The organism is Kitasatospora sp. NPDC041988, assembly GCF_055588525.1.
Genome location: NZ_JBVJCO010000049.1, coordinates 16,501 through 59,134 on the forward strand (window position 1 = coordinate 16,501; position 42,634 = coordinate 59,134).

A 42,634-nucleotide genomic window follows, 5' to 3' on the forward strand; every position below is an offset into this window, starting at 1 on the left:
ACCCCCCCCCCCCCCCGCGCCCCCCCCCCCCCCCCCCCCCCCCCCCCCCCCCCCCCCCCCCCCCCCCCCCCCCCCAGGGCGGTGCCGAGGTGGTGCGGCGCCGACGGCAGGGCGGTGCGTCGCGTGGCGGCGCGCACCCCACCCCGGCCGACGGGGCCGTCAGACCCGGTCCGCGCAGGCCAGCGCCGCCCGCAGCTCGCTCACCGGGTCGCCCTCGTGGTACGGCCGCTCGCTGGCCTCGATGTGGTCCAGGAACTCCTGGTACCGCACCGCGTACGCGAGGTGGTACAGCGGCTCGACCAGCTCCAGCGCTCGCTCCGGCGACGACCCTGGGACGTGCTCCCGCCACGCCCGCGCCCACACCTCGGCGGTCTGCGCCCACCGTTCCTCGTCGACGTACTGGCGCGGGCGCAGCCCGTCCAGGGCCGGGTGGCCGAGGCAGGAGTCGGCGTAGTCGACGACCACCGACCGGGTGCCGTCAGAGCGCCAGTTGCCGGGGTGGAAGTCGCCGTGCACCAGCGTCTCCGGCAGCCCGCAGGCGGCCAGCTCCGCCACCAGCGCGGGCAGCCGCGCGGCGAGCGCCCGGGCCGCGTCGAGTTCACCGGCCGTCAGCTCGGGGCCTGGATCAGCCGCGAGCCGGTCGAGCAGTTCGTTCACCTGGACGACCAGCGTGGGCAGGGTGCGGTCGCGCAGTCCGGCCGCGGCGGCCCGGCCGTCGGCGGCCAGCGCCGCCTGGGCGGCGACCAGCCGGGGTACCACGTCGGCGACCTCCTCGGCGGACGGCCCCCAGCAGTCCTCCCCGGGCACGTGGTCGAGCAGCAGGCGCCCGCGCTCCGGGTCGGATCCGAGCACCGGCGGCACCAGGGTGGGGTCGACGGAGCCGAGGAGCGCGATCACCTCGCCCTCGCGGGCGTTGAAGGTGGGGTTGGTCGCCTTCAGCCAGGCGTCGCCGCCGGTGGCGGTGCGGTAGCGGAACAGCCCGGAGAGGTTCCACGTCCGGATCTGCTCGGCCCGGCCGGTCGCGGGTCGGCCGGCCCGGTCGAGCGCCTGCTCCGCCCAGTCGAACGACTCCCGCAGCCCGGCGGGCGTGGCCCAGCCGGCCCGCCGCTCGGCCGGGCCGAGCAGCGCGGCGGTGTCCGGGCCGGCCTGACGCGGCACCAGTCCGGCGGGCCGTTCCAGCGCCTCGACGTGGTAGACCACATGCCCGCCGTGGCCGCCGCCGCCCTCCGCCGCCTCGGCGAGCCGGAGCACCATCACCGGCACCCCCAGCTCCTCCGACAGCCGCTCGACCACCGGCGCGGCGGCCGACCACCACCCCTCGCCCACCTCGTACGGGCCCTGCGGCCCGAAGTACTCGTCCCCGTGGGTGAGGTGGGCGGTGACGGACCGGCTGTTCGCTCGCTTCATCCGGGCAGGTTCGCCCATCGGACCCCGCCCGCGCGACCGATTTTCCGGCCGTCGGCCGAATCCGTGCTGACCTGTGCAAACACGGGAATCCACGGCTGTCGTCCCGCAACGAGCCCACAGGGGCCCGCGCATGGGACGGGGCTGTAACACCCCGGGGGTGTTTCAGCCCTCCATCCCGGCCCGGACAGTCCGCCGCACGTTGTCCGGCCACTGTCCGGACCGTTCTCGCAGCTCAGCCCAGGAAGCAGGACAGCCGGACAGCCCGGACAGGTCGTCTCCACATGCCGGTGTCCGGCAGATCGCCGCGGGCCCGCCACGGGCAGGCACCGTCATCTGGGCAAAAATCTCTCCTGTGGGACATCCCTCTCCTTACCTCAGCCGAGGATGTCGGGATGCCGTGCTCGGGATCCCCAGACACCGCACCCAACCGCCTCTACGCTCCGTCACAGAGTATGCAGGGCAGGCAAGTCGGGCCCGGGGGGAGACGGGGATGAGCGCGAAGATCGTGCAGCTGGTCGAGCAGGCCAGCCCGTACCTGACCGCAGCGGTCGGCGCGTACGGCAGGGCGGTCATGATCCGGGCAGAGGATGCCGCTGTGGACGCCACCGCCAACCTCGGCCGCCGCATCCTCCAAGCCGTCTGGCGCCGCCGCACCGGACATGACCAGACTGCCCTGGAAGCCGCGGTCCTGGACGTCGCGGAAGACATCGACGATGCGGATGCCTTGGCCACGCTGCGGCAGCAGCTCAAGCGGGCCCTGCGCGACGATGCCGACCTACGCATGGAACTCGCTGCCCTGCTACCCGCCCCCGCTGCCGCTGCCGCCGGAAGTGTGACAATCGCCGCCTCCGGGGAACGGGCCATCGCCGCCCACGCTATCGGCACCGCCATCACCGGCGATGTTTCGGCCGTTGTCCTGTCCTCGGAGGCGCTGAACGCGGCCCGCGACATCCAGGCACCACCCGGCCTGAGCAACCTCGCTCCCCAGCCGCTGTGCCTGGGCCGCGACGACGAACTCACCTGGCTCGCCCATGCCCTGGCCGCCGACGGTGGGACCGCCATCACCCAGACCCCCACCGTCCACGGCCTCGGCGGCATCGGCAAGACCACCCTCGCCCTCTCCTACGCCCACCACCACCGCCACGACTACAACCCCATCTGGTGGCTCACCGCCGACGCACCAGCCAGCATCGAGCAGTCCCTCGCCACCCTGACCACCCGCCTCTTCCCCGCTTGGGCCGGTAAAGCGGACGAGCAGGAGCGCGCCGCATGGGCGATGGCCTGGCTGCAATGGCACCCCGGCTGGTTCCTCGTCTTCGACAACGTCGAAGACCCCCAAGACCTGACCCCCTACACCAGCGCCCTCACGGGCGGACACGTGATCATCACGAGCCGGAAGGCCGCCGGCTGGCCCCCCACCACCCCGACCCGCCCCCTGGGCCTGCTCGACCCCGACGAAGCCGCCGACCTGCTGTGCCAGCGCGCCCTCGGCCGCACGCCCACCCCTGCGGAGCGGCACGACGCCCGTCGCCTGGCCTCCGACCTCGGGCACCTACCCCTCGCTCTCGGACAGGCCGCCGCCTACCTCGCCGAAGCTCCCACCCTCACCTTCGAGGAATACCGGCAGGACCTCCACCTCAACCTCGACCAGGGTCCCGAAGGCACCGACACCGAACGCACCACCGCCCGGGTCTGGGCCCCCACCCTCAAGGCCCTCTACGGGCGTAACCCGCAGGCCGTCACCCTCCTGCACACCCTCGCCTGGCTCGCCCCCGACAACATCCCCGTCACCCTCCTCAAATCAGTGACAGCAAGCCCGCGCGAGCTGACCGAAGCCCTACGGCTCCTCCGCGCCTACAGCATGATCACCCTCACCAGCGACACCGCCAGCGTCCACCGCCTCGTCCAAACCGTCCTCCGCAACACCCCACCCACTGGACCCGGAGAACTCCCGCCCGGACGACGCGAAGCCGAACACGCCCTCACCCGCGCCCTCGACGACACCCCCGAAACCGACCCCTGCTGGGACGAACTCACCCCCCATCTCATCGCCCTCGCCGCCGCCACCCCACACGGACACCACGACGACCCAACCGTCCCCCACTACACGACCGCCGCACAGCGCCTCTACCACCGCGGCCAGGACGCACGCACAATCCCCCTGCATGGGGCCGTTCTCGCCCAGTCCGAGCAGGTCCTCGGCAACCTGCACCCCGACACCCTGACCACCCGCAACAACCTCGCCAGCGCCCACAAGGATGCCGGGAACCTCGTCCGGGCCATTCCCCTGTTCGAGGCCGTCCTCACCCAGCGCGAGCAGGTCCTCGGCAACCTGCACCCCAGCACCCTGACCACCCGCAACAACCTCGCCAGCGCCCACAAGGCAGCCTGGGACCTAAACCGCGCCCTACCTCTCTTCGAGGCCGTCCTCGCCCAGCGCGAGCAGGTCCTCGGCAACCTGCACCCCGACACCCTGACCACCCGCAACAACCTCGCTGGTGCCTACAGGAATGTTGGGGACTTCGACCGCGCCATTCCCCTGTTCGAGGCCGTCCTCACCCAGCGCGAGCAGGTCCTCGGCAACCTGCACCCCAGCACCCTGACCACCCGCAACAACCTCGCCTACGCCTACAAGGCAGCCTGCGACCTAAGCCGCGCCATCCCGCTGTATGAGACCACCCTCGCCCAGCGCGAGCAGGTCCTCGGCGACACCCACCCCCACACCCTGACCACCCGCAACAACCTCGCCGTCGCCTACCACGCGGTCGGGGACCTCGACCGCGCCATTCCCCTGTTCGAGGCCGTCCTCACCCAGCGCGAGCAGGTCCTCGGCAACCTGCACCCCAGGACCCGGAGCACCCGCTACAACCTCAAGTCGGCACGTAAGGCGGCGGACGACACAAATGGGTGAACCCCTACATTCGTTTGCCTGCCGGCTTTACCGGCCGTCGGCCCGGCCCCCGGGCGCCCCGCCCGGGAAGCCGCGGCGGCGTGGCTGCTTGGATCCGTCCGTGATCGATGCACCGAACCGTGTCCGGGCGAAAGAGGCGGAAGGGACGGAGGAGGCCAAAGAGGCCAAAGAGACGGACGGGCCGCCGAGGCCGCCTGAGCCCGCCCGGCACCCGCGGCCCCGCTGCGGGTGCCGGGCGGCCCGCTGCCCGGCTACGGGATCGCCACCGCCGTGCCCGAGACCCGGATCCGGTTGTCGCCCTCCCGGAGTTCGACCTTCAGTACGCCCGGGCGGCCCAGGTCGTCGCCCTGGTGGAGGGTCAGGGTGGCCGGGGCGGTGACCGCGCCCCGCTCGCGCAGGTAGGCACCGAAGGCGGCAGCGGCCGCGCCGGTGGCCGGGTCCTCGACGACGCCGCCGACCGGGAAGGGATCGCGGACGTGGAAGACGTGCTCGCTCTCCCGCCAGACCAGCTGGAGCGTGGTGAGCTCGCGGGCCGTCATGTAGGCGGCCAGGCCGTCGAAGTCGTACTCCAGGCGGGCCAGCCGGTCCCGGGTGGCGGCGGCCAGTACCAGGTGGCGGGCGCCCCCGTAGCCGATCCGGGGCGGCAGTGCAGCGTCCAGTTCGTCGGCCGACCAGCCGAGCAGGGCGAGCGCCTCGGCGACGTCCGCCTCGCCCACCTCCTCGACGTGCGGCTCCACGCTGGTGAGGGTGGCGCGCAGCACGCCGTCCGCGCCCTTGTCGACCTCGATCGGCACGTCGCCGACCGGGGTGGCGAAGACGTACCGGCCGGGGCCGGTCCGCTCGGCGAGCGCGACGGCCGAGGCGACGGTGGCGTGGCCGCAGAACGGCACCTCCGCCAGCGGGCTGAAGTACCGCACGGTGTAGGCGCCCTCGGCGCCACCCGTGGTGTCGGGTGTCAGGAACGCCGTCTCGGAGTAGCCGACCTCGGCGGCGACGGCGAGCATCCGCTCGGCGGAGAGGCCGGAGGCGTCGAGCACCACGCCCGCCGGGTTCCCCCCGCCGGGGTCGGTGGCGAAGGCGGCGTAGCGAAGTATGTCGGTCTCGGCGGTGGCCACGGGCACGGCGTCACTTGTCATGATCGCCCGAACACCGCCCCTCGGCCCGTTGTTCCCGCCCGCTCTCACCGAGCGGTGGTGTGCCGCCGACGACGCGCCCAGCACGTGCCCTCGCAGGCCCTCGCCCCCTCCCGCGCCCGCCTCCCACCAAAGCCGGTCACCGCAGCCCGGTCACCGCAGCACCGCCTCCAGCAGGTCCGTCCCCAAGCGGGCGCTGCCCGCGAGGTCCAACTGGTAGAGCATGTACCGCCCGCGCCGGTGCGTGGTCAGCAGCCCGGCCCGGCGCAGCACCGCCAGATGCCGCGACACCTCCGGCGCGGTGAGCTGCCAGGCCGCCGCCAGCTCGGTCGTGGTGTGCGGTCCGCGTGCCATGGTCCGGGCGAGCCGGAGCCGGACGGGGTGGGCCAGTGCCTCCAGCCGCTGCTGCACCATGGCCAGCGACACCGGCTCCGGCACCCCGGCCGCCGCGAGCGGGTACTGCACCACCGGCCGCCAGCCAGCCGCGTGCACCACCAGCAGGTGCGGGCGGCCGAACGCGGTCGGGATGAAGGTGACGCCCCCGGCGGCCACCCCGCTGGTGGTGTTGTCCTGCAGCTTGTCGACCACGATCCGCCGCCGCCCGTCCCCGCCGGTCTCCAGCGCGACCGAGGGCGACACGGCCGCGAGCGCTTCGCCGGCGCCGTGCCGGACCAGCAGGTCGGTCTTCCGCCGGGCGTCGGCCGCGAGGTCCGGCAGCACCCGCTGCCAGGCGTCCGCGAAGAACGCGTCCTGGCACTCCTCCAACATCCGCCGCACCAGCGAGCGGACGGCCGGCGGGTCGGCGAAGAGCCGGTCGGCGAAGGCCGCCTGCCGCGGCCCGCGGGCGAGCGCAACCTCCCGGGCCCGCTCCTGAGCGACAGGGTCGGTGAGCGGCGATCCCATCCGGTGGGTGAGCCGGGAGGCGCCGCAGGTCATGATGACGGCGGCCCGCACGTACAGCTCGTCGTCGATCCGGTCGACCGCGTCCAGCTCCTCGGCCAGGGTGGCACCGGGCAGACCGGGCACCAGGAAGTCGGCCCGCGAGGAACGCCAGAGGAAGTCGGCCTCCGCCAGCCGCTCGGACAGCTCGGGCGCGATCCACGCCACCGTGCTCGCTGCCCAGCCGTGCAGCCCGGGGTGGTGCGCGGGCTCGCCGAGGACGTGCAGCATCGCGCTCAGCTCGGCCAGCGGGGAGGGCGTGAAGAGCAGGCGCTCGTCGGGCAGGGCGGCGAGGTCGATGGTCAGGCTCACCCGCCCGATCCTGCCAGCCTGCGGGGACGGGCCCGGCGTCGATTGACGGGACTCGTCAATCCACGTGCCCGGGGCCGGCCGAGGGACGCACCGTACCGTCCATGAGCCCGCTCCGGCAGAAGCCCGCACCCGCCCTCACCGAATCCCCCGCCCTCACCGAATCCCCCGCCGGCGTCGACGCCCCGGCCCGGAGTATGGCCACCACCACCGCCACGACCGCCACAACCACCACGACCGGGCGCCACCGCACCGGGCCGGCCGCCCTGTTCGGCCTGCTCACCGCCGCCGGCGGCCGCCGTTACGCCGCCGCCCTGCTGGTCGACGCCCTCGGCACCGGTCTGCTCCGCCCGTTCCTGCTGCTCTACGGCATCGGTGTGCTGCATCTGGCCGCGGGCGCCGCCGGCCTGGCGATGTCCGCGGGGATGCTGGCGGGCCTGCTGGTGCTACCGCTGACCGGCCGTTGGATCGACCGTGGCGAGCGCAGCCTCCCGGCGGCGGCCACCCTGCTGGTCCGGGCGGCCGGCTCGGTGGCGCTGCCGGCGGCGCACGGCCTCACCGGGTTCACGGCGGCCGCCGTGCTGCTCGGCATCGGCAGCCAGTCCTGGCCGACCACGCACGCCGCCGTGGTCAGCACCCTCACCGAGGGCCGCACCCGGGACGCCGCGCTGGCCGCCGGCCGGACGCTGCGCAACGCCGGCCTGGGCACGGGCGCGCTGCTCGCCACCCTCGCGGTGGCCGGCGGGGCGGGCACCGTCCGCGCGCTCGCGGGGGTGACGGCCGCGGCCTGCCTGGTCGCGGCAGTTCTGGTCCACTCCCTGCACGTCACCGCACCGCGAGTGCCCGCATCCCACACGCCCCCGCCCGCCGCCGCCACGCCCACCCCCGCCGGGGCACCGGCCCCCGTCCTGCGCTGGCTCACGCTGCTGAGCGCCGCAAACCTCCCCTACGCCTTCTCCTTCGACGTCCTCGAGGTGGCCCTGCCCGCCCTCCTGGTGCTGCACCTGCACGCCTCCCCGGCCTGGTCCTCGGGGGTCTTCGTGGGCAACACCGTGCTGGTGATCACCCTTCAGCTCGCCGTGGTGCTCCGGTTCGCCGACCGCTCGCGCCGCGCCGTCCTGGCCGCCGCCGGAGTCATCCTCGCCCTCTCCTACCTGGGCTTCTGGGCGGCGGGCGGGGTCGGCGGCACGCCCGGCGCGGCCCTGGTGGCGGGCGTCTCGGTGCTCTTCACGCTCGGCGAGATCCTCTACAGCGGCTCGGGGACGGCCCTGGTCGCCGCCACCGCACCGCCCGGGCTGCTCGGCCGGGCGCTGGCCCGCTGGGAGCTGTCGACGGGCCTCGGCCGGACGCTGGCCCCGGCCGTGCTGACGGCGCTGCTGGCCGCCGGCCCGGGCGTGCTCTGGCCCGCGCTGGCGGCCGCCACCCTGCTCGCGGCAGCCGCGGTGACCCGGCTGGCACCGGCGGGATGACTCGCCGGAGAGGCGACGCCCGGCCGGTGCGGTGATCTTCCCCATGGCCGTCACCGCGTTCCAGGAGCAGCTCCGCGATCGTTTCCTCGCCGCACCCGTCATCGCACCACCGTCGCCGTGGCGGCCGGTCGGGCACGGCCTGATCCCGGTCGGCGGGCTGCTCGGCATCGGCTTCGCCACCGACCCGGCTACCGGCCACGACCTGGTGCTGACGGTGTCCAGCAGCGGCCACGGCCTCTTCGACGCGGTGACCGGCGAGAAGCTCGAACGGGAGTACGACCCGGACGAGCTGACCGGTCCCACCCGCCGGCCGCAACGTCCCACGTCACCGCCCGACGTCACCTCCCGCCGTGACCACCCGCCGTCACCGCCCGACATGCGGCCGGTCCGCCGGTCGCCGATGCTGGGGCGTGTCTGACAACTCCCAGGCGGCGCACGCGCCCGGTGTACGGAGCCCGGGCCGGCGCGAGGAACGACGGCCGGGCCGGCCCGAGGAAGGACCACCCCGTATGAGCGAGCAGAGCGAGCGAGTCATCGACAGGCGCGCACGGGCGAACGCCCCTGCCGAGGGAAGCGGGGTGAGGGCATGAGCGCCCTGGACTTCGAGGTCATCGACAGCCCCGACAGCTCGCTCAACAAGACCTCCGTCCTGGTGACCGGTCCCAACGACGCCCTGCTGGTGGACGCCGGGTTCACCCGCTCCGACGGGCGCCGGCTGGTCGAGCGGGTCCGGGCCAGCGGCAAGCGGCTGACCACGGTGTTCGTCAGCCACGGCGACCCGGACTTCTACTTCGGCGCGCAGGAGGTGCAGGACGCCTTCCCGCAGGCGCGGTTCCTGGCCACGGCGACCACCGTCGAGCACATCCAGGAGTCCTACGAGGGCAAGCTGAAGGCCTGGGCGCACCTCGGCCCGGAGCTGCCGACCCGGCTGGTGCGGCCCGAGGTGCTGCACGGCGACGAACTCGTCTTCGAGGGTCACCGGTTCGAGCTGCGCGGCGCCGACTTCCACCTGCCGGACCGGCACTACCTCTGGCAGCACCACCACCGCACCATCCTCGGCGGCGTGCTGCTCTTCGAGGGCCTGCACGTCTGGACCGCCGACACCCCGACGCCCGAGCAGCGGGCCGCCTGGATCGACCTGCTGGACGGCATGGAGGCGCTGCAGCCCGGGTTCGTGGTGGCCGGTCACCGGACGGCCGGCGCGCCCACCATCACCACCGCGATCGACCACACCCGTGCCTACCTGCGGGCGTTCGAGACCGAGATCGGCCGGGCCGCCGACGCGGCCGCCGCCAAGGCGGCGCTGGAGCGCCGCTTCCCGGAGCTGGGGATGAAGCTGGCGGTCGACCTCGGGACCAAGGTCGCCAAGGGCGAGATGGTCTGGGGCTGAGCCGAGGTGATCGAGATCCCGAGGTCCGCCGCGTCCTTCGCCGAGTCCGACGCCCCCGCCGACGTGGTCCGCCGCCAGTACCTGGCTTCGGCGCGCGGCGACCTGGCCGCGCTGCGCGCCACGCTCGCCGAGGACGTCGAGTGGACGGAGATGGCCGGATTCCCGCTGGCCGGCACGTACCGCACCCCGAAGGGTGTCACCAACGGTGTGATGGAGCGGCTGGCCGCCGAGTGGGACGGCTGGACGGCCCACGACGACAGCTACGTGGTGGACGGCGAGAACGTGGTGGTGCTGGCCCGCTACACCGCCGTGCACCGGGCCACCCAGCGCCCGCTGGCGGTCCGGGTGGCGCACCACTTCACCGTGCGCGGCGGCCGGATCGTGCGCTTCGAGCAGTTCGTCGACTCGGCCCTGGTCCGGGACGCCATGACTCCGTAGCAGGTGGCCGGCTCGTACCCCCGGGCCCGCCTCACCAGTTCCCCCGGGGGCCGCCTCACCCGTTCGGGGGAGCCTGTCGCGGCGCGCCTGGCGCGGTCTCGACAGGCTCGCCCGAACGGCGGCAGGCTGTCCGTGATTCCGGCCGGAGGAGCGAGGAGTTCAGCATGGACACGGGCACAGCAGGAACGGCCGACGGCGGCGGGCGCGAGCGGCCCATCGTCATCGTCGGCGCCTCCCTGGGCGGCGCCAAGGCCGCGGAGGCGCTTCGCGAGGCCGGGTACCGCGGCGGCATCGTCCTGATCGGCGACGAGCACGAGCGGCCGTACGAGCGGCCGCCGCTCTCCAAGGGCTACCTGCTCGGCAAGACACCGCGCGAGAAGATCTACGTCCACCCGCCGCAGTGGTACGCCGAGCACGACGTCACCCTCCGCCTCGGCACCCCGGTCGTCGCGGTCGATCCGGCCGGGCACACCGTCACGCTCGCCGACGACGGCCGGATCGAGTACGCGAAGCTGCTGCTGACCACGGGTTCGGTGCCACGCCGGCTGCCGGTGCCGGGAGCGGACCAGGACGGCGTGCTCTACCTGCGCCGGGTGGAGGAGAGCGAGCGGATCCGGGCGGCGCTGAAGCCGGGTGCCCGGGTCGCGGTGATCGGCGCGGGCTGGATCGGCCTGGAGACGGCGGCGGCCGCCCGGGAGTCGGGCGCCGAGGTCACCGTGCTGGAGGCGGCCGAGCTGCCGCTGCTGCGGGTGCTGGGCCGAGAGGTCGCCCAGGTCTTCGCCGACCTGCACCGCGACCACGGCGTGGACCTGCGGTTCAACGCCAAGGTCGAGGAGCTGACGGGCGAGGGCGGCGCGGTCACCGGTGTGCGCCTCGCGGACGGCTCCACGGTGGCGGCGGACACGGTGATCGTCGGCATCGGCATCGCCCCGCTCACGGCGCTCGCCGAGTCGGCCGGCCTGGAGATCGAGAACGGCGTCAAGACCGACGAGCACCTGCGCACCTCGGACCCGGACATCTACGCGGCGGGCGACGTCGCCAACGCCTTCCACCCGCTGCTCGGCCGCCATCTCCGGGTCGAGCACTGGGCCAACGCGCTCAACCAGCCGCAGACCGCGGCCCGGGCGATGCTAGGCCTGGACGGCCCGGACGCGGTCTACGACCGGGTGCCGTACTTCTTCACCGACCAGTACGACCTGGGGATGGAGTACACCGGCTACGTCGAACCGGGCGGGTATGACCGGGTGGTCTTCCGGGGGGACCGCGCCGCTCGCGAGTTCATCGCCTTCTGGCTCGCCGGCGGCCGGGTCCTGGCGGGTATGAACGTGAACGTCTGGGACGTCACCGACCCGATCCGCGAGCTGGTCCGCTCCGGGCGGCCGGTGGACCCGGAGGCGCTGGCCGACCCGGGCGTCCCGCTGACCGACCTCTGACGCGCACCCCGGCCCGCACCTCGCGGCCCGGACAGCAACCGTGAGGCCCGCCCCGGGGCACAGCGCCCGGGGCGGGCCTCATCGTTCACACCGGGAAGGTGAGCAGCCGTCAGGCGACCGTCGGGAAGGCCTCGGCGTCGGGCTTGAGCAGCTGGCCGGGCGCGGGCACGGCCTTGTCCACCAGGTAGGAGGTGACCAGCTTGTTCAGCTCCTTGCTCCGGCCCACCGCGCAGTGCTCGATCACGTCCACGCTGACCAGCACGGCGCTGCCGAGCTGACGCTGCATGTTCTGGGCGAACTTGTACTGGGTGGCCGGGTCGTAGAGGTTGCCGATCACCATCACCGGGTTGGCGGTGCGGCGGTTCCACGGGCCGCTGTACCGGTCGGAGTCACGCGCCGGGGCCGGCCAGGTGGCGCAGGCGGGCGCGTCGAAGGCCTGGTAGCGGCCGAAGGTCGGCGACTCCTTCTCCCAGGCGCGGGCCAGGTTGGCGAAGACCCGCGGGTTCGACGGGTACGGCTTGTCCTGGCAGTTGACGCCGTAGTACGAGTCGTCGGCGCTGTACGGGGTCTCCGGCAGGGCTTCGCGCAGCGCGGTGGGGACGGTCACGGCGAGGGCCTTCGCGTCGTCGGTGGCGGCCTTCGGGGCCACCAGCGACTGTGCGCCCTGCTGCTGGAGCACCTGGTGCAGCGCCTCCAGCGACTTGGCCAGCGGCGCCTGCCGGGTCTGCGCGTAGAAGGCGTTGGCGACCTGGCTGGTGAAGCTGGAGAGGGTGACCTGGGTGCCGTCCGGCAGGGTGACCGGGCTGGTCCGCAGGTGGTCGCGGATCGCGTCGAACTTGGCCCGGGTGTCGCCGTCGCCGAAGGCGCAGCGCGGGGCGCCGGCCGTCTTGCACCGCTTCAGGTACTCGTCCAGGGCGAGTTCGAACCCGGCGGCGCGCTGCCGGTCGTACTCCAGGCCGTTGTGCAGCCGCAGGTTCGGGTCGACGTTGCCGTCGATGATCAGCGCGCGGACCTTGTCCGGGTACATGTTGGCGTAGGTGGCGCCGATCAGCGTGCCGTAGGAGAACCCGGCGAAGGTCAGCTGCTTGTCGCCGACGGCCCGGCGCATCCGGTCAAGGTCGCGGACGACGTTCTCGGTGGACATGTGCTCGATCAGCGGGCCGGCGTTGCGCTCGCAGGCGTCGGTGTAGTCCTCGGTGGCGGCCAGGGTGCCGTCGATCTCGGCCTTGGTGACGGGCACGCCGGTCTGCCGGTCGAAGACGGCGGCGGCCTCCTCGTCGGTGGTGAAGCACTTGAGCGGGTTGCTCCGGGCGACGCCGCGCGGGTCGAAGCCGACCAGGTCGAAGCGGGCCTGCACCTCGGGGTCGAAGCGGGCGGTGGTGGCCCAGAGGTAGCCGCTGCCGCCCGGGCCGCCGGGGTTGAGGAACAGCGAGCCGATCCGCTTGGACGGGTCCCCGGCCCGGCGGCGCATCATGGCGATGCCGACCTTCTCGCCGGACGGGTCCGCGTAGTCGAGCGGCACCGGGTAGACGGCGCAGTCGTAGATGCCCGGATCCGGCTTCGACGGGTCGGGGTTGCAGGGCGTCCAGGCGACCGGTTCGACCCGGGCCTCGGCGGCGGGCGCCGCCGAGGGCGGTTCGGGTGCGGCCGACGCCGCGGCGGCGGTTCCGGCGACAAGGGCGAGCGCGCTGGCAACGGCCAACGCCAGACTGGGTATGCGGGACACGTGACCTCCTCCGGTAATGCAAACCCGGCCAGCCTGGCAGCCGGGGCCCGGAAGCGGAAGACCATGAACAGCCGTAGATTCTTCTGGTCAACCGTCATTCGACCGGTATTTCACGGTTCTGACGGATGCTCGGACGCAGAATCCACGGCGCCGTGACGGTACATCGCCAGCCTACGGCCGGCTCCCCGGTGGCGGTCATCCGCCACCCGGGCCTGCCCGGGCCCGGCGTCCGGATTTCTCAGGCCCGCACCGCGACCGCGGCCGGCTCGGGCGCCGGCACCCCGGGGCGCCGGCGCTCGGCCCACCGCACCGCGGGCCCCATCGCGCAGCCGGCCCCCAGGAAGAGCCCGCCCAGCAGCAGCCACCCGGGCACACCCCAGTCCAGCAGCAGGGTGGTCAGCAGCAGCGGCCCGACGGTGCGCGCCACCGCCACGCCCGAGCCGAAGAAGCCCTGGTATTGGCCGGTCTGGTGAGCGGGGGCGAGGTCGAAGCTGATCTGCCAGGAGCCCGCGGACTGCTTCATCTCGCCGATCACCTGGAGCGTCGCGGCCACCACGAGCAGCCCGGCCATCGCCCAGAGCGGCACGTCCCCGGCCGAGAGGGCGAAGACGGCGCAGGAGGCGAGCAGGATGACGCCGGCGTCGCGGACGGCGCGCGAGGCGGACCGCAGCCCGGTCACGCCGCGGGCCGTGCGGACCTGGAAGACCATCACCACCGCCGTGTTGAGGACGAACAGCGCCGAGCCGAGCCAGGCCAGGTGGTCGGCCCGGGCCGCGATCCAGAGCGGGATGACCAGGCTGAGCAGCGGCATCCGCAGCAGCAGCACGGTGTTGACCAGCGTGACGACGGCGTACGGGCGGTCGGAGAGCACCGCCAGCTTCCGCTCGGCGCCCGGACTCCCCTGCGCGGGCGGCACCTCGGGCAGCCGCAGCAGGACCAGACCACTGGCCAGGAACCCCACCGCGGTGACCGCGAAGGCGACGAGGAACCCGGTCCGGCTCCCGGTGCTCAGCACGATGCCGCCGAGTGCGGCGCCAAGGGCCAGGCCCGCGTTGAGGGTTGCCTGCAGCCGGGCCAGCAGTGCCGTCCGCTCCGCCCGGTCGACCAGGCCGCCGACCAGCGCCTGCCGGGCCGCCGACAGCCCGGACTGCGTCGTGGCGTAGAGGCAGACGGCGGCCAGGAACGGCACGAAGGAGCGGATGACCAGGAAGGAGGCGACCACCGCGCCGGTCGCGAACGCCAGCAGCACGGCCGTGCCGCGCGGCCCGCGCCGGTCGGCGAGGTGGCCGAGCGGGACGCCCGCCAGTGAGCCGACCGCCCAGGCCACGGCGAGGCCGAGGCCGAGCCGGGTGGGAGACATCCCGATGACCCGGGTGAAGTACAGCGCCGAGCAGGTGTAGTACGCGCCGTCGCCGATCGAGCCGACCAACTGGGCGGTGGCGAGCGTCCGTTGGACGCCCGCTGGCGGGACAAGACGGTTCGGCAACGACACTCCCCCGGACGGCGGCCCCCGGGACCGCTCCGTTCCCCACTGACCTGTCCAGAGTAGGGGTCAGGTGGACCACCCAACAGGTCCAGTCATGGCAAAGAAGAGTGGGCCACTTGATGGCAGGGGCGACCTGAACGGCGGAATGGCGGATACGGCCGGGAACGGCGTGAACAGCTCCCGTCGCGGCGGACCGGCCCTACGCCTCGGGCCCCTCGGCGGGCGAGCTCGGGAGGATGTCGTGCGCGATGGCGAACCTGGTCAGATCGACCCGCCGCCGCGAGCCGATCTTGTCGCGCAAGCGGTCCAGGTGCGAGTGCACGGTGTGCTGGCTGATCCCGAGCCGCTCGGCGATGCCGTGGTCGGTCTCGCCCCCGGCGACCAGTTCCAGGATCTGCCGCTCGCGGTCGGTCAGGCGGCAGGACCACCCCTCCCCGTACGAGGGCACGGCCAGGACGGCGGACACGTAGGCGCAGCCGGTGGCGGCGAGGGTGATCGCGGCCAGCAGTTCGGGTTCGTCGGCCTGCCGGCTCAGGCAGCCGCGAGCACCGGCCCGCATGACCTGGGCGACGTCGTTCTGCGGGCCGCTGCACAGCACGAGGACCTCCACGCCCCGCCCGGCGAGCCGGTCGATCGCGGCCGACAGCAACGCGGGCTGGAGCTGGAGGTCCAGGAGGACGACGTCGTGGGGTTCCAGAGCCCCCTCGACCTCGCCGACGGACTGCGCGCAGACGGTGAGGGAGAGGTCCGGTGCGGAGCCGATCACATCGACCAGACCCCGGCGTAAGAGGGGGCAGTCACCGACGACGGCGACGCGTTTCGCATCGGTGCTCACGACAGCCCCCGGACGTCCTCGGCCCTCACGGTTTCCAGTCTTCGCCGTCCCTGCCCACTCCGCACGCGGAACGGCCGCACGCGGAGCAGCCACCGCCGGGCGGGCGGTCGGGGCGGTGCCGGGGCCGGACAACCCCGGCGCCGTGGGCAGTTCCACCCTGTCGCGGCTTCGGCGCGCCGGACCAGACTGAAGCCGTCAATGGCCTCTCGAAGGGACAGGGCCATGTCGAAGAAGAACGGCTACCGGCCGCCCAGGCCGGCGCAGGTCGAACAGGAAGAGAAACTCATTTCGTCACTCAGGACGTTCATCCGGACTCAGGGAGCGACCTACCTGCAGGATCCGAACGTCTCGTCCATCGGAATCGGCTACCGGACGGAGGGCGAGAACAGGGGCGAGATCGCCCTGCAGTTCACGGTCGACCAGAAGGTGGCCCCCGAGGAGTTGGAGGCGCTGGGCACCGAGCCGCTACCCGAGTCCGTCACGGTGGACGGCGTCGAGGTGCCGACCGAGGTCATCGAGCGCTCGTTCACCCTGCACTACGAGGTGCTGACCGAGGCCGACACCGATCCCCCCGACCGCAAGAAGCGCCTCGACCCGCTCCTTCCCGGTGCGAGCGTCGGAAACATCCGGATCCGGCCCGGGACGCTCGGCAGCGCCGGAACGGCCGGATGCATCGTCTTCGACCGCAAGGACGGCTCTCCCTACCTGTTGAGCAACTGGCACGTCCTGAACACTCCGGACGGCGCGATCGGGGACGACTGCGTCCAGCCCGGGGCCCGTGACGACAACCGCGTCGGTCAGAACCGGATCGGCAAGCTGGTCCGCTCCCACCTGGGCATCGCAGGCGACTGCGCGGTGACCTCCCTCGCCGACCGCCGCTTCGACCGCACGATCCTCGGCCTGAACGTCGCGCCCCGCAAGCTCGGCAGGCCGGCCCTCGGAGACAGGGTGGTCAAGAGCGGCCGGACCACCGGCGTGACCCACGGCCTGGTGCGGCGCATCGACGTGACGGCCAAAATCAACTACGGCGGAACCGTCGGCCTGCAACAGATCGGCTGCTTCGAGATCGGTGTCGACCCCGCCTTCCCGCCGCCCAACGGCGAGGTCAGCCTGCCCGGGGACTCGGGCGCGGTCTGGATGTTCACCGAGCAGAACGGCGCGCCGACCGACGTCGTCGCCGGTCTCCACTTCAGCGGCGAGAGCAAGGACAGCCCGGACGAGCACGCGCTGGCCTGCATGCCCGGCTCCGTGTTCGAGAAGCTGGAGATCGGCCTGGAACCGCCGGCACCCGAGGAGCTCGAAGCCCTCGGTGGTTACGACCCCGACTTCCTGATCGAGCGGATCCCGACCCCCGAACTCCACCCGAAGATCGAGCACGACGCCGTACGGCTCGACGGTTCCGAGGTCATTCGCTACACCCACTTCTCGCTCGCCCACTGCGTGTCCCGGCGCTTCGCCTTCTGGGTCGCCTGGAACGTCGACGGCGGCGCCCTCAGGAAGCTCGACCGCGTGGACTTCCGCAAGGACCCCCGGGTGCCGCTCGACGACCAGGTCGGCAATGAGCTGTACCGCGACCGGAACGGACGCGTCAACCGGCTGGACCGCGGACACATCGCCCGCCGGGCCGACCTGATCTGGGGCAGCGCAGCCGAGGCCGCGAAGGCCAATTCGGACTCGTTCTTCTACACCAACATCACGCCGCAGATGGACGACTTCAACCAGAGCTCCAGGAACGGGCTGTGGGGGCGACTGGAGGACGCCCTGTTCGCGGAGGTCAGGGTCGACCGCCTGCGGATCAGCGTGTTCGGCGGCCCGGTCTTCCAGGACGACGACCGCCTGTTCCGCAACGTCCGGATCCCCCGCGAGTTCTGGAAAGTGATCGCCTTCTCGGAGCACGGCGAACTCCGGGCCAAGGCCTTCCTGTTGACCCAGAACGTCGACCAGATCGAGGCGCTGGAGCTCGACGAGTTCCGGGTCTTCCAGGTCACCCTGACCGAGCTCGAGGACCGCACGCACCTGCGGTTCGACCCCGAGCTGCACCGGGCCGACACCCTGTCCGTACCGGAGAGCGCGGCCGACCGGCCGCCACTGGACTCGCTCGCCGAGATCGACTGGCGCTGACCGGGGAGGCGGGCTCACCGCGGAGACGGGCCGACCGAGCTGGTGGCCGCCCCGTACCGGCAGCCGAGGATGGAACTCCCGTCCGAGCGCACGCTCTTCCCGCACGCCTTCCCACACGCCCTTCCCACCCGGGGCGGCGGTACCCGAACCGCCGCCCCCGCGCCCGGCACCGTCCGTATCCGCCCCATCCGACATGCGATCAGATGCCCCTTCCGGCCCGAAGTGCCCGTGTTGACCGGCCAGTAACCCCCTCCTATGCTCGTCGGCGTTCGCGATCCGGCAGCGGGGCCGGGGCCGCCCAGGCCCGCCCGGCCGGAGCCGTCACCGGCTCGAAGGGCTCCTCCCATCAGCACCTCCATCGCGCCCTCGGGCAGCACTCCCGACGCCCCTGCCCCGACCGGAAGCCCGGACCGGGAGACCCCCGCCGCCGAGGCCCCGGCCGCGACGGCCCCGGCCCCCGGCGGCCGCCGGCGCTTCCTCACCTACCTGCTCGCCGCCCCCACCCTCACCGTCGCCGCGCGGCTCGGCCTGGACGCCGCCGCGCCCGCCACCGCCCGGGCCGCCGTCCGGACCGCCGCCGAGGGCGCGTTCGCCGAACAGGCCGGCGCCGCGCCCCAGTTGCTCGGCCTTCCCGGCATCCCGGACATCCTCGACCTCGGCGACGCGCTGATCCTGGCCGGCCTGCCCACCTCCCACCTGCTGGTGCTGGAGGTCACCGCCGACGGACGCGCCGCCCTGCACCTCCCCCGCCTGGAGGTCGGCCAGGGCCTGACCACCACCATCGCCATGCTGGTCGCCGACGAGCTCGACGCCCGGCTCAGCGACGTCGACGTCCCGCTCTCCGACGGCCGCCCCGACCTGCTCTTCAACCAGCTCACCGGCGCCTCCAACTCGGTGCGCTCGCTGTACGATCCGGTCCGCGCCGCCGCCGCGGCCGCCCGCGCCCGGCTGGTCACCGCCGCCGCCCGCCGCTGGTCGCTGTCGGCCGACTCCCTGCGCACCGCCGACTCCGCCGTCCTCGCCCCCGACGGCCGCCGGGCCGGCTACGGCGAACTCGCCGCCGAGGCCGCCGGCATCGCCGTCCCGGCCGTGTCCGCCACGCCCAAGTCACCCGACCAGCAGCGCCTGGTGGGCCGGCCGACCGGCCGGATCGACGCCCGCGACATCGTCACCGGCCGCGCCAAGTACGCCGGCGACCTCGCCATCCCCGGCGCCGTGCCCTGCGTCGTCGCCCGCCCGACCACCATCAACGGCACCCTCAAGTCGCTGGACGCCTCCGCCGCCCGCACCATGCCGGGAGTCCTCGGCGTGGTCACCGTCCCGACCGGCGTCGCCGTGCTCGCCGAGACCTTCGACCAGGCGCTCAAGGCCCGCGACGCCCTGCACACCGCGTGGAACCCGGGCCCCGTCGCCGCGCTCTCCGACGCCGACATCCGCGCCCGGCTGCGCGCCGCCCACCTGCCGTTCCTCGTCCCGCCGCTGCTGACCCAGTACGTGGACGGCGAGTTCGACTTCGCCTTCGTCAACCACGCGCCGATGGAAGTGCTGACGGCCGTCGCCGACGTGCGCCCGAACCGCGCCGAGATCTGGTTCGCCTCGCAGACCCCGATCGTCGCCCAGCAGACCATCGCCGCCGATCTCGGCCTGCCGCAGGACGCCGTCACCGTCCATGTGGTGCGCGGCGGCGGCTCGTTCGGCCGCCGGCTGTTCTTCGACGCCGCGCTGGAGGCCGCACGGATCTCCAAGGCGGCCGGCCGCCCGGTCAAACTGATGTGGACCCGTAACGACGACATGCGCCACGGCCGGATGCGCCCCGCCAGCCACCACCGGATCCGCGCCACCTACGGACTCGGCCAGGTCATCAGCTACGAGCACCGGGCCGCCACCGTCCGGACCGACTTCCGGCACGGCCTCGGCGAGGCGCTCACCGCCGCCGGGTTCAACCTCTCGGTCGCCGGGATCAGCCTCGCCCAGGCGTTCTTCCTGCTCAGCGAGAAGAACCCCTACGACGTCGGGATCCCCACCCAGCTCCTCGCCGAAGTCCCCTTGGACATGCACACCGGCAGCTGGCGCTCGGTCTACTCCGGCACCGTCCGGGTCGCCGACGAGATCATGATGGACGAACTGGCCCGGCGCCTCGGCCGGGACCCGGTCGCCTTCCGCCGGGCCCGGGTGCGCGGCGCCGCCGGCCGGGCCGTGCTCGACAAGGTCGCCCAGGCCGGCCGCTGGGGCCGCGCGATGCCCGCCGGCCAGGCCCAGGGCATCGGCTACCACGACGAGAACGGCGGGCGCGCCGCCTACCTGGTCGAGCTGGACGCCACCGACCCGAAGCAGCCCCGCGTCACCAGGGCGGTGATCGCCGCCGACGTCGGTCTGGTGATCAACCCCCGTGGCCTGGAAGCCCAGTTGACCGGCGCGCTGATCGACGGCATCTCGGTCGTCCTCCAGGCCGGCAACCACATCGACCACGGCGCCGTCCGCGAGGGCAGCTACGCCGACTTCCGCTACGCCCGGCAGCGGCACAGCCCGCCGTCGGTCGAGATCCACCTCATGCCGCCGAGCGGACCGCCCGGCGGCGCGGGCGAGTTGGGCGTCCCCGCCGCCTCGGCGGCGGTCGCCAACGCGTACGCCCGCGCGACCGGCACCAGCCCGCGCTCCTTCCCGATCGACTTCTGATCCCCTCCCACCGACTCCCGAAGGGCGCACCCCCATGCCCAGCCACACCTTCGTCCTCAACGGGCAGCCGGTCACCGTCGAGGCCCCGGACGACATGCCGCTGCTCTGGGTGCTGCGCGACAAGCTCGGCGTCACCGGCCCCAAGTACGGCTGCGGGGTCGGCGTCTGCCGCGCCTGCACCAGCCATCTGGACGGCGAGGAGTTCCAGCCGTGCACGGTGGCGGTCAAGGACTGCGCCGGCCGCCGCGTCACCACCATCGAGGGGCTGGCCGACGGCGACACCCTGCACCCCGTCCAGGAGGCCTGGCTGGCCTGCGACGTCGCCCAGTGCGGCTTCTGCCAGCCCGGCCAGATCATGACCGCGGCCGCCCTGCTGCGCCGCACCCCGGCCCCGACCGACGCGGACATCGACCAGATCCAGAACATCTGCCGCTGCGGCACCTACCCCCGCATCCGCGAGGCGATCAAGCAGGCCGCCGCCCGTCAGGCGCCGTGACGCGGTCCGCCCCGCCCGGCGTGCGGGCGGGACGGGCTGCTCCGAGCCCTAGCACTGGCCGATGGCGCCGTTCTGCCAGGCGTAGTGGAAGTACCAGTTGCCGTCCGCGTAAGCGCCGTACACGTAGGCGGTTCCCACGTAGGTGGCGTTGTAGTTGTACGAGTAGGCGGCGTGGATCTTGTACCACACGTTGCCCTGGTTGTTGATGTTCTCGCCCCGCGTCCAGCAGTCGGGGGCGATCTTGTCGCCCCACCCGGCGTAGGAGCCCAGGTCGATGCTCCAGGGCTTGTAGGACGGCCAGGTCGACTGGGCCAGGGAGTACAGGCCCACGCCGTGACCGCTGGGGGTGTGGCTGCTGATGTAGTACCACCCGTCGGCGGACGCGTTGCCCGCCGACAGGCCGACGCCGCCGGCCGCCAGTGCCACCACGGCCGCCGTGGTCGCCCCGCGGCGCCCGATCCTGCGAAGGAGTCCCTTGCTCATGCCGATCTCCCCTGTCGTTCGTCGTCTCCCCGGGTGCCGCCGCCATGACTGCGGCGGCGGGGACAGCTGACCCGACCGCCTGCGGTGTTCGATACCGGCTGACAGGAACTGACAACAGCTGACATCGGGGACGACCGGCCCCGAACACGCCCTCCCCCATGAGGATCTGGCCGATCGCCGATCGCCGCCGTCACTCGTCGCTATGATCCGTACGCGACAAGCGAACAGCGTCACCGATGGATCTGACACGGTCTGACAACAGGGGGGCGTCATGGCGGATCGGGAGCCGCAAGCCGGGGAGAGAGAACAGGCACGGACAGCGGCGGAGAGCTTCGCCGCCGAGCTGTGCCGACTGCGCCGGGACGCGGGCCAGCCCTCGTTCCGGACCATGGCGAAGAAGGCCGGCTCGATCTCCCACACCACCCTGTACGAGGCGGCCTCCGGCTCACGCCTGCCGTCCTGGCCCACCACCAGGGCCTACGTCCAGGCCTGTGGCGGCGACGAGGCCGAGTGGCACCGCCGTTGGTCCGCCGCCACCGGCAGGGACCCGGCCCCCGGGACCCCTCCGGCGGCGCCCCCGCAGCCCACCCCGCCCGACCGGCCCGGCCGGCCCGCTGACGAGCCGTCGGCACCCCCGGCCACGGCACCCGCCGGACCGCCCGCGCGCGGCCGCCGGTTCTGGACCCACGCGGTCACCCTGCTGGTCGGCACGCTGGTCGGAGTCTGCTCCACCTTGGGCGTCCTCGCCTTCCACAGGCCCGTCGCCGCGGCCCCGCTTCCCCAGGACTGCCCGTCCGGCGACCCGGCGGCCGTCCAGCCCCCCGCCACGGACGCCGACCTGGCCGGCCCGCCGGCCGGCACACCCCGCCCGGCGACGGACCAGCCGGCCGCGACGGCGGACCCGGCCTGGGTGGGCCGCCCGGCCGCGGACCAGCAGGTGCTCGCCGGCACAGGTGTCGTCCTGCCGGTCCTCGCCCCGGTCGTCCGGGGGGACGCGCTGGTCGTGACGATGATGCTGACCAGCACCTGCCCCGGGAGCGTCACGGTCACGGACACCCGGGGCGACCTGTTCGAGACCGCGGGGGACGTGACGGACTCCAGGCGGCACCGGGTGCTGGTCTTCGCGGCCTTCGGCGTTCCCCCGCTGACGACGGCGGACTCCATCCACGTGACCTACCCGCACGCCAGCAAGTACCACGTCGCCGTGGACGAGTTCCGCGGGATCTCCGTCGCACGCGGCACCGCCCAGGCGCACGGCCCGTCCGGCGGGACCGCCTTCACCACCAGCACCACCCCCGCCACCTGTGCCCGCGGCGACCTCATGGTCGGCACGGCGGGCACCAACTCCGGCACCGCCCCCGAGTTCAGCACCGGATGGACCGCCCTCCCGACGCTGGCCCTCTCTTCCTACCGCCTCACCACCGCCTACCAGGTGGCGACGGCAGACGGGCCCTGCGCGGCGACGGGGCGGACCACCTCGCAGTGGGGAGCCGTCCTCACCGTCTTCCACTGACCGCACCGTCTTCCACCGACCGCACAGGCTTCCACCGACCGCAGCACCTTCCACTGACCACACCGTCCTCCACCGACGACACCGTCTTCCACCGACCACACGGGCGGGAACGGCTCAGGCCCTCCGCGGGTCACGCCCGAAGAACGCCGCCAGCCGGTCGTAGACCGGCGCGTCCTCGGGAACGGTCACCTCGGGGCCGAAAGCGCGGCCGTCGCCCTCGCTGCCGCGGTACTCGGGGCGCAGCGCGCCGCGGGCCCAGGCGAGCGAGGTGCGGGCCACGTCGTGGTCGAGGCCGGCCGTGGACTGGCCGGTGGCGCGGGCCAAGTCCCATCCGTGGACGGCGAATTCGGCGGTCTGCTGGTCCACCGGGAAGCGCGCGGGGACGACGCCGACGCCGGGGGCCTCGATGACGCCGCCGAGGTCCCCGGCGTTCCGCCAGGCAGCGACCAGCTTCTCGGCCCCGGCCTCGAAGGCGTGCAGCCAGTCGTCCTCGACCCGCTCGAAGGACTGCGTGAAGTCCGGGTCACTGCCGTTCGCCCGGACGGCGAACTGCCGGAGGTCCCAGAGGAGGTGGCTGATCAGATCGGCCACGTCCCAGGACCGGCAGGTCGTCGGATGTCCGGCCTGCTCGGCTCCGACGCCGTCGATCAGCCCGGCGGTCTGGGCAAGGGCCCGGGCGAGCAGGTCGATCGGGTCTTCCGCTGCGGTCATGGCGACACCTCTTCGGAGTTGGGACGTGTGCTCGGACCGGCCGATCGTAAACGCGACCACCGGCCACCGGCCCGGCGCAACACCGCGCCGGGCCGATCGTCGTGTCCCTCCGCCCGCCCCGCTCGCCCGCGCTCGGCGGGTCAGGCCGCGAACCCGCCGTCCACGGCGATCTCGGCGGCCGTGATGTAGCGGCCGTCCTCGCCCGCGAGGTGGGCGACGGTGGCGGCGACGTCGGCACCGCTGCCGTACGTGCCGAGCGCGGTCAGGCTCGCCTGGAACTCGGCCGACGGGCCGTCCGCCGGGTTCATGTCGGTGTCGATCGGCCCGGGGTGGATCACGTTGACGGTGATCCCGCGCGGGCCCAGCTCACGGGCCAGCGCCTTGGTGAGGCCGATCGTCGCGGCCTTGCTGGTCGCGTAGAGCGAGGCGCCGGGGAAGGCGACGCGCTTGGCGATACAGCTGCCGATGGTGACGACCCGGCCGCCCTCGGCCAGGTGGGCGGAGGCCGCCTGGGCGAAGAGGAACGGCGCCCGGACGTTGACCTCAAGCACCCGGTCCACGTCGTCCAACGCCAGCTCCTCGATCGGGCCGAGCACGCCGACGCCCGCGTTGTTGACCAGGATGTCGAGGCGGCCGAAGCGCTCGGCCACCGCCTCCACCACGTTCCGGACCTCCAGCGGGTCGGCGCTGTCCGCGCGGACCGCCCAGCCGCGCCGGCCCATTGCCGTGATCTTGGCCGCGACCGCCTCGGCCCGCTCGGCACTGCCCCGGTAGGTCAACGCGACGTCGGCGCCGTCCTCGGCCAGCCGCAGTGCGACCGCCTCCCCGATCCCCCGGCTGCCGCCGGTCACCAGGGCCACCTTTCCGTCGAGCTTCGCGGGCTCGGCCGTCGCCACGGTCGTCACAGCCGTCATCGTCGTCATATCGGTGGAACTCCTCGACTCGTTCTCGGACATGACTCGATCTTCGGCCCGTGGCGCTCGCGAGTCCGGCGGTATTCGGACGTCGCGTTCAACGTTCAACAATCACGGCCCGAGACACCTGGCGCACACGTCCGACGCGCCGGAGCGGCCGCCCCCCAGGGGACGGCCGCTCGGGACGGACGGGACGAGCCGTCAGAGGCTCAGGGTCTGACCCGGGAAGATGAGGTCCGGGTTGTCGCCGATCGCCTTGACGTTCTTGGCGTGCAGGGTCGCGGTGTCGGTGCCGAACTTGGCCGCGATGTCGCTCAGGGTGTCACCGCTCTTGACGGTGTAGCTGCCGCCGGCGGTGTTGGTGCCCGGGGCAGCCGGCTTGGCCGCGTCCTGCGACTTCCAGGACTGCGACTTCTGCGACTTGACGGTCGGCCGGGTCTGCTCGCCCTGGGCCGGCTTCGCCTGCGGGGTCTGCGCGGGCTTGGCCTGCTGCTGGGTCTTGGGTGCGGCGGCCTTCGGGGCCTCGGCCTTGGGTGCGGCAGCCTTGGGTGCGGCGGCCTTCGGGGCCTCGGCCTTGGCGGCCGGGGCCGAGGTGTCGACGGCCGCCGGGGCGCCGCCCTTGCTGAGGCCCGCCTTGGCCGAGCAGACCGGCCAGGCCCCGGGGCCCTGCGAGGCGAGGACCTTCTCGGCGACGGAGATCTGCTGCGCCTTGGTCGCCTGGTTGGCCTGCGACGCGTACGCGGTACCGCCGTACGCGGCCCAGGTGGACGGGGTGAACTGCAGTCCGCCGTAGAAGCCGTTGCCGGTGCTGATGCTCCAGTTGCCACCGCTCTCGCACTGGGCGACCACGTCCCAGGTGGAGGTGGGCGCGGCGGAGGCCGAGGTGGCCGTGACGAGGCCGGCCACCGGGAGGGCCGCGACGGCCCCGCCGACCAGCACCAGACGGGCACGGCTGCGGCGCCTGCCGGTGGTGGCGGTGTTGGTGGTGGCAGCGGCGGTCTCGTGACGGAAAGTCATGAAAGTCCTCTCGACAAGCCCCGGGCGGGCAGGCGGAACCAGACCCTTGGCAGGGCCATCGCGCTCACCTCACTCGACGGGCGGCCACGCACGTGTCGGACGTGCCGTGCCGCCCCGGTCACCCTCGCTCGCCGGCGGCCTGTTCGAGCCGGCCGTGTCGGCGGGCACCGCCCTCGCGCCGGGGGTCAGTCGGCGGGCTGTGCGTCGGGGGTGAACCCGGGTGGTGCTCGTTGCACCGCCAATGAAGCTACGGGCCCTCCCGGGCCGCCACAAGCAATTCTTGGACGCCGCAGGTCAGTTGACTGTTACCGGCGGTATCGATCATGAAACTCCATCCGAAATGACCAGGTTTGACCGCATTTTCAAGATCAAATGGTCAATTCCCGTGCCCGCGCTCACATCTGTCCATCCGTGAGGCCGCCCACACCGTCGACCTGGCGTGACGAACAGCCGACGCACCGTCACCGACCCCTCCGGAGTTCCCGGTTCCGCGCCGGCCCGCCGTGGCGTCGCCCACACTCGCCACTCTCCGTGGCCGCGCCGTGGCGCAACGCATGGTGCACGACCGGTCCGTATCCGACGCAACGGACGGCCTGCGCGGCCCCCCACCGCCCCCTGGCCCTACGCGCCGCGAGCGCTCAGGCCCCGCCGTCCAGCCCCGCGTCCCGCGCCAGCAGTGCCGCCTGTACCCGGTTGTCGCAGCCCAGCTTGGCCAGGATCCGGCTGACGTACGTCTTCACCGTCGCCTCGCTCATGTGGATCCGGGCGCCGGCGTCCGCGTTGGAGAGCCCCTCGCCCAGCAGCGCCAGCACGTCCCGCTCACGCGTGGTCAGCACCTCCAGGCGCCGCCGGGCCGCCGCGCCCCGGGCCGCGGCCGGGCCGACACCGCCGCCGGCCAGCGAGTCCACGATGTGCCGGGTGGCGGCGGGTGAGAGGAAGGCGTTGCCGGTGGCGGCGGCCCGGACGGCCTGGATCAGCTCGGCCGGCGCGGTGTCCTTGAGCAGGAATCCGGCGCCTCCCTCGGTCACGGCGCGCAGCACGTTGTCGCGCTCCCCGAAGGTGGTGAGGATCAGCGCCCGCGCGCCGGGCACCACCCGGCGCAGCTCGCCGAGCGCCGTGAGCCCGTCCATCACCGGCATCTGGATGTCCAGCAGGACGACGTCCACCCGGTGGGCCAGGGCGAGCTCCAGGGCCTGCCGGCCGTCGGAGGCCTCGGCGACCACGTCGATGTCGTCGGCGGAGGACAGGATCATCCTGATCCCGGCCCGGATGAGCGGCTCGTCGTCGGCGACGAGGACTCGGATCACTGCTGGTCATCCCCTCGGTGGGTGCGGGTGGCACTGCTCGGCACCATCCTCACACCTCCGGCCCCCGGCCCTTCCCCCGGTCAGGACTTCGCCGGGTAGTGCTGCTTGTCGACCAGGACGCCCTCCTTGAAGCAGAGCCGGACGATGTTGTCCTCGCCCCAGCCGGCGGACGCCTCCCCGGAGAGGAAGTAGCTGCAGGCAGAACCCGCCGGCGGGGTCGGGCCGGAACCTTTGTACTCCCTGGTGAAGAAGTCGTTGCCGACGGGCAGGCGCTTCTCCACCTCGGCCTGCGGTGTCCCGACCTCGATCGCGTCGTAGACCGACCGCTGCACGGTCGCCTCATCGGCGGCACGGACGAACGAGACCACACCCCAGACCAGCAGGCCCAGCACGGTGAGCAGGACGAGCCCCCCGCCGAGGGCGCAGCCGAGCGCGGGGCTGCGCCCTCGCCGCGCACCGGGCCCGCCCTCGACCGACGGCAGCGCGGCCGGCATCCACGCCTCCGCGCCCGTGCTCCCGGACGCGCCCCCGATGCCCCCGATGCCCCCGGGCGCGCCCGCCGCACCACCCGCCACTCCGTCCGCCGCCCCGCCCGTCCCCTCGTACGGCAGCACCGCGGCGAGCCGGAACCCCGCCTCGGGCGTCGGCCCGGCGTGCACCATGCCGCCGACCAGGCGGGCCCGTTCGCGCAGACCGGTCAGCCCCTGGCCGCCGCTGACCACGGCCGTGCCGCCGCCCGCCCGGACGCCGGCCGGCTCGGGCGCCCGCGGGTTGGCGACCTCCACCACCAGCGCGTCCGGCTCGTAGCGCAGCGCGACGGTGATGGGAGCGCCGGGCGCGTGCTTGTGCGCGTTGGTCAGCGCCTCCTGGACGATCCGGTAAGCGGCGTGGCCGACGTTGGCGGCGGGCGGGCGGCGCTCGCCCGCCTCGCTCAAGGAGACCGGCGTCCCGGCCGCCCGGGAGGACTCGACCAGCTTCCCGATCCCGTCCAGGCCGCCGGTGCGGCCGGTGCCGGGCGGCGCGGCGGCACCCGGCAGCTGCGGCGGGGCGGCCGACTCGTCGTGCAGCACGCCGACCACCTCGCGCAGCTCACGCATCGCGGCGACGGCGGCCAGCCGCAGCACGCCGACGGCCTCCCGCTGCCGTTCGGTGAGCGTGCGGTCCACCTCCAGGGCGCCGGAGTGGACGGAGATCAGGGCGAGCTGGTGGCCCAGGCTGTCGTGCATGTCCTGGGCGATCCGGTGCCGCTCCCGCAGCCGGGCCTGGTGCGCGACCATGGCACGCTCGCGCAGCAGCTGGTCGTTGCGCTCGCGCAGCGCGTCCAGCAGGGCCCGGCGCTGCGCCCGGTAGCGGCCCCAGAGCGCGGGCAGCACGGCGAGCAGCAGGAATCCGCCGAGCGAGAAGCCGATCATCAGCTTGACCGGGGCCGAGCCGGCGTCCTTCAGCACGCCCGTGGCCGTCATCAGGAGGAACCCGCCGGTGAACGAGCCGGCCAGCACGGCGACCCGCTTCACCCGGGCACCGGCCGACCAGCCGGCGCAGACCAGCAGCGGCAGCGGCCCGGCTCCCCAGCCGCTCGCGGTGGCGGTGAGCACCAGGACAGTCGCCGGCAGGCCGCGCCGGAGCAGGAAGAGCACGGCGGCGGCCGGCCCGGAGACCAGGCAGAGGCCGGGGTCGCTGCCGAGCTCGATCAGCACCCCCAGCGTGCCCAGCAGCAGCGCCCCGGCGGCCTCGCGCACCACCAGCCCGGGCCGCCAGGGCCCGGGAAACGCCGTCCGTACCGCCTTCGACCAGGCCTTTGCCAGTGCATCCACCCGTCGAGGCTAACGAAACCGCCGCACCGGGCGCCTTCACCCTTCGTCTCGATCCACCCCCGACGAAAGTCGCGCCCGTACCCCCGACGAAAGTCGCGCCCGTACCCCTGACGAAAGTCGCGGCCGCCTCCCCTGCCGCCCGGGCCCGGCCCACCCCCGCACGGGCCCGCACCCGCCCGGCCCGCCCCGCCACTCACCCGTAGGCGGTGAGCAGCAGCGCCACGTCGTCCACCCGGTGCGTCGAGCCGACCTCGTGCAGCAGCCGCTCCGCCAGCCGGTCCAGCCCCTCGTCCTCCGGGTCCGCCACACCGGTGGCGTGCGCGAGGGCGGCCCGCAGCCGGTCCACACCCTCGTCGATCCCCACTGCCGGGTCCTCGACCAGCCCGTCCGTGTAGAGGGCGAGCAGCGACCCCCGGTCCAGCCGCAGCTCGGTGACCGGGTACTCGGCCCGCTGGTCCACCCCGAGCAGCGGGCCGCCCGCGACGTACAGCGCCTCGGTGCGCCCGCCGGGGTGGCGCAGCACCGGCGGCAGGTGCCCGGCGCGGGCGATCAGGGCGCTGCCGTCGGAGGGCGTGAGCCGGACCAGGCAGCTGCTGGCGAGCAGCCCGGGGTCGAGGTCGAGCAGCAGCTGGTTGGTGCGGACGAGCACCTCGTCCGGCGGGTGGCCGCCGGTGGTGAAGGCCCGCACGGCGCTGCGGAGCTGGCCCATGGTGGCGGCGGCGCCCACGTTGTGGCCCTCGACGTCGCCGATGACCAGGGTGAGGTCGCGGCCGGTGACGATGGCGTCGTACCAGTCACCGCCGATCTCCATGCCCTGCGTACCGGGCAGGTAGCGGGCGGCGATCCGGATGCCCTCCATCCGCGGCAGCCGGTGCGGCAGCAGGGCCTGCTGGAGGCCGCGGGCCAGGGCGAACTCGGCGTCGTAGAGCCGGGCGCGCTCCAGCGCCTGGGCGATGAAGCCGCCGAGGCCGGTGAGCAGGCCGCGCTCCTCCACGGTGAAGGCGTGGGCCTCGTCGAAGCCGATGATGCAGCTGCCGACCGGGTGGCCGGAGGCGATCAGCGGCAGGAAGGCCCAGGCCCGCATCTCGTCCAGCGCGATGCCGGGGTAGGCGGCGGCGAGGTCGTGGACGGACTCGAAGAAGATCGGCGTACCCGTGCTGAGCGCCTCCGCGCCGGGCACCCGGGCGCCGATCGGGGTGCCCTCGAAGCGGTCGAGGAAGCCGTCCGGGTAGCCGCTCTGCGAGATCAGGTGCAGGCGCTTGTCACGGACGGCGTAGATGGCCAGCTCCTGGCCGCCGAAGGCCGGCAGGATCTCGTCCGCGACCGCCCGGCAGACCTCGCGGACGGTGACGGCCTCGGTGAGCGCGCTGGCGAGCTGGAGCAGGTGGTACATGCCGCCGACGCCGGTCCGGGCGCCCGGCAGGGGCTCGCTCGGCGGCTCGGCCGTGCCGGGCGGCGGTTCGGCGGCGACCACCCGGCCGGTGACGCCGTGCGCGTCCGGGTAGAGCGAGAAGGCGAACCAGTCGTCCGGCGGCCGGGCCGCCAGGAAGGCGGTGGGCTGCTGGGAGAGCATGGCGGCCCGGTAGCGGTTCTCGTACACCGGGTCGGAGAGCCAGGGCAGCGCCTCCCAGGGGTGGTGGCCGACCAGTTCCTCGCGGCGGGTGCGCAGCAGCAGCTCGACGCTGCGGTTGGCGTAGGTGATCCGGCCGTCCGGGTCGAGCGAGAAGACACCATCGCGGAGCCGTTCGACGGCGGCCGCGGCGGCGGTACCGGTCCGGGTGTCGAGGACGGCGCCGACCAGGTGGGTGCGCACGCCCGGGTCGCCGCCCTCGGGGACCCGGCCCCAGAGCTCGACGGGGAACGGGCGGCCCTGCTGGTCCAGCACCCGGACCCGGGCGGCCAGCATCCGGCCGCGGTCGAGCGCCGTGCGGGCGGCGGCCCGGAACTCGGGCAGGTCACTGGGGGCGATCCGGGTGGTCAGGGTGGCCGCGCGGCCGTCGAACTCGGCGGGGTCGAGGCCGAAGATCTCACAGAACTGGTCGTCGACGGAGAGCGCCCCGGTGGCCACGTTCCAGTCGAACAGCCCCACCCGGGTGCTGGGCGGCGTGGGCGGCACCAGCTCGACCACGGCGGTGTCGCCGTTCGGCTCGACCGGGTGCCCGTCCGCCTCCAGCGCCGCCAACCCGGCCGCCAGCCGGTTGGCCACCGACCGCAGGTGCCGGCGCGCGCCCTCGGGCACCCCTTCGTCGGAGGCCGCCCAGAGCACGTTGATCACCCCGTACCGCTCCTCGCCCGCGGTGACCGGCACGCAGGCGGAGGCGAAGTCGTACGGCATGCCGACGGCGAGCTGCGGGAAGCGCCGCATCATGTCCTCGGTGTCGGCCAGCGTGATCGTCCGCCCGGTGCGGTAGCTGACCGCCGCCGGCATCGGCCCCGCCGCGGCCACCCGGCGGAACGCGCTGATGATCGAAAGCGGCACGCCCGCGATCGTGCAGAGCACCAGCGAGCGCCGGTCCCGCGAGCGCAGGTAGACCATGCCGCCGTAGGCGTCGGTGGTGGCGATCGCCTTGCGGACGGCGGTGGCCAGCAGGGCGTCCCGCTCGTGGGCCGCCCTGGCCGCGGCATCGCTCTCCCGGCGGCGGTGCGGGTCGGGCCGCGCCGCCCGGGTACCGCCGGTCGCGTGCGGACCGGCCCGGTCCGCCGGCATCCCCTGGGGCATTCTCTCTTGCTACGCCCGGGTCAAGAGACTGTCAAGGCGAGCCCGGCCCCGCCCGGCGTGCCCGCCGCCTCCGGCTGCGCCAGCATGGTCGCCATGGCGCGCACCGACCAGGGCAAGGCCGGCCCGACCGGCCGGACCGGCCCGACCACCGTGGTCAACCTCAAGGGCCACCGCGACGACCCCGCGTACGCCGACGTCGTCTACGTCGGCCGCGCCGTGCACCGCGGCGGCTGGCACCTCCCCGAGCACCCCCTGCACTGCCCCTACCGCCCCGGCCCGGACCTCACCCGCGAGCGGATGCTCACCCGGTACCGCGCCTACCTCCTGGCCCGCCCTGACCTGCTCGCCCTCGTCCCTGCCCTCCGCGGCCACCGCCTCGGCTGCTGGTGCGTCCCCCTCCCCTGCCACGCGCAGGTCCTCGCCGACCTCGCCGACCACGGTCCGGGCGGCGAGGCCTGAGGTTCAGAGCGGCGATGCCCGGGCGCCTGCGAACGATTCCGGGCTGCTTCGATATCCTCGCTCGGACAGCGCAGCGCAGCGGCTGCCCCGGGGGAGACGAGTACCGAAGATGCAGCCGGCAGCGTCCGACCGTTCCGCAGCGCGTGTGCCCGAGCAGCCCGACGGGGCGGGTCGCGCGGGCGGGGCGTCGTGGCAGTGGGACGGCGAGGGCGGCGAGGCGGCGCAGGCGCCGGGGGACGTGGTGAGCGGGGGCGCCGGGGAGGACGGCGGGCCCCGGCTGAGCCGGCGGCAGCTGCTGACCGGGGCCGGGGTGTTGGCGGCGGGCGGGGCGGTCTGGGCGTTCGCCCGGTCCGGCGGCGGGGCCGGCCCGGTGCCGCCCAAGCCGCGGCCGACCCGGCTGGCCGGGCCGGAGCCGCTCTGGACGTACCGGGGCCCGGAGGCGATGACGCCCGAGCGGCTGAGCGACCGCCCCGGCCGGCCGGTCTTCGTCTCCCGCTCCGGGCTCCAGGTGCTCGACCCCGCCACCGGCACCCCGCTGCGCACTCTGGACTTCCCCGTGCCCAAGACGGACTGGCCGAGCGACGTGGAACTGTCGAACGCCCGCGTCGCCATCGGCGGCGACCGGGTGTACACCGTCTCGAACGGCCATGTCGACAGCCGCCACCTCACCGACCCGGCCTCGGAGTGGAGCCTGCCGCTGCCCGAGGAGCTGGGCACCAGCATCACGCTGTTCGGCTGCGATGGTGACCTCGTCTACGGGCGGGCCACGCCCCGGCCGTTCGACTCCGCGGACAACCTGTTCGCCGTGCGCTACCGGGACACGGCCGTGCGCTGGGCCCGTCCGTCCGTCGGCGGCGAGCGGCCGTTCACCCCGCTCACCTCGGCCAGCGGCCGCGTCCCCGTCGTCGACAGCTCGGTCGGCGGCAACCACCTGGCCCTGCTGGAGACCGCCACCGGCAGGCGGCTCTGGGAGGTGCCCGTCGAGGTGACCCTGGGCTGGGCCGTCGCCGACGGCGAGCACGTCTACGCACCCGCGAACTCGGCCGGGGTCCGGGCGCTGCGGCTGGCCGACGGCACCCCGCACTGGTCGGTCGTGCCCGGGCCGTCCGAGGAGTGGCGCTGTCTGCCGCCGGTCGGCGACGGCACCCGGGTCTACCTGCCCCGCGACGACGGCCTGGTCACCGCGCACGCCGTCGCCACCGGGGCCGAACTCTGGTCGCACCGGCTGCCGTTCCGGCTCGACCGCCGCAGCCGCCTGCTTCTGGCCGGGCCGACCCTCTTCGTGCCGGGCCCGGCCGCCGCCGGCGTCTGCGCGCTCGACACGGCCACCGGCGAGGAGCGCTGGACGTTCCGCGACTCCGGCCCCGGCGTCGACGTCTGGTCGCTCTCCAACGATTCCGGCCACCTCTACGCCGGCCACGACGACGTCCTGCACGCCCTGCCCCTCCCCTGACCCGGCACCACCGACCCGGGCACCACCGACCCTGGCAGCACCCGCCCCGGGCACCACCGACCCGGGCACCACCGACCCTGGCAGCACCCGCCCCGGGCACCACCGACCCCAGGCGCAGCCCGACCCCGGCGCAGCCGCGCCGCTCGGCGTCCGGGCAAGATGGGCGGGTGCAGGTACACCCGATCTCGCCCGACCGGCTCGCCGAACTCCTCGCCGACCGCATCACCGCACTCCCCGGGGCCGGGGAGCGGTGGCTGCGGGTGGCGGTGGACGGCGCCACGGCCGCCCGGCCCGGCGCGCTGGCGGACGCCCTGGTGGAGCCGCTGCGGCTGCGCGGGCGCCAAGCGCTGCGGGTGTCGGCGGCGGGCTTCCTCCGGCCCGCCTCGGTGCGGCTGGAATACGGCAAGCAGGACGCGGACGCCTTCCACGACCTCTGGCTGGACGACGGCGCGCTGCTGCGCGAGGTGCTGGACCCGCTGGAGCCCGGCGGCAGCGGCCGCGTCCTGCCCTCGCTGCGCGACCCGGTGACGGACCGGTCGACCCGCGCCCCGTACACCGAACTGCCGCCCGGAGGCGTCCTGTTGCTGGACGGCGCGCTGCTGCTCGGCCGCTGGCTGCCGCTGGAGCTGACCGTTCACCTGGCGCTCTCCCCGGCCGCGCTGGCCCGCCGGACCCCTCCCGAGGAGCAGTGGACGCTGCCCGCCTTCGCCCGCTACGAGGCCGAGACCGTCCCGGCCGACCTCGCCGACCTCACCGTCCGGGTCGACGACCCCCGCCACCCGGCCCTGGTCGAGCGCCGGTAGGCCGGGCCTCGGGGGCCGGGCCGCGCTGGCAGTACGGGCACCAGAACGCCACCCGCTCCTGCGGCGGCGTTCCCTGAGTGGCCGTCAGCACCTGTGTGCCGCAACGCGGGCAGGGATGCCCGGCACGGCCGTAGACCCAGTGCTGGTGGCCGCGCCGGGTGTCGCCGGTGGTGATGTGGCCGGCGCGCAGCCTGTTGGCGTCGAGGAGCTGTCGGGCCCGCTCCACCAGCCGTTCGGGGCGGGCCAGTTCGCCGACCGGGGTCCACGGGGTGACGCCGGCGAGGAAGCAGAGTTCGTTGGCGTAGACGTTGCCGATGCCGGCCAGGTTGCGCTGGTCGAGGAGGGCTTCGGCGACGGGCCGGCCGGGGTGGGCGAGGAGCCGGCGGACGGCCTCGGCCGGATCCCAGTCGGGGCCGAGCAGGTCGGGCCCGAGGTGGCCGACGGCGCGCTGCTCGTCGGCGGTGCGCAGCAGTTCGACGACGGGCAGCCGGTAGCCGACCGCGGTGCCCCGCTCGGTGCCGAGGACGGCGCGGATCTGCCAGGCGGGCCCGCCGGCCCAGCGTTCGCCGGGGCGGTAGACCTCCCAGCGGCCGTCCATCCGCAGGTGGGTGTGGAGGGTGAGCCCGCCTTCGAGGCGGGTGAGCAGGTGTTTGCCGCGCGGGGCGACCCCCAGGACCCGCCGTCCGGCGAGGCCGGCGGTGGCGTGCGCGGGCACCCGCAGATCGGCGGCGGTCAGCACCTGGCCGGCGAGGGCGTCGTGCAGCCGGGCCGCCGCACGGTAGACGGAGTCACCTTCTGGCATGTCTCCATCCTGCCCTCCGTCCGGGCTCCGCGCGGCGCCGCGGTCAGCCGGACGAGGGACCGCCGCAGTCTCCCCCTGGGGGGGGTCAGCCGGCCGCCGCCGGCTTGTGCTGGTCACGGACCACGACGACCGGGCAGGGGGCGTGCTCGGTGAGGTGCCGGCTGACCGAGCCGAGCAGGGCGCCGGAGAACCCGCCGAGGCCGCGACTGCCGACGACGACCAGCGCGGCGCCGTCGGCCGCCTCCAGCAGGGCCTTGGCGGCGTTGCCGGGCAGCACGGACTCGGTGATCCGGACCCCGGGGTCGTCGCCGACGACCTTGGTGACCGTCTGGGAGAGGGTCCGTCCGGCGAGCTCCTCGGGGTTGAACCCCTCGGCCGGGGGCACGCTCGGCCCGGCCCAGCCGTAGAACGCGGGGTACTCCCAGGCCGCGATCGCGTTGACGTCGGCGACGGCCAGCCGGGCGTAGTCCACGGCCCAGCGCAGCGCCTGCTCCGAGGCGGGCGAGCCGTCCACGCCGACGACGATCCGGGGGTTGGCTCTGTTGGCCATGCCGCTGCTCCTTGTTCGACCGCTACCTCGGCTTCACCAGCCTCTGACTCCCCAAACATAGATCAAAAGGGACATTCCGCCACCGATTGCCACACCGGAGGCGTCGAACACTTTCGAACCCTGTGCCATCCTGGTCGGATGGCGAGGAACAGGCCGAAGAAGCCGCATCTCACCGGCGGTTTCACCGAGACCCTGGCGGGACGGGAGCTACCGGCGGAGGACGAGTCGCCCGCGTTCGTTCCGTCGCCGGTCGCCGACCGCGGCTTCACCGACGCGACCGGCTGCCGATGGACGCTGACCCGGGGCCCGCTGGACCCGCGCCGGGCCAAACGGCTGGCCGTGAGCGCCGACCTGATGTCCATGGGCAGCGCCTACGACTACGGGCAGGAGCGCTGGTTCCCGGCTTTCCTCCGCGAGGCCGACCGGCCGACCGCCTGGCTGGAGGTCAGAAGCCGCTACGACGTCGCCGAGCTACTGTCCTACCTGGCCTACGAGTTCACCGGCGAGGACGGCCGGACCCTGCTCTACATCGAGACGTTCTGCTGAACCCGTTCCGTTGAGCCCGTTCCGTTGAGCCCGTTCCGTTGAGCCCGTTCCGTTGAGCCCGTTCCGGGACCGGGACTGGTACTGGCGGATGCGCGGGCCCCATCACCCACGCACCCGCCAGGGTTTCGGTCGGCCGAGGCCGTCAGGCCCGGTAGGCGGCCCAGGAGTTGGACATCCTGGCGACCTGGCCGGAAGTGAACTGCGTCATGCAGGAGTCGTAGGTGTAGTCCATGAAGTTGTGGATCGGGTCGACGCCGGTCGCGGTGCAGGTGTCGCGGCCCGCGGGGCACTGGAACGCGGCGCTCTTCTCGGCCGGGGTGTCGGAGACGTAGTCGCCCTGGCCGCTGCAGCCGCCCTGGAAGGTGTGGTAGAGCCCGAGCCAGTGGCCGACCTCGTGGGTGGCGGTGTCGCCCTCGTTGTAGTTGGCGGCCGAGCCGCCGGGGAACGAGGAGTCGAGGATGACGACGCCGTCGTCGCTCGGGTTGGACCTGTAGGAGCTGGGGAACGTCGCCCAGCCGAGCAGCGACTGGCCGAGCTTGGCGGTGTAGAGGTTGAGGGCGTTGGCGCCGCCCTTGCGCAGCGAGCTCTTCATCGACTTCTCGGCCGAGGAGCCCGGGGTGACGCCGTTGTACCAGGTCGCGTTGTCGGTGTAGTCGGTGCCGACCAGCTGGAACTGGAACTGGCTGGGAGTGTTGCCGGCGCCCTGGCCGCTGTAGGCGGCATTGAGGACGGAGATCTGCTTTCCGATGTCCGTCGAGGAGAGCTTGCCCGTCGACCCGGAGTGGATGACGTGCACGTACACCGGGATGGTGGTGGCAGCGGCCAGCGTGCCGGGGGCGAGCAGCGCGCTGCCCTGGGAGGACTGCGCCAGCTTGGCGACGCGGGCCTGCAGGTCCGCGTCCATGGCCTTGGCCTGGGCCTCGGTGACGGCGTTGGGCTCCTGGCCGGCGGTGCTGCCGGCGGGCTTGCGGGCGCCCGCATCCTGGCTCGCCGCGGTGTCCCCGCCGACGCACTGGGCGGCCGGGGCCTGGGCGGTGGCGGTGGAGAACGAGGCGGGCGCGGCGAACTGGGTGAGCCCGAGGGCGGCGACGAGGGCGGCGGCGCTGAGGAATCTGCGGGGAAGACGCGACGGGACGCGGGCAGAACGAGGCATCTGCGCTCCTGAGGGGGAGTTGTGGGGGGGCGGCCGCTTGGGGGAGCCGCCGAGCCAAGGCTACGCAGGGCCGCGTGTACGCGTCAGATGTCTTCCGGCCTGAAAGTTCTGACGGCAAATCGGACATAACCCGAAAGCCTGATCGACCGACACCGGTGACAGGTGGAGCATTTCCCGTGTCGAGCGATTGCAGCAATGCCCCCGGGTTGTCCGAAAATTGACACCCCGTCCGCCCCGGAGAGCCCCGGAAGGCCACCCGGACGGGTCGGCGGGCGGCCCCGCACCGCCTCGCCGAGACTACGACGCCACGAAGACGATCTCCCGCAGGGCACGCGCACCGGCCCGGTCGAGTACCACGGCCGACGCACAACCGGCCGGTGGCTCCCCCGTCCCCGCCAGCCTGCGGCGCAGCCGCCGGGCGGACTCCCGGTGCCGCGCGAAGGCGTACGCGGAGACGTGCTGGCCGCGGGCGTGCTGGCCGTCGCGGGCCTCACCGGCGCTGGCGTCCAGCAGGATCAGGTGCACCCGCCGCCCCTGCCGGGCCGCCGCCCGGACCAGCCAACGCCGCACCCAGGGCAGCGCCCCGCAGTCGTGCACCGCGAGCGGGCCGCCGCCGAGCACCGCGCGGCGCAGCCGCCGGTAGTGCGCGGCCCGGACCAGCGGGCGGTAGACGAAGTACGGCAGCCAGCCGGGCAGCCGGGCCGCGTACTCCTCCCGCACCTGCTGGGAGTCGACCAGGCCGGCCGTGATGCACCGCCGCATCAGGGTGCTCTTGCCGCTGCCGGGTAGGCCGGAGACGACCAGCAGGTCGTCGGCCCGGTAGTGCAGCGCGGCCGGCGCGGGGCCGGCCGACGCCTGACCCGGGCGGTCCTGCCGCAGGTCGTGCAGTCCGCGCGGGCGCAGCACCGGCCCGGCCGGCCCGCTCGGGCCGGCCGCCCGCACGGCGGCGGCGTTGCCTGCCCTCGGCACGGGCACCCGGGCCCCGGACAGTCCCGTTCCCGGGGGGCTCGCCCCCGGCGCCGTCGTCTCCACCACCGGCACTCCCCCTGACTCCCCCGGCTTCCGCCTCTCGAAGGAGCCTTCCCTCCTCCAAGAGGAAGTAAAGACTAGTGGTCAGCGCCGGTCCGGCCGAGCGCCTTCACCGTCCGCTCACAGCACCGCACCCCCGCCGCCCCGGACGGCGACCGGGGTGACGGCGGTGCGGCGGCAGTACCGGTGCGCCGGTGGTGCGGGCGCTCAGCCCAGCTGCGGAGCGACGCGAGAGGCGATCAGCTCCAGGTGGTCCAGGTCGTCCAGGTCGAGGATCTGCAGGTAGACACGCTCGGTGCCGACGGCGGCGTAGCGGCCGAGCTTCGCCACCACCTCGTCCGGGGTACCGGCCAGGCCGTTGGCCTTCAGCTCGTCCACCTCGCGGCCGATCGCGGCGGCCCGACGCGCCACCTCGGCGTCGTCGCGGCCCACACAGGCGACCAGGGCGTTGGAGTACACCAGGTCGTCGGCCCGACGGCCGGCCTGCTCGACGGCGGCGCGGACCCGGCCGAACTGGGCGGCGCTCTCCTCGACCGACGTGAACGGCATGTTGAACTCGTCGGCGAAGCGGGCGGCCAGCGCCGGAGTGCGGGTCGGGCCCGTGCCGCCGACCAGGACGGGGATCTTCTCCTGGGCGGGCTTGGGCAGCGCCGGCGAGTCCGCCAGCCGGTAGTACTCCCCGGCGAAGTCGAAGGTGTCGCCGAGCTTGGTGTTCCAGAGGCCGGTGACGATCGCCAGCTGCTCCTCCAGCCGCCCGAACCTCTCCTTCGGAAAGGGGATGCCGTAGGCGGCGTGCTCCGCCTCGTACCAGCCGGCGCCGAGGCCGAACTCGACCCGGCCGCCGCTCATCGCGTCGACCTGGGCGACCTGGATGGCGAGCACGCCGGGCAGCCGGAAGGTCGCGGCGGTCATCAGGGTGCCGAGCCGGATGGTGCTGGTGTCACGGGCCAGGCCGGCCAGGGTGATCCAGGCGTCGGTGGGGCCGGGCAGGCCGCTGACGCCGCCCATCTTCAGATAGTGGTCGGAGCGGAAGAAGGCGCTGAAGGTGCCGAGCTCCTCCGCGGTCCGGGCGACGCGCAGGAGCGTGTCGTAGCTCGCGCCCTGCTGGGGTTCGGTGAAGATTCGAAGATCCATACGGGCCATTCTGGTACAGAGCACCCCGCGCTCCCGGCGTTTCGCCGAATGCGCCGGGCGTCCGACGACAGGCCCCGGGGTGGCAAAGGTCTCAGCCGGACCGGCCCGGACGGCCGACCGGCTCGCCTACCGTGGACGGATGTTCGCCACGCCCGACGAGTCCCACCGGGGCTCCTCCGACCAGCCGGCCGGCTGCCCCCTGCCCGGGATCGTCGCCGCCTTCAGGCCGCGGCTCGCCGAGTTCGCGGTCGCGCCCGGCTTCGTCGCGGCGGTCGACCAGCACGCCGCGCAGATCCGCGAGCTGCTGCACGCGCAGGGGCCGGAGCTGCTGCCCCGGCCGCTGGACCGGGCGGAACTGTCGGCCTACGCACTCGGCCTCCTGGACGCGCTCGCCGAGACCGGCCGGCTGGAGCCGGTGGGGTACGACTACGCGGTGCAGCGGCTGACCGCGATCTGCTGGCTGGTCCGCGAACAGGGCCTGCTGACGTCCTGACCGGCCACGGCTGGGCCTGATGGGCGCTGCCGCACGGGTCGCCGGTGTCCCCCTCGGCGCCGTCCGGCCACCCTGCCGCCCGCCCGCCGTCGGCGCGTACAGTGGCGGTCCACGGAACGGACAGCGGGGCGGGGCGGTACAGGGTGAGCGGGAACGACGCATCGGGCACGGCCGGACCGGGCCGCGCGAGCAGCACCGGCGGACACCGCGCGCTGGTCTGGCGCGAACTGCCGGACCGGCCGGCAGCCGCGGTGCTGGTGCTGCACGGCGGTGAGGAGCACAGCCTCTCCCGGCCCGGCCCGCTCAACCTGCCCGGCCTGCGGATGTACGGCTTCCTCCGCGCGCTGCGCCTCGAAACGGCGGGCGCGGGGGTGGCGATCGGCACCGTCCGCTACCGCCACCGGGGCTGGAACGGCGAGCGCGCCGACGCCGCCCGGGACACCGGCGCCGCGCTCGGCGACCTCGCCGAGGAGCTGGGCCGTGTACCGACCGTCCTGGTCGGCCACTCGATGGGCGGCCGGGCGGCCCTGCGCGCGGCCGGGCACCCGAACGTCACCGGCGTCGTCGCCCTCGCCCCCTGGTGCCCGCCCGAGGACCCGTGCGAGCAGCTCGCCGGCCGGGACGTCCTGATGCTGCACGGCGACCGGGACAGGGTCACCTCCCCCGCCGAGACCCTCCGCTTCGCCGCCCGCGGGCGGGAGGCCGGCGCCCGGGTCTGCGGCTACACCGTGACCGGCAGCGGCCACGCCCTGCTCCAGCGGATCGGCGACTGGCACCGCGCCACCGCCCGCCTCGGTGCCGGCCTCCTCGGCCTGCGTGACCTCCCCGCCGAGGTCACCGCCGCTCTCGCCCTGCCCGCCGACTCCGCCGACGCGCTCACCCTCCCCCTCCCCGCCCACCCCCGCACCGCACCGCCGCGCCGCACCGCGCCGGCCCTGCCGACGGACGCCTGAGCCCGGGGAAGCGCGTCACCGCCACCCGCCGACGCCCCTGCGCGCCAGCAGCCCCCGCACGTGCGCGTCCACCTGGTCGCGGTCGTAGCCGCGCCGCTGAATCGTGAACACGGGCGGGCCGGCCGGCCCGCCCCCGGCCGCCAGGGCCGCGAGACAGCTGTCGACCTCTGCGCGGTCATAGCCCCGCCGCACCACGTCGAAGCCTCGAAAATCGGACGGTTCCGTTGTTGTCACCACTGAGCCGCTCCCTCCCCTGTCGCAGACCGGATGCCTGCGCCGGCACCCCACCGTAGTGACTCCCCACCGGAGCGCGACGCCCACGCCCGCGCGTCGGGGGCGCGTACGTCCGCCGGTCCCGTCGCGCCCGCGCCACCGTTACAGAGCCGATGGGCGGCCGTGACACGACCGGCCGGGGACCGCGACACGGCGCTCCTAGCGTCACTGACGACACCCCGGCCGAACCCGGCCGGGCGCGCGTCACGACGAAGGAGACACCCCGTATGACCAGGAGCCGTACCAACCGCTCGACCGCCCGCCGGGGCCTGGCGGTCTGCGCCCTCACCGGCGCCGCCCTGCTGACCGCCGTCACCGGCGGAACGGCCTGGGCGGACGGGGGCAGCGGGAAGGCCGCCCCCTCCGCGGCCCCCGCGACCGCCACCCCCGCCGCCCCGAGCGCCGCGAGCGCCCCGGCCGTCGAGGGCGCCAAGTCGCCCGGCGCCGTCCCGCAGCCGGCGGCCCCGCGCTCCCCCGGCGCCCCCGCCGTCGCCGGGGCCGGCTCCGGCACCGCCCCCTCCGCGGCGCCCGTGCCGCAGACCCCCGGCGGCACCGCGCCGCAGGTCCGCGACGTGCCCAAGGGCGCGGCCCAGGCCGGCGACGGCTCCGGCTCCGCCGGTGACTCCGGCCTCATGCTCGTCGGCGGTGGCACCGTGGCCGCCCTCGGGGCCGGGGCGCTGGGCTACGCCGTCCTGCGCCGCCGCTCCGGTGCGCGCGGCTGACACCGGTTCCGGGCCCTCCGGGCACCCCGCCGCCCCGCCCCCGTACGGTCACGTACCGGGGTGGGGCGGCGGGCCCCTGCCGGACGACGGAAGACCCGGAACCGGCGAAGCGGCGGACCGTACGGAGCCGGCGAACGGGGCGGACCGTGGCGGCCACCGGGCCGGGCGCTCGGCCGACCGCCGCGGGAGGCGCACCGGAGCCCATCGCGGCCGCCGGGACACCGGCCCCGGCGCGGACGGGCTGCGCCGGACCGCCTTCGGCGCGGCCGGCCTGCTCTGCCTGGTGCTCGGCGCCACCGTGGCACTGTCGGGCCAGCGCACCCCGGTGGTGCGCGTGGAACCCTCCGTGCACAACGCCGCCGACCCCCCGCCCGCGGCGTCCGCGCCGAACACCGGTACGGCCGCTCCCACCACGCCCGCCACCGCCCCACGCCCCTTCGCCGCCTCGGCGCCGACCAGGCTCCTCGTCCCGGCCGCCGGCGTGGACGCCCCGGTCACCGGACTCGGCCTGAACGCCGACGGCACCGTCGAGGTCCCGGCCGCCGACCGGGCCGGTGAAGTCGGCTGGTACCGCAACGGACCGACCCCCGGCGAGACCGGCCCGGCCGTCCTGATCGGGCACTACGACACCGCGCACGGCCCGGCCGTCTTCCACTCGCTGCCGAAGCTCCGGCCGGGCGACGCCATCCAGGTCCAGCGGGCCGACGGCAGCACGGTCGAGTTCCGCGTCCGCACGCTGCTCCAGGCCCCGAAGGACCGGTTCCCGACCGAGACGGTCTACGGCGACACCCCGGCGCCCGAGCTCCACTTGATCACCTGCGGCGGCCGGATTGGCGCGGACGGCCACTGGACCGACAACATCATCATCCTGGCGGACCTGGCCACCAAGGCGGGGTGAGCCGGCCCGGGGGGGGGGGGGGGGGGGGGGGGGGGGGGGGGGGGGGGGGGGGGGGGGGGGGGGGGGAGGGGTGGGGGGGGGGGGGGGGGGTGGGGGGGGGGGGGGGGGGGGGGGGGAGG

37 protein-coding genes are annotated in these 42,634 nt (G+C 74.4%); 18 read left to right on the top strand and 19 right to left on the bottom strand.

Going from position 1 to position 42,634, the window contains the following annotated elements:
- Window positions 1-159: 159 nt before the first annotated feature.
- Window positions 160-1,407 (bottom strand): phosphotransferase, encoded by a 1,248-nt coding sequence (locus ACZ6NC_RS34170; RefSeq protein ID WP_465737752.1) that lies wholly within the window; start codon window positions 1,405-1,407, stop codon window positions 160-162.
- A gap of 490 nt (window positions 1,408-1,897) precedes the next feature.
- Between ACZ6NC_RS34170 and fxsT the strand changes: the two genes are divergently transcribed.
- The gene (gene fxsT / locus ACZ6NC_RS34175) at window positions 1,898-4,318 is read left to right on the top strand and encodes an FxSxx-COOH system tetratricopeptide repeat protein (RefSeq protein WP_465737753.1); all 2,421 of its coding nucleotides are present in this window, start codon (window positions 1,898-1,900) and stop codon (window positions 4,316-4,318) included.
- A 251-nt stretch (window positions 4,319-4,569) separates the two neighbouring features.
- Here fxsT and ACZ6NC_RS34180 read toward each other — a convergent pair whose 3' ends face one another.
- Together ACZ6NC_RS34180 and ACZ6NC_RS34185 are read right to left on the bottom strand one after the other, a co-directional pair.
- The gene (locus tag ACZ6NC_RS34180) at window positions 4,570-5,454 is read right to left on the bottom strand and encodes a PhzF family phenazine biosynthesis protein (RefSeq protein WP_465737754.1); all 885 of its coding nucleotides are present in this window, start codon (window positions 5,452-5,454) and stop codon (window positions 4,570-4,572) included.
- A 150-nt stretch (window positions 5,455-5,604) separates the two neighbouring features.
- Entirely contained in the window at window positions 5,605-6,702 is a 1,098-nt protein-coding gene (locus ACZ6NC_RS34185; RefSeq protein WP_465737755.1) for a DUF5937 family protein, read from the bottom strand.
- Window positions 6,703-6,803: 101 nt separating this feature from the next.
- On the opposite strand from ACZ6NC_RS34185, the gene ACZ6NC_RS34190 reads away from it, so the two are divergent.
- From ACZ6NC_RS34190 to ACZ6NC_RS34210, 5 genes are all read left to right on the top strand, one after another.
- On the top strand, window positions 6,804-8,168 hold the full coding sequence (locus tag ACZ6NC_RS34190; protein WP_465737756.1) for an MFS transporter: 1,365 nt from the start codon (window positions 6,804-6,806) through the stop codon (window positions 8,166-8,168).
- A gap of 43 nt (window positions 8,169-8,211) precedes the next feature.
- On the top strand, window positions 8,212-8,586 hold the full coding sequence (locus tag ACZ6NC_RS34195; RefSeq protein ID WP_465737757.1) for a hypothetical protein: 375 nt from the start codon (window positions 8,212-8,214) through the stop codon (window positions 8,584-8,586).
- A 168-nt stretch (window positions 8,587-8,754) separates the two neighbouring features.
- Entirely contained in the window at window positions 8,755-9,558 is an 804-nt protein-coding gene (locus ACZ6NC_RS34200; RefSeq protein WP_465737758.1) for an MBL fold metallo-hydrolase, read from the top strand.
- 6 nt (window positions 9,559-9,564) lie between these two features.
- Window positions 9,565-9,996: a nuclear transport factor 2 family protein gene (locus ACZ6NC_RS34205; protein WP_465737759.1), complete on the top strand. Its 432-nt coding sequence runs from the start codon at window positions 9,565-9,567 to the stop codon at window positions 9,994-9,996.
- 164 nt (window positions 9,997-10,160) lie between these two features.
- Complete coding sequence (locus ACZ6NC_RS34210; RefSeq protein WP_465737760.1) at window positions 10,161-11,429, top strand: NAD(P)/FAD-dependent oxidoreductase; 1,269 nt, start codon at window positions 10,161-10,163, stop codon at window positions 11,427-11,429.
- Window positions 11,430-11,538: 109 nt separating this feature from the next.
- On the opposite strand, the gene ACZ6NC_RS34215 is transcribed toward ACZ6NC_RS34210, so the two are convergent.
- From ACZ6NC_RS34215 to ACZ6NC_RS34225, 3 genes are all read right to left on the bottom strand, one after another.
- Window positions 11,539-13,155 carry an alpha/beta hydrolase gene (locus tag ACZ6NC_RS34215; protein ID WP_465737761.1) on the bottom strand — a complete coding sequence of 539 codons (1,617 nt, stop codon included), beginning with the start codon at window positions 13,153-13,155 and terminating at the stop codon, window positions 11,539-11,541.
- Between the two features lie 238 nt (window positions 13,156-13,393).
- Entirely contained in the window at window positions 13,394-14,641 is a 1,248-nt protein-coding gene (locus ACZ6NC_RS34220; protein WP_465737762.1) for an MFS transporter, read from the bottom strand.
- A 199-nt stretch (window positions 14,642-14,840) separates the two neighbouring features.
- Entirely contained in the window at window positions 14,841-15,476 is a 636-nt protein-coding gene (locus tag ACZ6NC_RS34225) for a LuxR C-terminal-related transcriptional regulator (RefSeq protein WP_465737763.1), read from the bottom strand.
- A gap of 222 nt (window positions 15,477-15,698) precedes the next feature.
- Here ACZ6NC_RS34225 and ACZ6NC_RS34230 point away from each other — a divergent pair, with 222 nt between their 5' ends.
- The 3 genes from ACZ6NC_RS34230 (at window position 15,699) to ACZ6NC_RS34240 (ending at window position 20,769) form a co-directional block, all read left to right on the top strand.
- The gene (locus ACZ6NC_RS34230; RefSeq protein ID WP_465737764.1) at window positions 15,699-17,597 is read left to right on the top strand and encodes a DNA/RNA non-specific endonuclease; all 1,899 of its coding nucleotides are present in this window, start codon (window positions 15,699-15,701) and stop codon (window positions 17,595-17,597) included.
- A gap of 255 nt (window positions 17,598-17,852) precedes the next feature.
- Window positions 17,853-20,273: a molybdopterin cofactor-binding domain-containing protein gene (locus ACZ6NC_RS34235; RefSeq protein WP_465737765.1), complete on the top strand. Its 2,421-nt coding sequence runs from the start codon at window positions 17,853-17,855 to the stop codon at window positions 20,271-20,273.
- A 34-nt stretch (window positions 20,274-20,307) separates the two neighbouring features.
- The gene (locus ACZ6NC_RS34240; RefSeq protein WP_465737766.1) at window positions 20,308-20,769 is read left to right on the top strand and encodes a (2Fe-2S)-binding protein; all 462 of its coding nucleotides are present in this window, start codon (window positions 20,308-20,310) and stop codon (window positions 20,767-20,769) included.
- Window positions 20,770-20,817: 48 nt separating this feature from the next.
- On the opposite strand, the gene ACZ6NC_RS34245 is transcribed toward ACZ6NC_RS34240, so the two are convergent.
- Window positions 20,818-21,252 (bottom strand): hypothetical protein, encoded by a 435-nt coding sequence (locus ACZ6NC_RS34245; RefSeq protein ID WP_465737767.1) that lies wholly within the window; start codon window positions 21,250-21,252, stop codon window positions 20,818-20,820.
- Between the two features lie 271 nt (window positions 21,253-21,523).
- Here ACZ6NC_RS34245 and ACZ6NC_RS34250 point away from each other — a divergent pair, with 271 nt between their 5' ends.
- Window positions 21,524-22,765: a hypothetical protein gene (locus tag ACZ6NC_RS34250; protein ID WP_465737768.1), complete on the top strand. Its 1,242-nt coding sequence runs from the start codon at window positions 21,524-21,526 to the stop codon at window positions 22,763-22,765.
- 114 nt (window positions 22,766-22,879) lie between these two features.
- Here ACZ6NC_RS34250 and ACZ6NC_RS34255 read toward each other — a convergent pair whose 3' ends face one another.
- The 6 genes from ACZ6NC_RS34255 to ACZ6NC_RS34280 form a co-directional block, all read right to left on the bottom strand.
- A complete protein-coding gene (locus tag ACZ6NC_RS34255; protein ID WP_465737769.1) occupies window positions 22,880-23,476 on the bottom strand; it encodes a TIGR03086 family metal-binding protein in 597 nt (198 codons plus the stop codon).
- A gap of 140 nt (window positions 23,477-23,616) precedes the next feature.
- Window positions 23,617-24,390 (bottom strand): SDR family NAD(P)-dependent oxidoreductase, encoded by a 774-nt coding sequence (locus ACZ6NC_RS34260; protein ID WP_465737801.1) that lies wholly within the window; start codon window positions 24,388-24,390, stop codon window positions 23,617-23,619.
- Between the two features lie 201 nt (window positions 24,391-24,591).
- Window positions 24,592-25,407 (bottom strand): transglycosylase family protein, encoded by an 816-nt coding sequence (locus ACZ6NC_RS34265; RefSeq protein WP_465737770.1) that lies wholly within the window; start codon window positions 25,405-25,407, stop codon window positions 24,592-24,594.
- 638 nt (window positions 25,408-26,045) lie between these two features.
- On the bottom strand, window positions 26,046-26,714 hold the full coding sequence (locus ACZ6NC_RS34270) for a response regulator (RefSeq protein ID WP_465737771.1): 669 nt from the start codon (window positions 26,712-26,714) through the stop codon (window positions 26,046-26,048).
- Window positions 26,715-26,794: 80 nt separating this feature from the next.
- On the bottom strand, window positions 26,795-28,528 hold the full coding sequence (locus tag ACZ6NC_RS34275) for a sensor histidine kinase (protein WP_465737772.1): 1,734 nt from the start codon (window positions 28,526-28,528) through the stop codon (window positions 26,795-26,797).
- 193 nt (window positions 28,529-28,721) lie between these two features.
- Window positions 28,722-31,247, bottom strand: coding sequence for a SpoIIE family protein phosphatase (locus tag ACZ6NC_RS34280; protein ID WP_465737773.1), 2,526 nt, complete (start codon window positions 31,245-31,247; stop codon window positions 28,722-28,724).
- A 93-nt stretch (window positions 31,248-31,340) separates the two neighbouring features.
- Between ACZ6NC_RS34280 and ACZ6NC_RS34285 the strand changes: the two genes are divergently transcribed.
- From ACZ6NC_RS34285 to ACZ6NC_RS34295, 3 genes are all read left to right on the top strand, one after another.
- Entirely contained in the window at window positions 31,341-31,706 is a 366-nt protein-coding gene (locus ACZ6NC_RS34285; protein WP_465737774.1) for a DUF4326 domain-containing protein, read from the top strand.
- 145 nt (window positions 31,707-31,851) lie between these two features.
- A complete protein-coding gene (locus ACZ6NC_RS34290) occupies window positions 31,852-33,159 on the top strand; it encodes an outer membrane protein assembly factor BamB family protein (protein WP_465737775.1) in 1,308 nt (435 codons plus the stop codon).
- A 167-nt stretch (window positions 33,160-33,326) separates the two neighbouring features.
- Window positions 33,327-33,962, top strand: a complete 636-nt coding sequence (locus tag ACZ6NC_RS34295) for a nucleoside/nucleotide kinase family protein (protein ID WP_465737776.1) — start codon at window positions 33,327-33,329, stop codon at window positions 33,960-33,962.
- Here ACZ6NC_RS34295 and ACZ6NC_RS34300 read toward each other — a convergent pair.
- Both ACZ6NC_RS34300 and ACZ6NC_RS34305 read right to left on the bottom strand, forming a co-directional pair.
- The gene (locus ACZ6NC_RS34300; RefSeq protein ID WP_465737777.1) at window positions 33,910-34,764 is read right to left on the bottom strand and encodes a DNA-formamidopyrimidine glycosylase family protein; all 855 of its coding nucleotides are present in this window, start codon (window positions 34,762-34,764) and stop codon (window positions 33,910-33,912) included. The genes ACZ6NC_RS34295 and ACZ6NC_RS34300 overlap by 53 nt on opposite strands.
- A gap of 85 nt (window positions 34,765-34,849) precedes the next feature.
- Window positions 34,850-35,314, bottom strand: coding sequence for a universal stress protein (locus tag ACZ6NC_RS34305; protein WP_465737778.1), 465 nt, complete (start codon window positions 35,312-35,314; stop codon window positions 34,850-34,852).
- A 138-nt stretch (window positions 35,315-35,452) separates the two neighbouring features.
- On the opposite strand from ACZ6NC_RS34305, the gene ACZ6NC_RS34310 reads away from it, so the two are divergent.
- Window positions 35,453-35,860, top strand: coding sequence for a hypothetical protein (locus ACZ6NC_RS34310; protein WP_465737779.1), 408 nt, complete (start codon window positions 35,453-35,455; stop codon window positions 35,858-35,860).
- Window positions 35,861-36,002: 142 nt separating this feature from the next.
- Here ACZ6NC_RS34310 and ACZ6NC_RS34315 read toward each other — a convergent pair whose 3' ends face one another.
- From ACZ6NC_RS34315 to ACZ6NC_RS34325, 3 genes are all read right to left on the bottom strand, one after another.
- Window positions 36,003-37,013: a zinc metalloprotease gene (locus ACZ6NC_RS34315; protein WP_465737780.1), complete on the bottom strand. Its 1,011-nt coding sequence runs from the start codon at window positions 37,011-37,013 to the stop codon at window positions 36,003-36,005.
- 297 nt (window positions 37,014-37,310) lie between these two features.
- Window positions 37,311-37,982 (bottom strand): AAA family ATPase, encoded by a 672-nt coding sequence (locus tag ACZ6NC_RS34320; protein WP_465737781.1) that lies wholly within the window; start codon window positions 37,980-37,982, stop codon window positions 37,311-37,313.
- Window positions 37,983-38,249: 267 nt separating this feature from the next.
- Window positions 38,250-39,176: an LLM class F420-dependent oxidoreductase gene (locus ACZ6NC_RS34325; protein ID WP_465737782.1), complete on the bottom strand. Its 927-nt coding sequence runs from the start codon at window positions 39,174-39,176 to the stop codon at window positions 38,250-38,252.
- Between the two features lie 139 nt (window positions 39,177-39,315).
- Here ACZ6NC_RS34325 and ACZ6NC_RS34330 point away from each other — a divergent pair, with 139 nt between their 5' ends.
- Together ACZ6NC_RS34330 and ACZ6NC_RS34335 are read left to right on the top strand one after the other, a co-directional pair.
- Window positions 39,316-39,669 (top strand): DUF6401 family natural product biosynthesis protein, encoded by a 354-nt coding sequence (locus tag ACZ6NC_RS34330; protein ID WP_465737783.1) that lies wholly within the window; start codon window positions 39,316-39,318, stop codon window positions 39,667-39,669.
- A gap of 143 nt (window positions 39,670-39,812) precedes the next feature.
- The gene (locus ACZ6NC_RS34335) at window positions 39,813-40,622 is read left to right on the top strand and encodes an alpha/beta hydrolase (RefSeq protein ID WP_465737784.1); all 810 of its coding nucleotides are present in this window, start codon (window positions 39,813-39,815) and stop codon (window positions 40,620-40,622) included.
- Between the two features lie 15 nt (window positions 40,623-40,637).
- On the opposite strand, the gene ACZ6NC_RS34340 is transcribed toward ACZ6NC_RS34335, so the two are convergent.
- Window positions 40,638-40,856, bottom strand: a complete 219-nt coding sequence (locus tag ACZ6NC_RS34340) for a hypothetical protein (protein ID WP_465737785.1) — start codon at window positions 40,854-40,856, stop codon at window positions 40,638-40,640.
- A 266-nt stretch (window positions 40,857-41,122) separates the two neighbouring features.
- Between ACZ6NC_RS34340 and ACZ6NC_RS34345 the strand changes: the two genes are divergently transcribed.
- Complete coding sequence (locus tag ACZ6NC_RS34345) at window positions 41,123-41,617, top strand: hypothetical protein (protein WP_465737786.1); 495 nt, start codon at window positions 41,123-41,125, stop codon at window positions 41,615-41,617.
- Window positions 41,618-41,900: 283 nt separating this feature from the next.
- Window positions 41,901-42,515 (top strand): class F sortase, encoded by a 615-nt coding sequence (locus tag ACZ6NC_RS34350; RefSeq protein WP_465737787.1) that lies wholly within the window; start codon window positions 41,901-41,903, stop codon window positions 42,513-42,515.
- The last annotated feature ends 119 nt before the right edge of the window (window positions 42,516-42,634 follow it).

What these genes read in the sequence shown, in the direction of transcription:
- ACZ6NC_RS34250 (WP_465737768.1), top strand. Translation starts at nt 21,524, where the DNA reads ATGGCGGATCGGGAGCCGCAAGCCGGGGAGAGAGAACAGGCACGGACA.
- ACZ6NC_RS34180 (WP_465737754.1), bottom strand. Translation starts at nt 5,454, where the DNA reads ATGACAAGTGACGCCGTGCCCGTGGCCACCGCCGAGACCGACATACTT.
- ACZ6NC_RS34200 (WP_465737758.1), top strand. Translation starts at nt 8,755, where the DNA reads ATGAGCGCCCTGGACTTCGAGGTCATCGACAGCCCCGACAGCTCGCTC.
- ACZ6NC_RS34330 (WP_465737783.1), top strand. Translation starts at nt 39,316, where the DNA reads ATGTTCGCCACGCCCGACGAGTCCCACCGGGGCTCCTCCGACCAGCCG.
- ACZ6NC_RS34285 (WP_465737774.1), top strand. Translation starts at nt 31,341, where the DNA reads ATGGCGCGCACCGACCAGGGCAAGGCCGGCCCGACCGGCCGGACCGGC.
- ACZ6NC_RS34345 (WP_465737786.1), top strand. Translation starts at nt 41,123, where the DNA reads ATGACCAGGAGCCGTACCAACCGCTCGACCGCCCGCCGGGGCCTGGCG.
- ACZ6NC_RS34310 (WP_465737779.1), top strand. Translation starts at nt 35,453, where the DNA reads ATGGCGAGGAACAGGCCGAAGAAGCCGCATCTCACCGGCGGTTTCACC.
- fxsT (WP_465737753.1), top strand. Translation starts at nt 1,898, where the DNA reads ATGAGCGCGAAGATCGTGCAGCTGGTCGAGCAGGCCAGCCCGTACCTG.
- ACZ6NC_RS34325 (WP_465737782.1), bottom strand. Translation starts at nt 39,176, where the DNA reads ATGGATCTTCGAATCTTCACCGAACCCCAGCAGGGCGCGAGCTACGAC.
- ACZ6NC_RS34265 (WP_465737770.1), bottom strand. Translation starts at nt 25,407, where the DNA reads ATGACTTTCCGTCACGAGACCGCCGCTGCCACCACCAACACCGCCACC.
- ACZ6NC_RS34210 (WP_465737760.1), top strand. Translation starts at nt 10,161, where the DNA reads ATGGACACGGGCACAGCAGGAACGGCCGACGGCGGCGGGCGCGAGCGG.
- ACZ6NC_RS34305 (WP_465737778.1), bottom strand. Translation starts at nt 35,314, where the DNA reads ATGGCCAACAGAGCCAACCCCCGGATCGTCGTCGGCGTGGACGGCTCG.
- ACZ6NC_RS34300 (WP_465737777.1), bottom strand. Translation starts at nt 34,764, where the DNA reads ATGCCAGAAGGTGACTCCGTCTACCGTGCGGCGGCCCGGCTGCACGAC.
- ACZ6NC_RS34195 (WP_465737757.1), top strand. Translation starts at nt 8,212, where the DNA reads ATGGCCGTCACCGCGTTCCAGGAGCAGCTCCGCGATCGTTTCCTCGCC.
- ACZ6NC_RS34235 (WP_465737765.1), top strand. Translation starts at nt 17,853, where the DNA reads ATGCTCGTCGGCGTTCGCGATCCGGCAGCGGGGCCGGGGCCGCCCAGG.
- ACZ6NC_RS34245 (WP_465737767.1), bottom strand. Translation starts at nt 21,252, where the DNA reads ATGAGCAAGGGACTCCTTCGCAGGATCGGGCGCCGCGGGGCGACCACG.
- ACZ6NC_RS34240 (WP_465737766.1), top strand. Translation starts at nt 20,308, where the DNA reads ATGCCCAGCCACACCTTCGTCCTCAACGGGCAGCCGGTCACCGTCGAG.
- ACZ6NC_RS34190 (WP_465737756.1), top strand. Translation starts at nt 6,804, where the DNA reads ATGAGCCCGCTCCGGCAGAAGCCCGCACCCGCCCTCACCGAATCCCCC.
- ACZ6NC_RS34280 (WP_465737773.1), bottom strand. Translation starts at nt 31,247, where the DNA reads ATGCCCCAGGGGATGCCGGCGGACCGGGCCGGTCCGCACGCGACCGGC.
- ACZ6NC_RS34230 (WP_465737764.1), top strand. Translation starts at nt 15,699, where the DNA reads ATGTCGAAGAAGAACGGCTACCGGCCGCCCAGGCCGGCGCAGGTCGAA.
- ACZ6NC_RS34260 (WP_465737801.1), bottom strand. Translation starts at nt 24,390, where the DNA reads ATGACGGCTGTGACGACCGTGGCGACGGCCGAGCCCGCGAAGCTCGAC.
- ACZ6NC_RS34170 (WP_465737752.1), bottom strand. Translation starts at nt 1,407, where the DNA reads ATGAAGCGAGCGAACAGCCGGTCCGTCACCGCCCACCTCACCCACGGG.
- ACZ6NC_RS34255 (WP_465737769.1), bottom strand. Translation starts at nt 23,476, where the DNA reads ATGACCGCAGCGGAAGACCCGATCGACCTGCTCGCCCGGGCCCTTGCC.
- ACZ6NC_RS34315 (WP_465737780.1), bottom strand. Translation starts at nt 37,013, where the DNA reads ATGCCTCGTTCTGCCCGCGTCCCGTCGCGTCTTCCCCGCAGATTCCTC.